This window comes from Streptomyces sp. NPDC046859 (assembly GCF_040645135.1).
Lineage (GTDB): Bacteria > Actinomycetota > Actinomycetes > Streptomycetales > Streptomycetaceae > Streptomyces.
Genome location: NZ_JBEYXR010000008.1, coordinates 56023 through 111724 on the forward strand (window position 1 = coordinate 56023; position 55702 = coordinate 111724).

Here is a 55702-nt window from a genome sequence, read left to right on the forward strand (position 1 = left end):
ACGCCGTACGCGTCGTGCACGCCATCGAGGAGGCGCGCGGTGGCGCAGCGGGACGCGAAGGAGCCCGGTGAGCGCCCCGCACACCGACGTCGAGCAGGTGGAGGCCGTCAACACCGCCTTCTACGAGGCGCTGGAGCGCGGCGACTTCGAGACGCTGTCCTCGCTCTGGCTCACCCCGTCCGACCTGGGCGTCGACGAGAGCTACCACGACCCGGCCGACGTCGGCGTGGTGTCCTGCGTGCACCCCGGCTGGCCCGTGCTCACCGGCCGGGGCGAGGTCCTGCGGTCGTACGCGCTGATCATGGCGAACACCGACTACATCCAGTTCTTCCTGACTGACGTGCACACCTCCGTCACCGGTGACACCGCGATCGTCACCTGCACCGAGAACATCCTCAGCGGCGGCCCCGCCCCCGAGGGGCACGACGACGAGCTCGGGCCCCTCGTCGGACAGCTCGTCGTCGCCACGAACGTGTATCGGCGCACACCCGACGGCTGGAAGATGTGGACCCACCACGCCTCCCCCGTCCTCGCCGAGACCGACCCGGAAGAGGGCGACGAGCCCCCCGGCTGAGTGGGAACGCGGGCCACAGGGAGCAAGAGGTGGTTGGAATCACGCGGCCGCGGGTAGGGGCGGCTACCGACCCGTGAGCCGCCGCGATCCCAGAGGACACACGCGTCGTGCCTTCTGGGGTGGCGGATCGGGCCGCGCCCCCGCGGCCCGGCCCTGTCGGTGCCCGCGGGTAGATTCGGTCGAGGCCGGTGTGCCGCCCGCACACGGCACCGACCGGCCGTCACCGACGACTGCAGGAGTGATTCGCGTGGATCGTGTCGCGCTGCGCGGCCTGAGGGCCCGCGGGTACCACGGTGTGTTCCCCGAGGAACGCAGGGAGGGCCAGACCTTCGTCGTGGACCTCGTCCTCGGCCTGGACACCCGGCCCGCCGCCGCCGACGACGACCTGGCGAAGACCGTGCACTACGGCGTCGTGGCGGAGGAGGTCGTGGGCGTCGTCCAGGGCGAACCGGTCAACCTCATCGAGACGCTCGCCGAGCGCGTCGCCCAGGCCTGTCTGAAGCACGAAGGCGTCCGGGAGGTCGAGGTCACCGTCCACAAGCCGGACGCGCCGATCACCGTGCCCTTCGACGACGTGACCGTCACCATCACCCGGAGCCGAGTATGACCGCACCGTTCATCAAGGGCCCCAGCGACCCGACCGTCCAGCCGGTACCCGCCTCCGTCGTCGACAGGGTCGACGCCGCCGACACCACCCTCCACAACCCGAAACGGGCCGTGATCTCCCTCGGGTCCAACCTCGGCAACCGCCTGGAGACCCTGCAGGGCGCCGTGGACGCCCTGGCGGACACACCGGGTCTGCGCGTCAAGGGCGTCTCCCCCGTCTACGAGACGGAGCCCTGGGGCGTCGAGCCCGGCAGCCAGCCGTCGTACTTCAACGCGGTCGTGGTCCTGAAGACCACCCTGCCGCCGTCCTCGCTGCTGGAGCGGGCCCACGCCGTCGAGGAGGCCTTCCACCGCGTCCGGGACGAACGCTGGGGCGCCCGCACCCTCGACGTCGACATCGTCGCCTACGCCGACGTCGTCTCCGACGACCCGGTGCTCACCCTCCCCCACCCGCGCGCCCACGAGCGGGCCTTCGTCCTCGCGCCCTGGCTCGACCTGGACCCGGAGGCCCTGCTGCCCGGCCACGGCGCGGTCGCCGACCTGCTCGGCACCCTCACCCGCCGCGGCGTCGTCCCCCGCCAGGACCTGGAACTCCGGCTGCCCGAGTAGTCGTTAAGGTCAAGAGCCGGCCCACACTCCGTGGGGCCCCGGGGGGAGCTGAAGGGACACCGTGAGAGAGCTGCGCATCAGGATGCTGGTCGGCGTGTTCGTAGTGGCCGGAGTCCTGTCCTGGGCGGGCGCCCGCCTGTGGAACTCGGTGGGGACCCTGCCCAGCGTCCCCCTGGCCGCCCCCATCGTGCTGGCGATCATCGCCGTGATCCTGCTGTCCACGGCGCTGTCCATCCGCTCCCGCCTCAAGGCGCAGCGCGAGCGTGACCCCGAGGCCAAGGGCGTCGACCCCCTGATGGCGGCCCGCGCCGTCGTCTTCGGCCAGGCCAGCGCCCTGGTGGCCGCCCTGGTCGCCGGCATGTACGGCGGCACGGGCGTCTTCCTGCTGGAGCTCCTGGACATCCCCGCCCGCCGCGACCAGGCCATCTACGCCGGCTTCTCGGTCGTGGCCGCCGTCGGCGTCGTAGCGGCCGCCCTGTTCCTGGAGCGCGTCTGCAAGCTCCCGGAGGACGAAGACGACCACAACGGCACGGGGGCGGCCCCGACCACCTAGCGCCGGCTCAGCGGGCCAGGATGAGGCTCATCGCCTCGGCGCGGGTCGTGGCGTCGCGGAGCTGACCGCGCACCGCCGACGTCGTGGTCTTGGCGCCGGGCTTGCGGATGCCCCGCACCGACATGCACATGTGCTCCGCCTCGATGACCACGATCACGCCCCGGGCCTCCAGGATCCGCATCAGGGAGTCGGCGATCTGCGTGGTGAGACGTTCCTGCACCTGCAGCCGTCGGGCGAACACCTCGACCAGCCGGGCGAGCTTCGACAGACCGGTGATCTTGCCGCTCTCCGCCGGGATGTAGCCCACGTGCGCCACGCCGTGGAACGGCAGCATGTGGTGCTCACAGAGGCTGACGATCTCGATGTCCTTCACGAGCACCATCTCGTCGTGACCGAGGTCGAAGGTCGTCGTCAGCACGTCCTCGGCATCCTGACGCAGCCCTGCCAGCAGCTCCCGGTACGCCCGCGCCACCCGCGCCGGCGTCTCCTTCAGGCCCTCGCGGTCCGGGTCCTCGCCCACCGCGAACAGCAGCTCCCGTATGGCGGCCTCGGCGCGCTTCTCGTCGAACTCGCCTATGCGGCCTTCGCCGTCCAGCGTCACCGGGTCGGTCATCTGCTGCCTCGTTCCTTCGCGGGTGGCGCGTATGGGTCACGCGTCTGAACTGCGGTCATACGGAAATGCCGCGCCCCCCAGGCTAGAACCCTGGGGGGCACGGCATCCATTCCGGTCCCGGTCACCGACCGGGTGGGAGCGTCAGCTCTCGGGGCGCTCCTCGGGGGCCGGCTCGGTCGCCGGGGCGGGGTCCGTCACCGTCGACTTGGCGGTGCTGATCGCCGGGGTCGTGCCGTTGGCGCCGTTCGTCAGTGCGAGCTCCTTCGGGGAGAGCACCGGCGGGCGGGTCGACGGCGTACGGCGCGAGGAACCGGTCCAGGCGGGCCGCGGCGGCCGCTTGACGATGGGGGCGAAGATCTCGGCGATCTCCGCCTTGCCCAGCGTCTCCTTCTCCAGCAGGGCCAGGACGAGGTTGTCGAGGACGTCGCGGTTCTCCACCAGGATTTCCCAGGCTTCGTTGTGCGCGTTCTCGATGAGCTTCTTGACCTCCTCGTCCACCAGGGCGGCGACCTCTTCCGAGTAGTCGCGCTGGTGAGCCATCTCACGTCCGAGGAACGGCTCGGTGTTGTCGCCGCCGAACTTGATGGCGCCGAGACGCTCGGTCATGCCGTACTGCGTGACCATCGCGCGAGCCGTGGCCGTGGCCTTCTCGATGTCGTTCGCGGCGCCCGTGGTCGGGTCGTGGAAGACGAGTTCCTCGGCCGCGCGGCCGCCCAGCATGTAGGCCAGCTGGTCCAGCATCTCGTTGCGGGTGGTCGAGTACTTGTCCTCGTCCGGGAGCACCATCGTGTAGCCGAGGGCACGGCCTCTCGACAGGATCGTGATCTTGTGGACCGGGTCGGAGTTCGGGGAAGCCGCCGCGACCAGGGCGTGTCCGCCCTCGTGGTACGCGGTGATCTTCTTCTCCTTGTCCGACATGATCCGGGTCCGCTTCTGCGGGCCCGCCACGACGCGGTCGATGGCCTCGTCCAGCATGTGGTTGTCGATGAGCTTCTTGTCGGAGCGGGCCGTGAGCAGGGCGGCCTCGTTGAGGACGTTGCTCAGGTCGGCACCGGTGAAGCCCGGCGTACGGCGGGCGACCGCCGACAGGTCGACGTCCGGGGCGACCGGCTTGCCCTTCTGGTGGACCTTCAGGATCTCCAGACGGCCCTGCATGTCGGGGCGGTCGACGGCGATCTGCCGGTCGAACCGGCCCGGGCGCAGGAGGGCCGGGTCGAGGATGTCGGGACGGTTCGTGGCGGCGATGAGGATCACACCGCCCTTGACGTCGAAGCCGTCCATCTCGACGAGCAGCTGGTTCAGCGTCTGCTCGCGCTCGTCGTGCCCGCCGCCGAGGCCGGCGCCGCGGTGGCGGCCGACCGCGTCGATCTCGTCGACGAAGACGATCGCCGGGGCGTTCGCCTTGGCCTGCTCGAACAGGTCACGGACCCGGGAGGCACCGACACCGACGAACATCTCGACGAAGTCGGAACCGGAGATCGAGTAGAAGGGCACGCCCGCCTCGCCGGCGACGGCGCGCGCGAGGAGCGTCTTACCGGTGCCGGGAGGGCCGTAGAGCAGGACGCCCTTGGGGATCTTCGCGCCGACGGCCTGGAACTTGGCGGGCTCCTGGAGGAACTCCTTGATCTCCTGGAGCTCCTCGACGGCCTCGTCCGAGCCGGCGACGTCGGAGAACGTCGTCTTCGGGGTGTCCTTGGTGATGAGCTTCGCCTTCGACTTCCCGAAGTTCATGACCCGGGAGCCGCCGCCCTGCATCTGATTCATCAGGAACAGGAAGACGACGACGATGAGGACGAAGGGAAGCAGGGACAGCAGGATGCCGACGAACGGGTTCTGCTTGGAGGGCGAAACCGTGTAGCCGTCGGGGATCTGCTTCTGCTGGTACTTGTTCTGCAGGGTGTTGGCGATGCCCACGCCCTGGTCGCCGATGTAGCTGGCCTGGATCTTGGTGGATCCCTCGACCTTCACACCGTCTTTGAGCTGGACCTTGATGTTCTGCTCGTCGCCAGTGGTGATCTTGGCCGACTCGACCTTGTTCTCATTGATCGCCTGGACGACCTGGCCGGTGTCCACCGTCTTGTAGCCGCCGGACGAGCCGACGACCTGCATCAACACGACCACGGCAAGGACGGCCAGCACGATCCACATGACCGGCCCACGGAAGTATCGCTTCACGTCCATCCATACGGAGCGGTGCCGCCCCGTCCCTCCTGCCATAGTGAGTTTGATAAGACAGTTCTTCTGACGGTACCCCAGCTTCGACGCCCGTAGCCGCACGGGACGGCCGTCAAGCCCGTCTGCTTGCTCCAACGGCGCGATGCCCGCCGGGGTTCCCGATCTTCCTACGGGGCGGGGTCAGCCGCCGTAGACGTGGGGCGCGAGGGTACCGACGAACGGGAGGTTGCGGTACTTCTCGGCGTAGTCGAGGCCGTAGCCCACGACGAACTCGTTGGGGATGTCGAAGCCGACCCACTCGACGTCGATGGCCACCTTGGCCGCGTCGGGCTTGCGCAGCAGCGTGCACACCTTGAGGCTCGCGGGCTCGCGGGAGCCGAGGTTGGACAGCAGCCACGACAGGGTCAGGCCGGAGTCGATGATGTCCTCGACGATCAGGACGTGCCGGCCCTTGATGTCGGTGTCGAGGTCCTTGAGGATCCGCACGACCCCGGAGGACTGGGTGCCGGCGCCGTACGAGGAGACGGCCATCCAGTCCATGGTGACGGGGGTGGACAGCGCCCTGGCGAGGTCGGCCATGACCATCACCGCGCCCTTGAGCACACCGACGATGAGCAGGTCCTTGCCCGCGTACTCAGCGTCGATCTTCGCGGCCAGCTCTGCCAGCTTCGCGTCGATCTCTTCCTTGGTGATGAGCACCTTCTTGAGGTCGGCACCCATGTCTTTCGCGTCCACCCGCATCACTTTCGGTCGGTCGTCCCGCTTCTGCACGGCTCACGGCCCTACGGCTGACGTCCCCCGCGGGAGTCCGGGGCCTTCCGGGTCCGGAGGCCCGGTATCTCCCTGTGGGGTCGTTTTTTTTCAGCCTTGCCGAATCACCAGTCTGCCACCCTGGCGGCGGGCGACGACTTTGCCGGGGAGGTTGATGGCCCCCTGGCCGCGCCAGCCGGTGATCAGGCGGTCGACTTCCTCGACGTGCCGGGCGAAGAGCGAGCCGGCGGGTGCGCCCGCCTCGATGGCGGCCCGGCGCAGGATCCGGCGGCGCACCGCGGGCGGCAGCGTGTAGAGCTTGGCGCAGTCGAGGAGTCCGGCGGCGTCACGGACGGCGGTCTCGGCCTGGCCGGCCCAGGCGTCGAGGGCGTCGGCGTCGTCGCGGGAGAGCTGGGCGGTGCGGGCGAGGGCTTCGACGACACCTTTGCCGAGCGCCTTCTCCAGGGCGGGCAGGCCCTCCTGGCGCAGCCGGGAGCGGGTGTAGGCGGGGTCCGAGTTGTGGGGGTCGTCCCAGACGGGCAGGGCCTGGACCATGCAGGCCTTGCGGGCGGTCTGCCGGTCGAGGCCGAGGAAGGGGCGGCGGTAACGGCCGCCGGCCCCCGAGACCGCGGCCATCCCGGACAGGGAGCGGATGCCGGAGCCGCGGGCGAGGCCGAGCAGGACGGTCTCGGCCTGGTCGTCGCGGGTGTGGCCGAGCAGGACGGCGGCGGCGCCGTGGCGTTCGGCCGCGTCGTCGAGGGCGGCGTAGCGGGCGTCGCGGGCGGCGGCTTCGGGCCCACCGCCGCGGCCGACGGTGACGGCGATCGACTCGACCGGGTCGAGGCCGAGTTCGCGCAGGCGCAGGGCGACTTCCTCGGCGCGCAGGTCGGAGCCGGGCTGCAGACCGTGGTCGACGGTGATGCCACCGGCGCGGATGCCGAGTTTGGGGGCCTCGAAGGCGAGGGCGGAGGCGAGGGCCATGGAGTCGGCGCCGCCGGAGCAGGCCACGAGGACGAGCGGGGAGGGGGTTCGCTCGTGCGGGGTGGCGCGCCGGGGCGCACGCTGGGCCGGGCCGGGGAGGTCGTACGCCGTGTCACGCGCGGTGTCGTGGGCGACCCGCGCGGCGGCGACCGGCGTCACGGCCGGTGCCTGCGGCCGGGGGGCGCGGCTGCCGGGGGTGGGGACGTCGGTGGTTCGGTCGTGTTCGGTGAGGAGGTCGTGGAGTACGCGGCGAACCGCCAGGCGTATCGCCGCGACCGCAGGATGGGGACCCATGTCCGGTTCCCTTCATGAAGTTGTCCGGGGATGTGGCCGAGTTCGGTCACTCAGAGTGTGTAGATGGTGACAGAAGCGGGCCGTTCCCCGAGCATTGCACGCCTACCCATGGCTCACGGTCCCTCGGACGGGTGATTGGAGAGGCGTTCGCCTGCCGTCGGCCGATTTCTGTTCACGGCCGTCGTATGAGATGCGCGGCGAGCCGGGGGTGTCATCCGTCGGCCTTGCGGTGCACGCGGGCGATCCAGTCCGCCGGTGCGGCGATCTCCGCCTTGGTGGGGAGGGTGTTCGGGGACGTCCAGACGCGGTTGAAGCCGTCCACGCCGACCTGGTCGACGACGGCGCGGACGAAGCGCTCGCCGTCGCGGTACTGGCGGAGCTTGGCGTCCAGGCCGAGCAGCTTGCGCAGGGCCGTGTCGAGCCGGGAGGCGCCCTTGGCGCGGCGCTGCTGGAACTTCTCGCGGATCTCGGCGACGGACGGGACGACGGCGGGGCCGACGCCGTCCATGACGAAGTCGGCGTGACCCTCCAGGAGGGACATCACGGCGGTGAGGCGGCCGAGGACCTCCCGCTGGCCGGGGGTCTGGACGAGTTCGACGAAGGAGCGTCCGCCGTCGTCCTCCTCGGCCTCGGGCCGGCCGCCGACGAGGGACTGGGCGGCCTCGCGGACACGTTCCAGGATGGTCATCGGGTCGACGTCGGTCTCGCCGAGGAAAGACTGGATTTCGCCCTCGAGATGGTCCCGCAGCCAGGGGACGGCGCTGAACTGGGTGCGGTGGGTCTCCTCGTGGAGGCACACCCACAGACGGAAGTCGTGCGGGTCGACGTCGAGTTCGCGTTCGACGTGGACGATGTTGGGGGCGACGAGCAGCAGCCGGCCGCCGCCGTTGCCCCCGGCGGGGAGGTCACGGGTGGCCGGGGCGAACGTCTCGTACTGCCCGAGGACGCGGGAGGCCAGGAACGACAGCAGCATCCCGAGCTCGACGCCGGTGACCTTGCCGCCGACGGCGCCGAGGACCGCCTGGCCAGCGCCGGTGCCGCGGCGCTCCTGCATCTTCTCCAGCAGGGGCTTGAGGATCTCGCGGAACCCGGCGACGTTGGCCCGGATCCAGCCGGGCCGGTCGACCACCAGGACCGGGGTGTCGTGGACCTCCTCGGTGCCCATGCGGGTGAACCCGCGGACGTGTTCCTCGGAGGACTTCGCGTGCCGGCGCAGTTCCGCGACGACGGCCCTGGCCTCGTCGCGGCTCACCTCGGGGCCCGGCCGCACGAACCGGGTCGCAGTCGCCACCGCGAGGTTCCAGTCGACCATCTGAGAAGAAGCAGCACCACCGATGCTCGTCATGCGTCAACCGTACGTGAGCGTTCCCGGTCGGGGCAGGGCGTGAGAGCGGGCGTCCCGCGGGACGGTGCCCACGGGACGGTCACCGGCACCCGCAGGCGGCGAGGGCCGTGGCGGCCCGGTCGAGGGCGGTCTGGGCCGCGTCCCGGTCACTGGTGTCGGAGGCGAGGAACGCGAAGGCGAGCAGGCGTCCGTCCTGGTCGACGACGGTTCCGGCCAGGGCGTTGACGCCGGTGAGGGTGCCGGTCTTGGCGCGGACGACGCCCGCGGCGCCATCGGTGTAGCGGCTGGTGAGGGTGCCCGTGAAGCCCGCGACGGGCAGGCCGGTGAGGGCTGGGCGCAGTTCGGGGCGGGCGGGGTCGGCTGCGTGGGCGAGCAGGGCGGTGAGGAGGTCGGCGGTGAGGGCGTCGCGCCGGTCGAGGCCGCTGCCGTCCTTGAACGTGACGCCGGAGACGGGCAGTCCGAGCTTGCCGAGCCGGGCCTCGATGGCCTTGCCGGCGCCCGCGAAGTCGGGACGTTCGCCGCTCGCGAGGGCGGTGTGGCGGGCCAGGGCCTCGGCGATGTCGTTGTCGCTGTTGGTCAGCATGCGTTCGACCAGGGCGGTGAGCGGGGGCGAGGTGACCTGGGCGAGGGACTCGGCGCGGTTGGTGGCCTTGGAGGGGCCGGGCGCGCTGGTGCGCACACCGTGGTCGGCGAGGAGGTCGGCGAAGCGTTCCGCCGCGTCCCCGGCGGGGTCGTCGGTGCGGTCCGCGGTGCCGCTGCCCGAGTCGTTCAGGCGGCCCTCGTCGGCCATCAGGGCGCTGACGGGGGCGAGGTTCGGGTTCTTGCCGATCGGGTGCCGTTCGGAGCCGGCGTAGAGCGTCGTGTCGTAGGAGAGCGTGACCTTGCGCAGGCCGCGCTTCTTCAGGGCGTCGGCGGTCTTCGCGGCGAGGTCGCGCAGCCCGGCCCAGCCGCCGGTCTTCTCGCGGGCGGTGAGGGTGGGGTCGCCGCCGCCGACGAGCACCAGTTCCTTCGTGTCGGGTTCGAGGGCGGTGCGGGTGGTGAGGCGGTGGTCGGGGCCCATCGCGGTGAGGGCGGCGACGGCGGTGGCGATCTTGGTGGTGGAGGCGGGGGTGAGGGCCTCGGAGGCGCCGTCGCCGTAGAGACGCCGGCCGGTGGCCACGTCCACGACGGCGGCGCCGGTGCGGCGGCCGAGCTCCGGGGCGTCGAGGAGGGGACCGAGGACGGTGGCGAGTGCCTTGCCGTCGGGGACGGACCCGGCGTGGCCGGTGGCGGCGCCCAGGGCGGTGAGCACGGCGCCCGCGCTGGGCGCGGGGCGCGGGCCCCTGCCCCTCGCGCCGGAGGGGTCGGCGTCCCGGCCGTGATCTGTGCCACCCGTGCGCTCCTGGGCGGCCGCCCGGTCCCGCTCGGCCGTACGCTGACCGGTGGAGTCCCAGGGGCCCGCGGCGGTCACCACCGTGGCGGCCAGCGCCAGTCCGGCGGTGGCGGCGCCGGCGGTGTACTGCCAGGTCTTCGGCCTCGTGGCGCGTGCGAGACGTGGCCGCAGGGCGTCCGCGGCCCGCGTCAGTCGCGGTCCCACGGCGTTCGCGAGCCGCGTCACCCGCGGTCTCGCGGCTCGCCAAGGTCTCAGCTCTGGCACGACCACCAGCCCCTTTCGCGATCACACACCTGCGTGAGGGACACTTAATCACCAGAACTATGTGTTGATCATGGAGGAGCCACCGGTGGAGTTCGACGTCACGATCGAGATTCCGAAGGGTTCGCGGAACAAGTACGAGGTGGACCACGAGACCGGTCGTATCCGCCTGGACCGTCGACTCTTCACTTCGACCGCCTACCCGACCGACTACGGCTTCGTCGAGAACACCCTCGGCGAGGACGGCGACCCGCTGGACGCACTCGTCATCCTGGACGAGCCGACCTTCCCGGGCTGCCTCATCAAGTGCCGCGCGATCGGCATGTTCCGGATGACGGACGAGGCCGGCGGCGACGACAAGCTGCTGTGTGTCCCGGCCACCGACCCGCGCGTGGAGCACCTGCGCGACATCCACCACGTGTCGGAGTTCGACCGCCTGGAGATCCAGCACTTCTTCGAGGTCTACAAGGACCTGGAGCCGGGCAAGTCCGTCGAGGGAGCCGACTGGGTGGGCCGTACCGAGGCCGAGGCCGAGATCGAGCGTTCCTACAAGCGCTTCGAGGACCAGGGCGGCCACTGAGCCGTCCCCCTGCCGTTCCACGGACGGGCCGCACGCCTGGCGTGCGGCCCGTCCGTGTGTCTGTGCGTATGCGCATACTGAATACGGCGGAAGGTGTCGTTCAAGGAGAGCTGGTAGGTGACGGACGCGGAGGACCGCAAGCCGCAGTCGGACGAGGCGAGGATGGCGTTCACGCCGCCCGCCGGGGTGGAGATGGGGGACAGCGAGTCGGAGACCACGTCGGAGTTCGCGCTCCCCAAGGGTCTCGACGCCCCGCAGCCGCCTCCCCAGGAGCGGGAGGGCTCGGCCTTCAGCACGCCGCGAGGGTACGCCGCCGAGGACACCCTCCCCGGGTTCACGCCGCCGGGGGGCATCCCGCGGGTCAGCCTGACCAAGGACGTGCCCTGGCAGGACCGGATGCGCACGATGCTGCGGATGCCGGTGGCCGAGCGGCCGGCGCCGGAGCGGACACCGAAGACGGAGGAGGAGGGTCCGGCCGTCCCGCGCGTGCTCGACCTGACCCTGCGTATCGGTGAGCTGCTGCTGGCGGGCGGCGAGGGCGCCGAGGACGTGGAGGCCGCGATGTTCGCGGTCTGCCGGTCCTACGGCCTCGACCGCTGCGAGCCGAGCGTGACCTTCACCCTGCTGTCGATCTCGTACCAGCCGTCACTGGTGGACGACCCGGTGTCGGCGTCGCGCACGGTGCGCCGGCGCGGCACCGACTACACGCGGCTCGCGGCCGTGTACCAGCTGGTCGACGACCTCAGCGACCCCGAGAGCCACCTCTCCCTGGAGGAGGCCTACCGGCGGCTCGCGGAGATCCGGCGCAACCGGCACCCGTACCCGACCTGGGTCCTGACGACGGCCAGCGGGCTGCTCGCGGGCGCGGCGTCCGTGCTGGTCGGCGGCGGACTGCTGGTGTTCGTCGCGGCGGCCGTCGGCGCGATGCTCGGCGACCGGCTGGCGTGGCTGGCCGCGGGGCGGGGGCTGCCGGAGTTCTACCAGTTCACGGTCGCGGCGATGCCGCCGGCCGCGGTCGGGGTCGCGCTGACGCTGACGCATGCCGACGTGAAGGCGTCCGCGGTCATCACCGGTGGGCTGTTCGCGCTGCTGCCCGGGCGGGCGCTGGTGGCGGGCGTGCAGGACGGGCTGACCGGCTTCTACATCACCGCGGCGGCGCGGTTGCTGGAGGTCATGTACTTCTTCGTCGGCATCGTGATCGGCGTACTGGTGATCCTGTACTTCGGGGTGAACCTGGGCGCCAAACTCAACCCGGACGCGGCGCTGCTCGTCTCCGAGCGGCCGTACTGGCAGATCGCCGCGTCGATGCTGCTGTCGCTGACCTTCGCGGTGCTGCTCCAGCAGGAGCGGTCCACCGTGCTCGCCGTGACCCTCAACGGGGGTGTCGCCTGGGTGGTGTACGGGGCGATGCGCTACGCGGGCGAGCTGTCGCCGGTCGCCTCGACGGCGGTCGCCGCCGGCCTGGTCGGTCTGTTCGGGCAGCTGATGGCCCGCTACCGCTTCGCGTCCGCGCTGCCGTACACGACGGCCGCGATCGGGCCGCTGCTGCCCGGTTCGGCCACGTACTTCGGGCTGCTGTCGATCGCGCAGAACAAGGTGGACGCGGGGCTGGTCTCGCTGGCCACGGCGGCCTCGCTGGCCATGGCCATCGCGATCGGTGTGAACCTCGGGTCCGAGGTCTCCCGGCTCTTCCTGCGGATCAGCTCGCCGGAGAAGCGCCGCTCCGCCAAGCGGACGCGCGGCTTCTGAAACGGCGACGGACGCCCTCCGAGGAGGGCGTCCGTGGCGAGCGGGCCGGTCGGTGGCCTCAGTAGCCCTGGTCCGGCGGGTACTGCTGGTTCTGCCGGCCGTAGCCCTGCGGGTACTGCTGGGCGTACGGCTGCTGGGGCTGCTGCTGCGGGTGCTGCCGGCCGTGGGACCGCTGGTCGTGGCCCTGGTCGTCGTAGCTCTGCTGCCGACCGTGGTCCGGCTGTCCGCCCTGGTCCTGCTGCTGCCCGTAGCCGTACGGCCGGTGCCCGGTCTGGCCGCCGTACGGCTGCTGGGGCTGGTCGTGGGACGGGATGCGGCGCAGCTGCGTCGTCGCGTCGTCCATCGGCTGGTACTGCTGGTGCTGCTGTGCGTACTGCCCGTCCTGGGCCGCCGGGGCCTGGGCGGCGGCGCGCTTCTTCTTGCCGCGCTCGCGCAGGTACTCGATGAGGATCGGGACCACGGAGACGAAGACGATCAGGACCAGGATCGCCTCGACGTTTTTCTTGATGAACGGGATCTGGCCGAGCCAGTAGCCCGCGAGGGTGACACCGGTGCCCCAGGCGACGCCGCCGATGACGTTGTACGTGAGGAAGGTGCGGTACTTCATACGGCCGGCGCCCGCCACGATGGGGGCGAAGGTCCGCACGATCGGCACGAAGCGCGCCAGCACGATGGCCTTGGGGCCGTACTTCTCCATGAACTCGTGTGCCTTCTCCAGGTTCTCCTGTTTGAAGAGCTTGGAGTTGGGGCGGCTGAAGAGCCTCGGGCCGAAGAACTTGCCGATCATGTAGCCGACCTGGTCGCCGATGACGGCGGCCAGCACGATCAGCGTGCAGACCAGCCACAGGGGCTGGCTGATGTAGTGCCCTTCGGCGACGAACAGACCCGCCGTGAACAGCAGGGAGTCCCCGGGCAGGAACGCGAAGAGGCCGGACTCCGCGAAGACGATCAGCAGGATGCCGGGGAGGCTGAAGGTCTCGATGAGGTAGTCCGGGCTGAGCCACTCGGGGCCGAGCGCAAGCGTGGTCACGGGATTGTGGCTCCTGGGGGGAAGGGGCGGGCATCGGTCACGAGCGGGTCAAAAATATCAACGCGCAACCGGTGTCCCGGGTTCCATGGACCCGTTCAGGATGCACTGTGCCACCCCGGCGACCAAGCTGTGGGGCATGGGCATCGAAGACTACGGCGGCGGGCAGGGGCCGCGCCCCGACGTTCTTGTCGTGACCACGAACGACGTTCCCGGGCACCGCGTGACGGAGGTCGTCGGAGAGGTCTTCGGACTGACCGTGCGCTCCCGGCACGTCGGAAGCCAGATCGGCGCCGGGCTGAAGTCGCTGGTCGGCGGGGAGCTGAAGGGCCTCACCAAGACGTTGGTGGAGACCCGCCGCCAGGCCATGGAGCGCCTCGTGGAGCAGGCACGCGCGCGGGGCGCCAACGGGGTGCTGGCCTTCCGCTTCGACGTGACGGAGGCGGCCGACGTGGGCACCGAGGTGTGTGCCTACGGGACCGCGGTGGTCCTGGCCCGGGAGGAGTAGCGGGCCCGGGCCAGGACCTCAGGCGGAGTGCCGGTCCGCGTTGGCGAGAATGGCGTCGTGCAGGTGCCGGGCGAAGCCGGGCCGCATGGTGTCGTAGAACGCGGTGAAGCGTGCGTCGGAGACGTACATCTCGGCGAGGCACCGGTGCATCGGGTGGCCGCACTCGTAGTACCAGGCGCCGATGTGCCGGCGGTGCTCCTCGGCCAGGTCCATGGCGGCCTGCCCGGTGGCGGGCTCGCCGGCGTCCATCAGGGCGATGTAGCGCTCGCTCCACTCGGCCGCCTCCGCCTGGATCCGCTTCCAGTCCTCCTTGGTGTAGGTCGCGGCGCGGCGCTGCGACTCGGCGTACGCCTCGGTGCCGCCCCAGCGCCGCTGGGTCTCCTCGGCGTACTGCTCCGGGTCGTTCTCGCCGAAGACCTCGAAGCGCTCCTCGGGCGTGAGGTTGATTCCCATCGTGCGTGCCTCCATGGCGTGTTCCACTGCCGCCGCCATCTTCTGCAGCTTCTCGATCCGGGCGGTCAGCAGCTCGTGCTGCCGGCGCAGGTGTTCGCGGGGGTCCGCGTCCGGGTCGTCGAGCAGGGCGGCGACCTCGTCGAGGGGGAAGCCGAGCTCGCGGTAGAACAGGATCTGCTGCAGCCGGTCGAGGTCGGCGTCGCTGTAGCGCCGGTGGCCCGCGTGGCTGCGCTCGCTGGGCACGAGCAGGCCGATGTCGTCGTAGTGGTGCAGGGTGCGCACCGTCACTCCGGCGAACCCGGCGACCTGTCCCACGGAGTAGCCCACTTCCGCTCCCTTCCCGGTACGTGCTCCACGGTGCGCCCTCACGCCGCGTGAGGTGCAAGCCCCCAGGCCCGGGCCTACCGTCGAGATATGGCACTGCACCGCGGGAACAGCGAATCACCGGACGTACGGGACGGCGGGCGCAGGCTGGCCGTCAATCCCTTCTACGGCGAGGCGAACCCGGTCGCCGGCATGGTCGAGGCCCCGCCCACCCATCGCCTCCCGGACGCCCCCATGTCGCCGTCCACGGCGTACCAACTGGTGCACGACGAGCTGATGCTGGACGGCAACTCACGGTTGAACCTCGCCACCTTCGTCACCACCTGGATGGAGTCCCAGGCGGGGGTGCTGATGGCGGAGTGCCGGGACAAGAACATGATCGACAAGGACGAGTACCCGCGCACCGCCGAACTGGAGCGGCGGTGCGTGGCGATGCTCGCCGATCTGTGGAACGCGCCCGATCCGTCGACGGCCGTGGGCTGCTCCACGACGGGTTCCAGCGAGGCGTGCATGCTCGCGGGACTGGCGCTGAAGCGGCGCTGGACGAGCCGCAACGCCGACCGGTACCCGTCCCGGGAGGCCCGCCCCAACCTGGTCATGGGCATCAACGTCCAGGTGTGCTGGGAGAAGTTCTGCAACTTCTGGGAGGTGGAGGCCCGGATGGTCCCGATGGAGGGCGAGCGCTTCCACCTCGATCCGCAGGCGGCGGCCGAGCTGTGCGACGAGAACACCATCGGGGTCGTCGGCATCCTGGGCTCCACCTTCGACGGGTCCTACGAGCCGATCGCGGACCTGTGCGCCGCGCTGGACGCCCTCCAGGAGCGGACGGGCCTGGACGTCCCGGTGCACGTGGACGGCGCGTCCGGCGCCATGGTGGCGCCCTTCCTCGACACGGACCTGGTGTGGGACTTCCGGCTGCCGAGGGTCGCCTCGATCAACACCTCGGGGCACAAGTACGGGCTGGTGTACCCGGGCGTCGGCTGGGCGCTGTGGCGGAACAAGGAGGCACTGCCGGAGGAGCTGGTGTTCCGGGTGAACTACCTGGGCGGCGACATGCCGACGTTCGCGCTGAACTTCTCGCGGCCGGGCGCCCAGGTGGTGGCGCAGTACTACTCGTTCCTGCGGCTGGGCCGGGACGGCTACCGGGCGGTGCAGCAGACGGCGCGGGACGTGGCGGGCCGGGTCGCCGGCGCCGTGGACAAGCTGGACGACTTCCGGCTGCTGACCCGGGGCGACGAGTTGCCGGTGTTCACCTTCACGACGGCGCCGGACGTGACCCGGTTCGACGTGTTCGACGTGTCCCGGCGGCTGCGGGAGGCGGGCTGGCTGGTGCCGGCGTACACGTTCCCGCCGAACCGCGAGGACCTGTCCGTGCTGCGGGTGGTGTGCCGCAACGGCTTCTCGGAGGACCTGGCGGACCTGTTCGTGGACGATCTGCGCCGCTCCCTGGTGGACCTGCGCCGGCAGCCGCACCCCCTGACCCAGGACAAGGGGGCGGCCACCGGGTTCCACCACTAGGGCCTTTCGGCGCGGTCAGCGGCTCAGCCGGGCGAAGCGGCGTACCGCGAGGGGGAAGAAGACGGCGAGGAGCGCGAGGGGCCAGAGGACGGCCGCGGGGACGTGGTCGGTGCCGGTGCCGGCGAACAGGTCGCGGACCGCGGTCGCCGTCCGGGACAGCGGATTCCACTCGACGACCGTGGCCAGCCAGCCGGGCATGGACGCGGGTGCCGCGATGGCGTTGGACAGGAAGCCCACCGGCCAGACGAGGATCTGCACCGCCTGCACCATCTCCGGCTTTCCGGCGACGAGGGCGAGGTGGATGCCGATCCACAGCATGGCGAACCGGAACAGCAGCAGCAGTCCGAGGGCGCCGAGGAAGCCCGCCGGGCCGCCGGCCGGGCGCCAGCCGAGGGCGAGGCCGACCGCCGTGAGGACGAGCACGCCGAGCGTCGACTGGAGCATGTCGGCGACCGAACGGCCCACCAGCACCGCCCCGTTGGTCATCGGCATGGACCGGAAGCGGTCGATGACGCCCTTGTCGAGGTCCCGGGTGACGGCGATCATCGTGCCCTCGAGACCGAAGGCCATGGTGAGCGCCAGCATCCCCGGCATGAGGTAGTCGAGGTAGGCGCCGCCGACGCCCCGGCCGCCGCCGACGAGGTAGCCGAACATCAGCAGCAGCATCACGGGGAACAGCAGGCCGACCGCGACGGGCACGGGCTGCCGCGCCCAGTGGGCGAGTTCCCTGCGGGTCATGGTCCAGGAGTCGGTCAGGGCGTGGGCGGGGGTGGTCACACGGTCTCCTTCACTCGCTCGGGGCCGCCGGTGAGGTGCAGGAAGACCTCGTCGAGCGTGGGCCGGCGCAGCGCGATGTCCTCGGCCTCGATCCCGGCCTCCTCCAGGGCCCGTACGACCCCGGCGAGAGCGGCCATCCGGTCGGTGACCGGGGCGCTGAGCAGCCGCCGGTCGGGGTCGACGCTCACCTCGTCCTTCGGTACGGGCAGCAGGGCGACCGCGGCGCCGAGGGCGCCGGCGTCGCGCAGGACGACGTCGATGCGGTCGCCGCCGGTGAGCGCCTTGAGCCGGTCGGCCGTGCCGTCGGCGACGACCCGGCCGCCGTCGACGACCGAGATGCGGTCGGCCAACTGGTCGGCCTCCTCCAGGTACTGGGTGTTGAGCAGGACCGTGGTACCGCCGCCGACCAGGGAGCGGACCGCGGACCAGACCTCGGCGCGGCCGCGGGGGTCGAGCCCGGTGGTGGGCTCGTCCAGGAAGAGCACGTCCGGTTCGGTGATCAGGGACGCGGCCAGGTCGAGGCGGCGCCGCATCCCGCCGCTGTAGCGCCGGACGGGTTTGCGGCCGGTGTCGGCGAGACCGAAGCGCTCCAGCAGCGCGTCGGCGCGCAGCCGCGCCCGGCGGGCGCCGAGGTGGTGGAGCCGGCCGAACATCTCGAGGTTCTGGTGGCCGCCCAGCTCCTCGTCCACGGCGGCATGCTGGCCGAGCAGGCCGATGCGCCGGCGTACCTGGTAGGCCTGGCGCACGACGTCGTGACCGGCCACCTCGACGCGGCCGGCGTCCGGCCGCAGCAGGGTGGACAGGATGCGGACCAGGGTGGTCTTGCCGGCCCCGTTGGGGCCGAGCACGGCGTGGACGGTGCCGTGGGCGACCGTGAGATCGAGCCCGTCCAGTGCGTTTTTGCCGGTGGTGCCGCCGTACCTCTTGCGTACCCCTTCGACGGTGATCGCCGCTTCGGTCACAGGGACTCCCTCGCTAGTCAAACTTGACTACCCCGCGAAACTACTGCCCTCGGGAGGGTTAGTCAAACTTGATTAGCGACTGTCCTCGGGGTGCGGCTCCCCTGTGGCGTACGGGTTCTCCTCACCCGCGGCCAAGATGCCGACGAACGGCTCGCCCTCGTCCGCGAAGGTGTAGGCGCCGCCCTCGACACGGTCGATGAGGCCGCGGGTCCACTCGCCCTCGGAGTCGGCGGTGTGGACCCACATGTTCATGATCTCGCCGATGTGGCCGAGCTGTTCGGGGCCTTCCTCGGGCACGTAGTGCTTCAGGACCGCCGCCCGCCACTCCTCGATCCGCCGGACGCGCTCACGCAGCAGTTCCACCGCCTCCGCGCGCGGCAGGTCGACCAGGAAGCCCACGGCGGCCGTCTTCATGTCCCCGCGCTGGTCATAGGTGACCAGCGCCTCGCGCAGCAGCCGGAAGTACTCCTCGGTGCCCTCGCCGGTCACCTCGTACTCGGTGCGCGGCGGACCGCCCGCCGTGGACGGGGCGATCTCGTGCGCGTGCAGCAGTCCCTGCTTCGCCATCTGCTTGAGCGCGTGGTAGATCGAGCCCGGTTTGGCGTTGGACCACTCGTGCGCGCCCCAGTACTCCAGGTCGTTGCGCACCTGGTAGCCGTGGGCGCGGCCGTGCATACGGACCGCGCCCAGCACGAGGAGACGGATGGCTGACATGCCGTCCAGGTTAGAACGGGAATCCGCTGCGGCCGTGCTGCACGGAGATCCACTTCATGGTGGTGAAGGCGTCCAGCATCGTCTCGCCGTTCAGCCGGCCGAGACCGGAGTGCTTCTCGCCGCCGAAGGGGACGATCGGCTCGTCGTGGACGGTGCCGTCGTTCACGTGGAACATGCCGGAGTCGATCCGCTTGGCGAAGGCGACCCCGCGCTCGACGTCGGCCGTGTGCACGGCGCCGCTCAGGCCGTACGGGGTGTCGTTGACCAGCCGTACGGCCTCGTCCTCGCCGTCGAACGGCACGAGGAAGACGACCGGGCCGAAGACCTCCTGCCGCAGCAGCGCGGAGTCCGCCGGGAGATCGGTCAGGACGGACGGCTCGACCAGGTTGTCCGTGGCCGTGCCGTGCACCAGGGCCGTCGCGCCCTCGGCGAGGGCCTGGGCGACCGTGCCGGTGAGCGCCTCGGCCTGCGAGGAGTTGATGACCGGGCCGATGACGGTCTCGGGGTCGCGCGGGTCGCCCACCTTGAGCGACTTCACCTTGGCGACGAACTTCTCGGTGAACGCGTCGGCGACCGTACGGTCCACGAGGACGCGGTTCGCCGCCATGCAGACCTGACCCTGGTGGACGAACCGGCTGAAGACGGCCGCGTCGACGGCGTAGTCGAGGTCGGCGTCGTCCAGCACCACCAGCGCGCTGTTGCCGCCGAGTTCGAGCACGGAGCGCTTGAAGTGCGAGGCGCAGACGGTGGCGACGTGCCGGCCGACCTTGTCCGAGCCGGTGAAGGAGATGACCTTGGGGACCGGGTGCTCGATGAACGCGTCGCCTATCTCGGCGATGTCGGTGATGACGACGTTGAGCAGACCGGCCGGCAGACCCGCCTCCTCGAAGATCTTCGCGACCAGCGAGCCACCGACGATCGGGGTGTTCTGGTGCGGCTTGAGCACCACGGCGTTGCCGAGCGCGAGGGCCGGTGCGACCGACTTCAGGGAGAGCAGCAAGGGGAAGTTGAACGGGCTGATGACACCGACGACACCGACCGGCACCCGGTAGACGCGGTTCTCCTTGCCGTCCACCGGCGACGGGATGATCCGGCCCTCGGGCCGCAGCGCCAGATGGACCGCCTCGCGCAGGAACTCCTTGGCCAGGTGCAGTTCGAACGCGGCCTTCAGCCGGGTGCCGCCGAGCTCGGCGACGATCGCCTCGCCGATCTCCTGCTCGCGCTCCTCGACCACGCGCAGCGCCTTCTCGAAGACCGCCCGGCGGGTATAGGGGTTGGTCGCGGCCCACTGCTCCTGGGCGCGGGCCGCCGCCCGGTACGCCTCGTCCACCTCGTCGACCGTGGCTATCGTGATCGACGCCAGCTTCTCGCCGTCGTACGGGTTGAAGTCGATGATGTCCCAGGAGCCTGTGCCCGGGCGCCACTCACCGTCGATGTACTGCTGAGCCAGGTCGGTGAAACAGGACGACATGTGATCCCTCGATCCCTTGCAGACATCCGATCGGCGCGGTCGCCATCGTGATCGTCCTCACGGTCTGATCACACGTCATCGTACGTGCGTCTCAAAGGAGTTGGCGGAGTCCCCGGAGAAGATCCCGGCTCTCGTCGGGGCCCGGACTGTCCTGCTGGAGCTCCTTGAGGGCGAGCTCGTACTGGGCGACGTCCTCGCGCTTGTCGAGGTAGAGCGCGCTCGTGAGCTGCTCGAGGTAGACGACGTCGGAGAGGTCGGACTCGGGGAAGCTGAGGATGGTGAAAGCGCCGGACTCGCCGGAGTGCCCGCCGAAGCCGAACGGCATGACCTGCAGCCGGACGTTGGGCCGCTCGGAGATCTCGATGAGGTGCTGGAGCTGGCCGCGCATCACCTCGCGGTCGCCGTACGGCCGGCGCAGGGCGGCCTCGTCGAGGACGATGTGGAACTCGGGGGCGTTCTCCGAGACGAGGTACTTCTGCCGCTCCAGGCGCAGCGCGACGCGCTTGTCGACGTCGGACGGGCTCGCGCCCTTCATGCCGCGCTTCACCACCGCGTGGGCGTACGCCTCGGTCTGCAGCAGGCCGTGCACGAACTGCACCTCGTAGGCGCGGATCGAGCTGGCGGCGCCCTCCAGGCCGACGTAGGTGGGGAACCAGCTGGGCAGGACGTCCGAGTAGCTGTGCCACCAGCCGGCGACATTGGCCTCGCGGGCCAGAGAGAGCAGGGAGGCGCGCTCCTGCTCGTCCGTGATGCCGTACAGCGTCAGCAGGTCTTCCACGTCACGTGTCTTGAAGCTCACCCGGCCCAGCTCCATCCGGCTGATCTTCGACTCGGACGCGCGGATCGAGTATCCAGCCGCCTCACGGGTGATTCCGCGCGCTTCCCGCAGTCGCCTCAGTTGCGAGCCGAGCAGCATGCGTCGCACCACCGATCCGGGCTCTCCCGCGCTCACGTTCGCCAGCCTCCCCAACCCGTCTTCCCGGCCCGCAGTCTGCCACTAAAACACTTCGAGCAGTACTCGCCCGATTACAGAGACGGCAAGAAGCCAAGGATTCCACTCGTGAAGCAGCGGCGGAAGACAAGAAGAGGGGGTGAAGTTGGCGGAAAAAATGGCCAACAAGCGGTACGGGAATGGCCAATTCGGTCACGTGCACGTGCATCTGCCCTTGCATCTGCTCTTAGCTTCCGAAACCATGGTTCCGCGCAACCGCTGCATCGCCACGACCGCGAACCCCGGGAGTGCCTCGCATGGGGACGAATGGATCGACCATGCTCGAGCCGTTACGGCAGGGCCTTCCGCCACTGGACCCCGCAGCCGTCTCCAACGCCGCCTCCTGCGCCCTGCCGGCCCGGTACGAGGCCGTCCGGGAAGCCCGCGGCTTCACGCGCCGCACCCTGGACCAGTGGGAGCTGGGCGACCGCTTCGACGACGTCTGCCTCGTGGTCTCCGAGCTGGTGACCAACGCCCTGCGGCACGCCCTGCCGTCGAACGCCCCCCGTGTCTCCGAGCAGCCCCCGCCGGTGCGGCTGCACCTGATGCGGTGGACCGAGCGACTGGTGTGCGCGGTGCGCGACCCCAGTCACGACAGCCCGGTCGCGGGCGACTCGGACGACTTCTCGGCGGAGTCGGGCCGGGGGCTGTTCCTCGTCGACGCCTTTAGCGACGGCTGGGGCTGGCACCCGATGGCGGGCACCCTGGGCGGCAAGGTGGTCTGGGCGCTCTTCCGCCTCCAGCCCGGCCGCACGGACTGAGGAGACACCGGGTGCCGCGATGCCACGGTTCTACGCGCGTCATCGCGGCCGGGGCGCCGGACGCGCCCTTCCGGGGCCGGGGTGCGGTCCGGGGCCGCGGTACGGCCGGCGGCGTCAGCCGACGACCAGGTGGTCGAACTCGCCGTCCTTGACGCCGAGGAGCATCGCCTCGATCTCGGCACGGGTGTAGACGAGGGCCGGGCCGTCGGGGAAGCGCGAGTTGCGCACGGCGACATCGCCGCCGGGCAGCCGCGCGAACTCCACGCAGGAACCCTGGGAGTTGCTGTGCCTGCTCTTCTGCCAGGCCACCCCGTCCAGCTCCGTGGCCGCCATGCCGTTGTACACGTCGTGGTCCACAGGTCGCTCCCCGATGGTGCGGTGGCTCTTCGCCATGAGGCATGAGGTGATGCAGTGGTGCGTGTGCCGGACGACTGCTTGCGGATCATAGCCCGGTTTCACGTGCAAATGCATGAGCAGATGCACGTGCACGCGCGGTGTTCCCGTGGTTACTCCTGAGACGTGCGCGAACCCCCCATGCCTTCCAGCGCGTGCCCCAGGGATCGCATCACATGAGTGCGCCAGCCCCCGCTCATGATCTTCCGCGCCATGAGCTGAGCGGGGTCGTCCGGATCGAACCCCTCGTGCACTAGAAAAAGACGCGTTCCTCGCCCTTCTTGTTCCAATCTCCAAGTAATCGTCCAGTCAACGGAGTTGGACGAGGAGGAGTCGCGCCACCGGACGCTCAGCATCCGCTCGGGCGTGTAGGCGAGGACCTCCGCCTCGACCGTGCCGGAGAAGTCGGTGTTCGGCCGCGGCACGGAGGTCATCGTGTATCGGTGCCCGACCTCCAGCCGGAACGCCTCGGCCCCCTGCATCTGCCACTGCACGAGCAGCTCGGGCTCGGTCAGGGCGCGCCAGACCTTGGCGGGCGGGTGCGGGAAGTACTGGTCCACCCGGATGACGGTGAGGTCGTCATCGGGGGGCCCGGAGGCCGGTTCGGGGCGGCGGCCCGGGTCTGCGCTCATGTCGGGTCATCGTCGGGCATACGGTCGAGCAGATCGCCGAGGTCCTTCAGACGCTCGCGCCAGAACCGCTCGTACGGATGGAGCCAGTCCTGCACATCGGCGAGCGGAGCCGCCTCCAGCCGGTAGATGCGCCGGCGGCCGGACCGCTGCTCGGAGACCAGTCCGGCCTCGCGGAGCACCCGCAGATGCTCCGACAGGCTGGGCCGGCGCATGGCGAAGTGCGCGGCCAGGTCCTGGACCGCCTGGGGCCCGCCGTCGCGGAGCAGTCGCAGCACCTCGCGGCGGGTGCCGTTGGCCAGCGCGGCGAAGACGCGGTCCTGCGGCGCCTCCTGGACCCCGGTCGTGGTCATTCCCGTCCCTCTCCGGTCAGTGAGCGGCCTCCGTCAGCAGCATCAGGCCGTTGCCGTCGGGGTCCTGGAAGCCTGCCATGCGGCCCCAGGGCACATCACCCGGGCCCTGTACGGCGACCCCGGCCTCCGCGAGCCGTGCGCAGTCCGCGTCGACGTCGGTGGTGACCAACATGATCCCCCGCGTCGTGCCCGGCTCGAAGCCGCCCATCCCGGGACCGGAGAGCGTGAAGACCGTCTGCGCGCCGTCGGGCGCGACCTGGAGCCATCGGCCCTGGGGCGTGGCGAGATCGGCGACGACGCGGAAGCCGAGGACGTCGGTGTAGAAGCGCAGGGCACGGTCCTGGTCGGCGACGGGGAGCGTGACGAAAGAGGCGTGGGTGATGGTCATGGCACGAGAATAGGTAGGAGATTCCCTACGCGTCAACCGTAGGGGATTTCCTATGCGTCAACCGCGCTCCGTCTGCCCGGCCCGCCGCACGGAAGTCCCGTCCTTCTCAGCGACCGGGAACCGACTCCCTGGTAACTTGCTGCGGTCGTTTCGGCCACGCCCGGCCGATCCGGCCATGCCGACCGCTACAGCTTGGGGGCTCCCAGTGACCTCGGCGACTTTCCCGCGTACGCGCACCATGTCGGGCCGGTGGGCCAGGAATGTGGCCGTGGCCGCGTCCCTGGCAGGGGTGCTCGCGCTCAGCGCGTGCAGCGGAGGCGGCGACTCCGACGGCGACTCCGCTCCCGGCGGCGCCTCGACCGGTGCCGGCGCCGGCACCGGCGCTACTGGAGACGGCTCCGGAGGCGGTTCGGCCGCGCCCGCCGGCGAGCTGGAGGGAAGCTGGCTGGCGACCACCGACGGCAAGGCCGTGGCCCTGGTGGTCACCGGCGACAAGGCCGGGCTGTTCGCGACCGGCGGCTCCGTGTGCAGCGGAACGGCCGGTGAGCAGGGCGGGAAGCAGACGATCCGCCTGAAGTGCACGGACGGCAACAAGGACCGGGCGGCCGGGACCGTCGACTCCGTCGGCAAGGGCGAGCTGAAGGTGACCTGGAAGGGCGACCTCGGCGTGGAGACGTACACCAAGGCGGAGGGTGGCAAACTGCCCACGGGCCTGCCCACGGCCGGTCTGGGATCGTGATGCCCGATCGGTGACCGGCTCACCGACGCGACTCTTCGAGGACTCCCATGCGCACCATCTCCGTCACCGCCACCGTCGCCGCCCTCGCCGCGGCGCTCCTCCTGACGTCCTGCGACGACGCGGGGGACGGGAAGAACAGCCCGGACACCGGGGCCGCTTCCGGTTGCGTCGGCGATCTCGCCGTGCGGTTCGGGCCCGCCAACGCCGCGCCCGCCGCCGGGGACACCGGCAACGTCCCCGTCACCGTCACCAACCGCGGGGACGCCCCGTGCACCGTGGAGGGTCTGCCCGGCGTGGAGCTGGTCGCCGGGAACACGACCGCCGCGGTCCCGGCTGCGGACGCCGCCTCGGCCGGGAAGGCGACCTTCGCGAAGGGTGCCTCGCTCGCCTTCACGCTCACCTACGTCCGCGGCGAGGAGGGCGGCGACACCTCCCTCGCGGCGCGGACGGCGACGGTGCGGCTGCCCGGGGCCGCCCGGACGCGGAGCTTCAAGTGGGCGTACGGCGCCGTGGCCCTGAAGAGCGACGGGCGCACGCCGGACGCCTCGGTGACCGGCTTCCAGCAGTCGACGGACTGACGACGCTCAGGTCAGCGGCCGGCGTGGGTCCACGCGGGCCCGGTCGGCCGCTTCCGCGCCCTGCGTCCAGCCCGCGTCGTCGCTCACCCCGCGCAGCCGGGTCGTCGTGGTCCGCGGGAACATGCTGTCCAGGCGATCGGTTACCGCCACCTCGCGGGACGCCAGGACCGGCAGCAGGTCGTCGGTCACCTGCGTCCGCGCGGCGGCGGTGAGGCGGACGCTCACCCGATGGGCGTAGGACGCCAGGAACGACTGCCGGAAGGTCTTGGTCCGCTTGCGGCCGCCCGCCCGCTGGGCGGCCTCCGCCTTGGTCATCGCGGTCTGGGCCTGCACGAGCAGTGAGGTGTACAGCAGCTCCACCACCTCCAGGTCGGCCTCGAACCCGACGACGGTGGAGAAGCCGAACGGCTCGTTCCACACGGCGCGGCAGTGGTTGGCCCGCGCCACCGCGTCCAGCAGCACGGCCTTGGCCTGCTCGTACGGCGGCTCCACACCGACCCGGCAGGCGCCCGGCGTATCGGCGGACGCGGCCGGCGCACGGGAGGCGACGAGCGCTTCGTCGATGCTGTGCCGGGCCATCAGCTCCTGCGCCTTGGCGGTCAGCGCCTCGGCCTCCTGCGGGAACCCGGTCGCCTCGGCCTTGGCGAGCAGCGCGCGCACCCGGGTGAGCATGCGGGACTCCGGGCGGGCGGCCCCGCCGGACGGGGCGGCCGTCTCCTCCAGGGGCTCCAGCGCGGGCAGGCGCAGCAGCAGGCGGTACAGCTCCAGGACGGCGGTCGCGTGCGAGAAGCGGTCGGCGCGGGCCGGGTCCTCGCCGGGCAGGGCGTCGAGCTGGGCCCGCCAGCGGGGTCCGCGCGCCCGGTCCCGGGGCGCCTGGGCCCGGACCAGCGCCGCCAGCAGGCGTACGTGCACGTCGTCCAGGTCCCGCCGCACCAGCCGTACGACGTCGGCGGGCTGCCAGCCGCGCCGCCAGGCCGCCGCCACGAACTCCTCGCCGCGCCGGGCCAGTTCGCTGTCGGACGAGGGGTCGGCGGCGAGCAGCGAGGCGCCCGTGTCGAGCGTCGCGTGCTCGGTGTCGCAGAGGGCGGCCTCGAAGGCGCGGTCGACGGTGCTGGGCGTGCTCACCAGGCGATCGTAAGTCTGTTCAAGACCCCTTCCGTCCCCGTACCGGGCTGTACCGGGCGGTATCGGACGGCGAAATCGAACTGTCAACCACCGGTTGACACCTCCTCGCTGTCAACCTACGGTTGACACATGTCGACGAATCCCAGCATCACGTCATCCGTCCGTCTCGACGAACTCATCGCGGCCATCAAGAAGGTCCACGAGGAACCCCTGGACCAGCTCCAGGACGCCGTGATCGCCGCCGACCACCTCGGCGAGGTGGCGGACCACCTGATCGGCCACTTCGTGGACCAGGCACGGCGGTCCGGCGCCTCCTGGACCGACATCGGCCGGAGCATGGGCGTCACCCGGCAGGCCGCGCAGAAGCGTTTCGTGCCCAAGGAGGGCAACGACCTCGACCCCCAGCAGGGCTTCGGCCGCTACACCCCGCGCGCCCGCAACGTGGTGATGGCCGCCCACAACGAGGCCATCGCGGCCCGCAACCCCGAAGGGCGCCCCGAGCACCTGGTCCTCGGCCTGCTGGCCGAGCCGGACGGCATCGCCGCGAAGGCCATCCTGGACCGGGGCGTCCTCCTGGACTCCGTGCGCCAAGCCGCCACCGCCGCCCTGCCGTCCCCCGCCGACGAGATCCCCGAGCTCATCCCCTACGGCTCCGACGCCAAGAAGGTCCTGGAGCTCACCTTCCGCGAGGCCCTGCGTCTCGGCCACAACTACATCGGCACCGAGCACATCCTGCTGGCCCTGCTGGAGTTCGAGCACGGCTCCGGCGTCCTGTCCGGCCTCGGCATCACCAAGGAGGCCGCCGAGGCGTTCATCGCCGAAGCCCTCGCGCAGTACCTCCGCAGCGGGGAGCAGACCGCCCGGGAGGCGGCCCGCGAGGGCGGCACGGCGCAGGGCTGAGGCCGATGTCGGACCCGGGTGCCACACTCGCGGCATGACCGACCGCTGGGCGCTCGCCCCGGCCGAGGACGGCGGCGCGGAGATCGCCCCCCTCGGCCCGGACGGGCTGCTCGCGGGGCCGGTGCTGCGCGTACCCGACCTCGCGGAGGCGGTGCGCGGACGGCCCGGGGTCACCCGCTGGGTGTGGCGGTCCACCGCCGAGGTCTATCCGCGCCTGCTCGCGGCGGGCGTGCGCGTGGAGCGGTGCTACGACATCGAGGACGCCGAGACCCTCCTCCTCGGCCACGAGGGGCGGCACGGCACGCCCAGGTCGGCCGCCGCCGCCCTCGCCCGGCTGCGGGGTGGCCCGGTGCCGCCCGACCCGCCGCAGCGCGCCGCCGAGCCGGGCGCCCAGTCCTCCCTCTTCGACCCGCAGGCGATCCCCGTGCCGCTCGCCGACCTGGCCGAGGTCCACGCCGACCAGCAGCGGCGGCACGACCGCACCGCCCACCCCGACCGCATGCGGCTGCTGACCGCCGCCGAGTCGGCGGGCATGCTCGTCGCCGCCGAGATGAACCGGTCCGGGCTGCCCTGGAGCGCCGACGTCCACCGCCGGGTGCTCACCGACCTGCTCGGCGAGCGGTACGCGGGCGGCGGGGAGCCGCGCCGGCTGGCCGAGCTGGCGGACGAGGTGTCGGCCGCGTTCGGGCGCCGGGTGCGGCCCGATCTGCCCGCCGATGTGATCAAGGCGTTCGCCCAGGCCGGCATCAAGGTCCGGTCGACCCGGCGGTGGGAGATCGAGTCCGTCGACCATCCGGCGGTGAAGCCCCTCGTCGAGTACAAGAAGCTGTACCGGATCTGGGTCGCGCACGGCTGGTCCTGGCTGCAGGACTGGGTGCGCGACGGGCGGTTCCGGCCCGAGTTCCTCGCGGGCGGCACCGTCACCGGGCGCTGGGTGACGAACGGCGGGGGCGCCCTGCAGATCCCCAAGGTGATCCGGCGCGCGGTCGTCGCCGACCCGGGATGGCGGCTCGTCGTCGCCGACGCCGACCAGATGGAGCCCCGCGTGCTCGCCGCGATCTCCCGGGACCCCGGGCTGATGGAGGTCGCCGCGCGGGAGAGCGACCTCTACCAGGCCGTCTCCGACCGCGCCTTCTCCGGCGACCGCGCCCAGGCCAAGCTCGCCGTGCTGGGCGCCGTCTACGGCCAGACGTCGGGCGACGGGCTGAAGAACCTGGCCGCGCTCCGCCGCCGCTTCCCCCGGGCGGTCGCGTACGTCGACGAGGCAGCGCGGGCCGGTGAGGAGGGGCGGCTCGTGCGGACCTGGCTGGGGCGGACCTCGCCCCCGGCCGCCGGGGCGTCGGACGAGGCCGCCGAGGAGGCGGGCATCCCCGTGCCGGACACCCCGTCCGGGCCGGACGGACCGGCGGACGGGTCCGCGCCGCAGGACTGGGTGCCCGGCTACGCCTCCACCAACGCCCGCGCCCGCGGCCGCTTCGCCCGAAACTTCGTCGTCCAGGGCAGCGCGGCCGACTGGGCCCTGCTGCTGCTCGCCGCGCTGCGCCGGTCCTGTGCGGACATGGCGGCCGAACTGGTCTTCTTCCAGCACGACGAGGTGATCGTGCACTGTCCCGAGGAGGAGGCCGAGGCCGTCGTGGCCGCCATCCGCGAGGCGTCCGCGCTCGCCGGACGGCTCACGTTCGGGGACACGCCGGTGCGGTTCCCGTTCACCACGGCGGTGGTGGAGTGCTACGCGGACGCGAAGTGAGGGACGACCGGACCGCTCCGGCGCGCTCTCGGACGACCGTACGGTCCCTCGGTCCCGCGTCTCAGATGACCGGCGGCCGGCCCAGCCGGGTGAGCCGTCCCACCGTGCGCCAGCGCATGGGCCGCCGCTCGCCCGCGGGTTCCCTGACGCCCTCCAGGAAGCCGCCGAACCAGGCCCGCAGACCGGCCGCCGACCGGGTGCGGGCGAGCGTGAGCAGCATCCAGATCCCGAGGTGGACCGGGATGAGCGGGAGCGGCAGACGGCGCCGGGTCAGCCAGACCCGGTTGCGGGCGTTCACGCGGTAGTAGATGGCGTGCCGGGCCGGCGAGGTCTTCGGGTGCTGGAGGAGGAGTTCGGGCGCGTAGAGGATGCGCCAGCCGGCGTCGACCGCCCGCCACGCCAGGTCGGTCTCCTCGTGCGCGAAGAAGAACTCCGCGGGCCAGTCCCCGGTCTGCGCCAGCATCGCCATGCTCAGCGCGTGCCCGCCGCCCAGGAAGCCCGTGACGTAACCGCCGCGCAGCGGATCGGACTTGCCGATCCTCGGCACGTGCCGCTGCTGGGTCTCGCCGCGCTCGTCGGCGATACGGAACCCGACGATGCCGAGCCGGTCGTCGGCGGCGTACAGATCCCGTACCCGGCGCAGCACATCGGCGTCGACGAGCAGGCCGTCGTCGTCCAGTTCGACCACGACGTCGACGTCCCCGAACGCGCGCAGCCGCTCCAGGGCGGCGTTGCGCCCGCCGGGGCAGCCGAGATTCTCGTCGAGTTCGATGCCGGTGAACTCGCCGGGCAGGGAGAGGCGTTCGACGAACTCGGGCAGCGGGCAGCCGTTGCCGACGACCACGATGCGGTGGGGGGCGAGGTCCTGCTTGGCGACGGACTCCAGCAGCGCGTCGACCTCCACGGGCCGGTTGCCCATGGTCACCACGGCCACGGCGATCCTCGGTTCCGTCATGCCCGTCCCTCGTCCGTCTCGTCCGGCTCCCACCATCATCGGCGTGATGCTAGTGGTTCACCGGGACGACGTGCCGCGTTCGCCCACCGCCCCGTTCAGGCCCGCAGCGGATTGAAGCGCTCGGCCGCCATCACGTACCAGGCCGTGGCCCCGAGATGCCGGTACGGGTAGTACCCGAACCCGAACCCGGTGTCGATCGGGCTGCTGGCCGACACCACTCCGGCCCGCGCGGGAAGAGCCCGCCCGCCGACCGTCTGGCCGTCGCCGAGCCGGTCCTGGGCACGCTCGATCGAGTCGAGCAGCCGCCGCGCCCGGGCCTCGTCACCCCGGCCGTGCCGTTCCCGCAGGGAGAGCGCGAGGTGGGCGGTGCCCTCGAACCACACACCGTTGCGGTCCGGCCTGGGCTGCCCGTCGGCGATCGGGGCGCCCTCGTCGGCGAGGAGACTGGCCGAGCTGAAGGTGACGCCCTCGTACGACTGCCCCGCCGGAACCGTGCTGTTGGGCCGGCCCGCGTGGTCGAGGACGGCCAGGTGGCGCGCGGCCCAGTCCAGGGAGCGGGCCCGGGACCGCGCGTCGAGGGCGAGGTACGTCCAGGTCTGGGTGTCCTCGGGGATCGGCGAGCGGTTGACGGTCACCCCGTCGTTGGTGCCGGTGTAGAAGAAGCCGCCGTCCGCCTCCCACATCCGCTCCACGAAGGCCCGGGCGTGGGCGCGCCGCTCCCGCCAGACGCGGTCCCCCGTGAGCCGGGCGAGCCGGCCGAAGAGACCGACGAGGTCGGTGTTGTGCTCGGTGGAGGAGAACGGCAGCTTCGCCCCGGCCCCGTCGACCCCGAACTTGTAACCGCCGAGGGGCTCGTCGTCCGTACGCCCGTTGCGCTCGATCCACTCCCCGATCCGCACGGCACCGTCACGGAAGCGGCGCTTCCCGGTCCGCCCGGCCAGCGCGGCCAGTGCGATCCCGGCCCAGGCCATGTCACCGACGGCCGTCCCCGTGAACCCGAACTGCGTTCCCACGTTGGCCGTGCCGTCCGCCCGCACGAACCCGTCGGGCTGGAGCGAGCCGTCGTAGAAGGTGTACGGCCCCACGTTGTACGCCTGCCGCAACCGCCCGTCGTCATGGACGGGGTCGTGCGACTGGGCGTACAGCAGCGCGTCCCCGAGCGCGACCGCGCGGGCGTGCGCGTCCGGCGTCCGCGCGGCGAGCAGGGCGAGGATCGCGAGCCCGTTGTCGTAGGTGAAGGCGGTGCTGAAGAGACCGGCCTGGTCGGTGTAGCTCTGGGCGAGCCGGATGCCGCCCTGCTCGGGATAGGCGTCCATGGCGGCGGCGAGGAAGGCCACCGCCCGCCGCCCGGCCGATCCGGCGCCGCTCCCGCCGGAGGAGACACCCGCGTGTGCGGTGCCCGCGCCGGCCGCGGTGAGCACGGCGGCACCGATGCCGGCCCCGAGGAGCGAGCGGCGGCTGAGCGCCGGGCCCTGTCTGTCGCTGAAGTCGGTCATGGATCTCCCTCGGGCCGGAGCTGGAAGCACGGGTGAGAGCGGGCCTCGGACGGCCTTTGAGAGCGCTCTCAGGGATGCGCGCTCATTCTGCTGGCGGCTCCTGGCCGGGTCAACGCCCCTGTCATAGGAAGAACTTGGCGGCCGCTGAATTCCGGGGCCGGGACCGGGGGCCGGGCCGGGCCGACAGTGTCAACCTCTCCGTGCGACGGCCGGGCACCCGACGGCGACGGCTGGGACCGAGGCCCGGACATCGGCCGGACGCGGCAGCCTTCCGGCGGACAGGGGAGACAGCTGACCACCGTGGTGACGCACAACGTCGCGTCTGTGGGCAGCTCCCCGACGACCATGACCGGCCCGGCCCGCGACTGGCGCACCGACGGGGACGTCGCCCCGAACGACCACGCCAGGGCGCCGAAGGCGCCGGCCGACTGCGCGGGTCCGGCGATGGCGCGGATCGGCGCGCTCATGGTCGGCCGCCACGTCTTCGACGGGAAGCGGTACTTCGGCTCCGCCGACACCCACCACCTGCGCGACGACCCGCACACGGTGATCCGGGGCGACCGCGTGCGGCACCTGCGCTTCCGCGCGGGGCGCGACGGGACTGTCGACGTACGCCCAGGTCGTGTCGCTAGCGCACCACCTTCGCCAGGAGCGAGGCCACGTCGGCGAGGAACTGGAGCCAGGGCCGGGCACGCTCCGCCCGCCGCCCCAGCCGTCCGCCCCATCCCCCCGACCGACGGCTCTCCCGCCGGCTGAGCGCCCTGTCACGCACCCGCTGTAAGCCCTTGATACGCCGCGCCCCGATGCGCCTACGTCGCGTCATACGGGGACGCTAGCGACGGCGGACGCCGCACCGCAGGGCAGAGGACCGCCAAAGGGCGAGGCCGGTTATTGGCGGTAACCGTCAGACCGTCACACGACGGCCCCGACCGACGCGAGCCGCTCACACCCCGCACAACTCCTCGCCGTACGCGCCTAGCCAGCTGGACCCGTGCGCCCGCCCTGCTCGCCTCCGCGCTCACGGCGGCCGAATGCGGCTGGTCCGTCATCCCGCTCCCCGGCAGCAAGCGCCCCGCGGGGGACGCCGAACGCGCCTGCCCCCGCACCGGGCGCTGCACGGGCGGGCACCGCATCCCGGAGGAGCGCGCCACCACCGACCCAGCCCTGACCCACGCCGCCTGGGCCCAGCGGCCGTGCGACGTCGGCATCGCCACCGGCCCGGCTACAAGCGTGGCTGCCCTGAGCCTGCGCCTGGGACCGCCGACACCCGCGCGGCCCGCTCCCTACGCCGTCGCCGCATCCGCTGACGCGAAAAGCCCAGCTCAGGAACATCTGAGCTGGGCTTCGAATGGAGCCGCCTTCGGGATTCGAACCCGAGACCTACGCATTACGAGTTGTCCGATCTTGGTCCAGGGGTGTCCGCCGCCGTTCGCCGTGCTGCTTACCCCCCTGGCCAGATGGCCTGCCGGACGTTAACGGATGCGGCCGGATCACCTCGGAGTCAACGGCAAACGAGACCACGACTGAGACCGCAGGGCCGACTACAGAGAAGGTCGCCCCCCGTGGCCCCCCGCTGGCAGCGGGTAGCGGTAAGCGGTCGCGACAAGCTCGCCCCGTGCCGGTGACCAGTCGCTCCATGAACGCCAGCGTCCCCCATGGCAGCGGAGGTCATCACCGAGTTCGATTTGATCTATCACTACCAGGCAGGTGGAGACGCCTTCGGCGTGGCGAACCTCCCCCTCGGTCAAGTCGATAGCCTCGCGGGTAGTGGTGCTCCCCTTTACCTCCACGTGGACCTCGGTCCCGTTCTTGCGAGCGGTGATGTCCCACGGTGAGTGAGCACCCACGTCCTCAACCTCGTAGCCGTGTGAGCGGTAGTGGCTGAGCACGAGGTCCATCGCATGCCGCTCGACGGCCTGACGCCGTTGTACGTCCCGCTGCCGGCCGTAGCCGGTGGCCGCCCTGCGCTGCTTGGGTAGCGAAGCGGGCGACAGGTCGGGGACTTCCGGCTCGTGGGGCTCGGAGACGGCGGTCTGGCGCAACTCCCGGAGCTCTGGGAGCTCTTCGACTAGTGCCAGCGGAAGCTTGGTCAGGTAGCCCTGCGCAGCACGAAGAGGCCGCGTACTTGACAGCGCGAATGGGAAGTAGACGGGCTCCCCGACTGCCTCTATGAGGCGATCCCGCAGAGCTCGGATCGTGGGCTCGATCTCACGGAGCCGACCCTGAGTGACAGGTTGCTCCAACCTTCGGTAGCCGCCGAGAGGAGCTTCCCAAGCGGGCTCCGGACCGGACGCGCTCCGCTGCCGTCCGTAGGTGCCCCGGCTCTGCCAGGTGATCGTGGAGGCGAAGGCCTCACCTCGAATGTGGGAGTACCCCACCACGCCAGGACCGTGGTTTTTGTCCCAGTGCAGAACGAGATCGCCGGGCCGTACCTCGCGTACGAGCGAGTAGGACCAGTACGGCTTGCCACTATCGTCGACTTGAGGCGCGAGCAGGTTGGTGCCGATGTCCTCGCGGTTCGTGATCTCCACCCAGTAACGCTCGTTCGGGTCGCTCCTCCACCACGTGTTGATGGCCATGGTCCCCCTGACTCTCAAGATCGGGCTGTCGCTGATCCTGTCAGGTCTAGTGGATCCAGCGGTTCGGCGTGCACCTTTCTCACAGCGACCGGGGGTGGCGACCTCTTCGTCCCGACGCGATCAGCCCTTCTAGGACCTTGCTCCGGAGCCTTTCACTTGCTCGCTCCGCTCCGGAGCTGTCCGGGAGGGTTCCGGCTCGACTGCTTCGGTTGGCCCCCTGTTTGGCCCTCCCCGTGCTGGACCACGAGGGGCTTACGGTCAAGCCCCTCGACGTGCCGAGCAGAGATGGCATCGGCTGTGGATGAGCCGTCCTTCTAAGCTCGTAAAGGCTGCCATGTTGCATCGCAGCCCCACGCCTTTTCACAGTGATGTCTACACCGTGATCAATCAGTGGCATCCTCGTACGTCTGCGTTATTTCATGCACAACCCCCTTGACGTTTTCAATCGAGGATTGCGCCAAGTCCACTCCCTGATTGAAGACGAACAAGACGCCCATTAGAGTTACGACTGCTGCGCCGAGCTTCCCGCGAAAAGGGGACGTTGAGGGCATTCCGCCAACGGCTTGTGTCAGGGAACCAACTAGACCCTCTGTCTGCTGCGCGACCCTTGCGCCACCAAATAGGCCGACATTGTCTATCAGCCAAATGAGATGTTCCACTTGCCCATGTAGGCGATCTCGTACACTTTCATCAATTTCTCCCGAAGGAATATTTTCCAATAGTTGAATCCACTCCTCGCAGCGATCCTTGAGATCCGACAGTTCTCCGCCGCGAGGTGCCGCTGAACTGCCAGCCAACGTCCCCGCGATGAGATCTGCGGTCACCGCCAACATGTCAAGGTCTTGGCTGGATATGACGTTCTGGCACCCTACATCTTGGCTCCAAATGGCGTTCGGGAACGTAACGGCCGACCACCATGCGGGGAAGTACTGTGAAATTCTTTCGCGTTGACGTTCTGGTAGGGCATCAACATCTTGACATGTCGCATTGAGAAGACCCGAAGTCTCGGAATGAAAGCGTACGAAATCCCTACTTCCGTAGGGTGCCTCAAGCGCCTGAGCCCAACCCTCGTGAAGTTTACTCTTTCCAGAGTCTCGGACGCGCAGCAGGATGTCATGGAGGTGGTGCGCATTGGTGTTAGTGCTGAACCTACTCATACCTGCCCGAGTTTTCCTTTCGCTGACAAGTTAGCCCTCAAAGTTCGATGTCAGTGGCTCTCTTCGTCCTGTGACCCGGAACGTTCTTTCAAAGCTGCGATCACAACTGCAGGGTTACCGTCGTACAGCAGGTGTGGTTCGTCTGTCTGAGGGGGGATGAACCGGGTGCGGTACCGCTGGAGGTCGCTCTCGGAGAAGTAGATCGAGTTTGGATCGTCAGCGTGGAACTCGTTGCGCTTGCTGATCCTCGCCCATAGTTCGTCATGACTGGCTGCGAGGTAGACGAGTACAGGAGTGGCGCCGGCGTCGGTGGCGATCGCTTGCCACTTGGCTCGGTCCTCCGGGGTCCAAAAGCCGTGGTCGACGACGACGTCGTGCCCGGCCTTGAGCTGTTCCCGGAGGTCGACCGCCACGTCTTCGAGGACGGGTCGTTCAAGGGTGGGGAAGAGGCCCCGCGGGAAGTCCACGCCATAGACGCCGTGTCGGCTGAACATCTCTTCGTCTGGGCATAGTCGTATGAACCCGCGGGCGGTCAGGGCCCGGGAGAGAGTCGTCTTGCCGGAGCCGGGGAGTCCGGCCATAAGGACACAGAACGGCGGGTGCGGGCGCATCGGTCTCGTCATGGTTCGGGAGATGGCGGCCACCTCCGCTTCAGCTTCGGACGTGATTGTGCCAGCCTGGCGGGCCGCCAGTAAGTGCATCCGGGCGGCCTTCGAGCACGTTCATGAGCGTGTCATCCACAACCGTCACGGGGACACCTCCGATTCTGTGCGCCATGTCCGGCCTGGACCACCGAGGTCCACGCCGTACTCCACGATGTTGCCCTCACTGTCCACGAATTTAGCCGTCATCACGACCACCGGGTCCGCCAGCGGGTTGTCGGGGTCCAACTCCAGGAGTCGCGCGTACTCCGGCGTCAGTAGGCGGGCCGACGCGGTGTCGATGCGGTGACTGATCGGGTGACCGGTCGCCTGGGCGATGAGCTGGAGCGAGGTTCCCCCCGTCAGCCGCTCGCTTGCTGCAAGCTGAGGGATCAGCTTCCCGTACCGCGCGGGAATCCACGACGTGCTGTGGGCGACGATGCCATGCCGGTCCCTGTATACGCGGCTACGACGGACCACGTCGGAGCCGGGTTGAATGTCCAGCGCTTGTGCCACTTCATCGGGCGCGGGCACCACGGACGCCTGGTGCGAGTCGGACCGCTCACCCGCCCCCCAGCTAGACCCGGTACGGCGTCCCCGGTCCTGCCGCTGCGCGCCGGACGACATCGAAGCCGGCCGGTCCAGCACCTCGGTACCGATGCCGTGGATGCCACGGACAAGCCCTTCGTTGCGCAACTTGCGCAGGGCTTTCTCGGCTGTCGCCGTGCTCACCTTCCACTCTTCCGAGAGGTTCTTGATGCTCGGCAAGAGGGTGCCTGGCTGTAGCTGACCAGACGCAATCAGCTCTGTGTAGTGGGCGGCAATCTTCGCGTACGGCGCCCGATTGTCGGCCTGGCCTGCCATATCGTCCGCTCCTTGTCATCACTTCCCTGAGGTTCCCTAGCTTACCGCTTGACACCGCAGGGAACCCTAGGGAACCTTAGGGATGTCCCCGCCGGTCGGTTCGATTGAGCGGCGGTTGCTTCGACACACCTATGTCCGCCGCCCGGAGGGCCCCGTGAAACGGGCTCGAAGGAAGCGCCGGTTCCTTGACAACTAAATGAGGATCACGCCGCCTCTCCTTGGCCAAGTAGGCGGCCATGCGGGATCTCCCGCGTGAGGTACAGCGCAACCCGATCTCCGCAGCGTTGCTGCGGCCGGTTGCCTCCGCCGTTCGTCTCGTACGAGCGGCGCCGAGGGGAGCCGGATTTACCGACTTCAACGGCGTGTGGCCCCGGTGCGGGAACACCGGGGCCACTGTTCGGGCCGTTCCTGTGTGAGAGGAACAAGACCCAATGGACCACATCGTGACTGTTCAGGACTCTGTTACCGCGTTCGAGCCGTGGATGGAGCCCACGGACGCGGAGCTGGACGCCATCGACCGCGAGATGCCTGTCATCCGCGCGGAGATGGAGCTGCTGGACGCGCAGATCGTCGTCATCGACCGCACGCCGTGCGAGCTGGACGAGCGGCGCATCCGCCGGGCCCGCCGGCGCGTGCTCGCCGCGCACCGCGCCCACGTCAACGGCCGTTCCGGTCAGACCGGTGGTGCGGCATGAACCTGCACCGTAAGGGCCGCACTGCCCTCGTGCTCGCGCTGGTCGTTGTGGTGGCGATGGCGTTTCGGGTGTCCTGGAATGCCCTGCGTGACATCGCCGGGGCCATCGGCGCCGACACCACGGCCGCGACGCTCTACCCGTTCGTGGTCGACGGCCTGATGGCCCTGGCCTTGATCGCCACCCTCGTGCTTGCTGGGCGAGACCGGGTGTTCGCGCTGCGGGTGCTGGCCGCCTACACGATTGCCTCGCTCGTGCTGAACTACGTGCACGGCCTGGTCCCGGAGCTCCACGGCCGCACGGTCGACTGGGGCCGACTGGCCGACTGGGGCCCGGCGAACTGGGCGCTCGTCCTGCTCGCCACGTCGCTGCCGGTCGGGTCGATCTACTTCGGCTCCGACCTCGTCGCGAAGGTGCTGCACCACCGCACCGCCCCGATCACACTCCCGACCGCGAATGCGGAGGAATCGACTGGAACCGAGAGGAATCGGTCTAGTTCTGACCTCGCGGTATCGACCCCGGAGCCGATCACGCCGAACGTGATGGCCCTGCCCCGTCCGGTGGCGGTCGGCTTCATCAAGTCGAACATCCCGGCCAAGCCCGTCCCGGCGATCGAGCAGCCGACCCCGGCGCCGATCGAGCGGCATACGGTGGCGGCCGAGTCGACCCGACCGCGCCGTGCTACAGGCCGCGTGCCTGACGTCGCCCGCACCCCGCGTCCGAAGCGCAGCCCGGATGAGCTGCTGGACGAGGCGCGGAAGGCGACGGCCGATTGGCCGGACGCCCGGCTGACCGCCGAGGGCATCCGCCGTGAGGTCCGTACCTCCCCGGCGAACGCCCGCACTCTGCGCGACACCCTGCGTGCCGAGCGCGGTCTTCAGGCGGTGTGATGGGCACGCTGCCGGTCTACCGGTGGCGGCTCGCCCCGGACGGCTACGCCACCCGCCGCCAACTCCGCGCCCTCGGCCTGCGCCCCGGCGGCCAGGACGTGGCGGCACAGCTCGAACGGCCCCGCCGTCGGCGGGGTCCGTTGGTCGCCTACCTCTACCGCGTCGACCGCGCCAAGCCGGTCCGTCCGATGACCCCGGCCCGGTGGGCGGCTCTGGCCAAGGCCAATGCCGCCCGCCGCATCTGCCCCGCCTGCCGCCGCGACGCGGGATGCGTCATCCCGCCGTCGCACGGCATGTGCTCTGCCTGCGCTTTCCCCGACAACGCCCCGGAGGGTGCGTCATGGAACAGCTCCCCGACAAGCGTCCGCTGACCGTCGTTCAGCTCCCCGACGGCAGTCATGTCTACGCCGACCCCACCCATCTGCCCGCACAGACTGCCGGGCCGCAGGTGGTGCACATCCATCAGGCGCCGCCGGACCGCACGGTGCAGCGCGTCGCGCTCGGCTCGGGAGTCGGGGCCGGTGCGGTCGCGGCCGGCGTCTACTTCGGCCCGCTGCTCGTCGGCGCGCTGACCGCCATCGCCGCGAACCTGGCCATGCTCGCGTTCATCGCGCTCGTGCTCGGCTGGGCCGTCGTCACCGTCGTTCGCGCCGTCGGCGACAGCACCAAGAGCCCCGCCCGGCGCGGCCGCAGGGGGCGTTAAGACCTGCCCCGCCCGGTGTGGGTAGCTCAGCGATGTTCCGTGTAGCGCCGCATGAGCTGGTTGCCACCCCATCCACCGGCCACGGCCGCTCCTGCAGCGGCGGCCCAAGTAACCGTCTGCGGGGCCCCCGCTGCCGACAACAAGGCACCCACCACGCCGAATGCGGCCACGGCCCCGGCAACCCACAGCGTGAATCTGAGTCTCTCCGCCGTCCAAGATTCCGGCCTCATCCACTCCCCCTCTCGGTCAGTTCCACTGCATCGCGCCTGCCGTATCCGGCAGGCGCCCCGCAGAGGCCCGCGTACCCCGTGCGGGAGGGGTTTGACCCCCGGAAGGCTGTTCGGCCGCCAGAGACACCGTAGCGACGCAGGGTGACGGAAGTTTCCGTCCTCGCGCGCGCACGCGTAGAGGCCGCCTCGGAAACCAGGAAACCGGAAACACGCTCACTGCGCGTAACACCCGCGTGTGGTGACGGGCCGTCGCAGGGCCCGTCACCACCAACCCACCGATCCCTTGAGAAGAGGACACCCGTGAGTCACGGACAAGTCTGGCGCACCCACCGCCAGTACGCCGCCACCGCCGCCCGATGGACCGCCGACCACTGGCGCAAGGAAGCCGAACGCCGCCGCGCCCTGCGCGCCGAACGCAAGCCGCTCGTGCGCGACGCCCGCCGCGCCCTGGCCACCGCACGCGCCATCGACCCCGAAGGCGTCACCCCCCTGCGCCACCGCGCCGAGCGCGAATTGCGCACCGCCAAGCGGCGCGTGCCCGACCCCATGTGGCTGTTCGCCACCAAGACCGCCACCGCGCTCGGTGCCGCCGGGTACGTGTGGCTGCCGCACGTGTCCGCCCGCGTCTGGGTGTGGTCGGCCGTGGCCGTCGTCGCGGCCGTCACCGCCCTGTCGGTGTGGATCGCGGTGCGCGAGCGCGACACCAGCGGACTCAAGCCCACCGCCGAAGAGAGCGCGTTGCTGAAGCGTCTTCAGCCGCAGCACTGGAAGGAGCACGCTGAACAGCGTGGCCTCGCGGGCACGCTGACCGGCCGGCCGAAGCTGACCGAAGCCGGGATCGTCTGCGCCGTCCGGCTCGACGGCACCTGGACCGCGACCAAGCTCCGCACCGCCGAGGACCACATCCGCAACCTCCTCGGCGCCCGCACGAGCCTGCGCATGCAGATCAAGGCGGGCAAGCAAGGCGGCTGGGCGGAAATCACCTTGCGCACCCGCAGCGCGGCCGACGGCGACGACCTGACGTGGACGCCCGAGCGGCGCTCCCTCGGCATCGACACCGTCACCGGCGAGCAGGTCACCGTGCCGCTCGGGGAGCGGTTGCTGATCGCCGGACGCTCCGGTGCCGGCAAGAGCGTGGCGTCCCGGCCGCTGCTGTTCGACGCGTCCGAGGGGCCGACGAACGCGCTCGTCATCATCGACCTCAAGCGCGTGGAAGGACGGCTGTGGGACCACCGGGCCCGCGTCGCCTCCACCCCGCGCGAAGTCATCGACGTCGTCGACGAGCTGGAGACGGAGATGCTGGAACGGCTCTCCGTCCTGCCCAAGGGACAGGACACCTGGACCCCCACGCCCGACCGGCCCCGCATCACGGTCGTCGTCGACGAGGGCGCCGAGGTCATGACCGCCGCTGACAAGGTCCCCTACGAGACCGAGACGGCCGACGGGAAGACTCGCACGGTCAATCGCTCGGCACTGCCGGGCCTGGAGTCTCTGGCGCGCATGGGCCGGGCGGCGTGCATCGACCTGTGGTGGATGACGCAGAAGCCCACCATCGGCGACGGCATCCCCAAGCAGATCGCCCCGCAGATCGGCGTCTCCATCTGCCTTGCCGTGCGCACGCCGGCCGAAGCCCGCGTGGTCCTCGGGGAGGACGCACAGGCCAAGGGCTGGAACGCCGACGAACTCCCCGTCCCCGGCGTCGCGCTCGTACGGGACGGCAAGCGCAAGCCCGACCCCGTCAAGGTCCGCTACATGGACAAGAGCGTCGTCATCGCTCTGCCCGACCGCACCCCCTGGTCCCGCTCCATCGCACCCACGGTGGAAGCCGCGGGCGCCCCCACCCTCACCCTCGTCAAGGACACCACACCCGAGACGACACCGGCCGTGGACGGCGCCGCCGCCCGCGTCCTCAAGGCCATCGAGACCGCCGACGAACCCGTCCGGCAGAAGGACCTCGTCACGATCACGGGCCTGTCCAAGAGCGCCGTGTCCAAGGCCGTCAAAGCCCTCACCATCGACGGCACTGTGGCCCGCACCATGGACGGCTGCCTGACCGTCGCGCGCGGCGACGACTCCGCCGCCGCCTGAACCACCACCAAAGACGACGGCGGCCCCCATCCGACCAAGAACCGGGGCCGCCGCCTTCCACCAGACCGTCAACAGACCTGTGGAGGTCTCCCAGCATGACCCAAACGACCGACATCCGGCGAGACGGCCACCGGCCGTTAACGCCGGACCTGCTCGCCTCCGCGCTCGCGGCGGCCGAACGCGGCTGGCCCGTCATCCCGCTCCACCCCGGCAGCAAACGCCCCGCCGGGCACCCCGAACGCGCCTGCCCCCGCACCGGACGCTGCACGGGCGGACACCGCAAGCCCGAGCAGCGTGCGACCACCGACCCCGCGCTCATCCACGAAGCGTGGGCCCACCAGCCCTACAACGTCGGAATCGCGACCGGCCCGGCCGGACTGCTCGTCATCGACCTGGACGTGTGCAAGCCCGAAGAGCCGAAAGGAGCGCCTGACGGCGCAACTTCCTTTGCGGCGCTCTGCGAGCGCACCGGACAGACCGTCCCGGCGACCCACCGGGTGCGGACCGCGCGCGGAGGGGAACACCTGTACTTCACCGCCCCGCCCGGCGTGCACCTGAAGAACAGCGCGAACCGGCTCGGACCGCACATCGACACCCGCGCATGGGGCGGCTACGTCGTCGCCCCCGGCAGCACCACCCCCGACGGCACGTACGAGGTCGCCCACGACGCGCCCGTGGCGGAACTACCCGCCTGGCTGACTGCGTTGCTCACCGAGCCGGACAAGCCCGCTCCGCTGCCTGTGCGGGTCCACGACGGCACCCGCGCGGCACGCGTAGCGCTGGAACGCGAGTGCGCCGTTATCGCCTCCGCGACCGAGGGCGGGCCGCACGGCCGCAACGTCACCCTTCACCGCAGCGCCTGCAAGGTGGGGCGCTTTGTGGCGTGGGGCGACATCCCCCGGCACGTGGTGGAGGAGGCAATCCAGGGGGCGGGGGAGGCTACGGGCCTGCCGCCGGCCGAGTGCCGCACCACCATCCGCAGCGCACTGGACTGGGTCATCACCCACGCCACCCCGAGGCAGGCGGCATGACGGCCCCCACTCCCCCCGCCCTGGATTGCCCCACCAACACCCCCACCGACCCGCACGCCGCTCCACAAGCTGTGGACACGGCGACCGTGGGCGAGCCGAAAGGCGCCGCCCGCAAGGGCGTCGTCACTGCTGTTCGTTCTGAGCGGTTCCGGAGCAACGAGGCACGCCACGACGCGGAAGACCCGACGCCCGAGCGGCCCGGCATCCGCATCTACGCCCCACCGGTCTACCGCCACCACTGGGACGGCGCCCGCTGGTCCACACGGCAGGGCGACACCCCCACCGCCGCCTACGCCTGCACCTGCGGGCAGACCGGCACCGCCACCGGGCCGCTCACGGTGGCCGCGCTGGTCGCCGAGTACGCCGCGCACAAGTCCGGCTGCACGGAAGCTTCCCCGACGCCCCTGGAAAGGAGGACCGCCGCATGACGCCCAAGTCCATCGACGGCGCCGCGCTGCTCGACGAGGTGGAAGCCTTCCACCGGCGCTTCAACGTCTTCCCCACCGATGCCGCATACGTCGCGGTCGCGCTGTGGGACGCTCACGCCCACCTGCTCGACTGCTTCGACTCCACCCCGCGCCTGGCCTTTCTGTCCCCCGAACCGGGGTCGGGAAAGTCGAGGGCACTGGAGATCGTGGAAACCCTCGTGCCGCACCCGATGGTCGCGGTCAACGCGTCCGCCGCCGCCCTTTTCCGGGCCGTGTCCGGAGCCGACGGACGGCCCACGATCCTGTTCGACGAGATCGACACCATCTTCGGACCCAAGGCAGGGGACAACGAGGATCTGCGCGGCTTCCTGAACGCCGGACACCGCCGTACCGGCGTCACCTACCGGTGCATTGGCGACGGCGGGAACCAGACCGTGCAAGCCTTCCCCTCGTACTGCGCGGTCGCCGTCGCTGGCCTCGGCTCCCTGCCCGACACGATCCTGACCCGTTCCATCGTCGTGCGCATGCGCCGGCGGGCCCGCAACGAACGCGTGGAACCCTTCCGCGCCCGCATCCACGAGGCTGAGGGCCACAAGCTGCGTGACCGGCTCGCCGAATGGGCCGCACAGGCACGCGGGTTCGTGCTCGGGGCTTGGCCCGACATGCCCGACGGCGTCACCGACCGGCCTGCGGACGTGTGGGAACCGCTGCTGGCTATCGCGGACGCCGTCGGCGGGCAGTGGCCCGAGCGGGCCCGCGACGCGTGCGTGACGCTCGTCAGGGCCGCGCAGACCACCGATAAACACAGCCTCGGCATCCGGCTGTTGACCGACCTGCGCGACCACGTCCTGATCGGCGTGGACAAGCTGCCCACCATCGCCATCCTCGACCGGCTCAACGCCCTCGATGACGCCCCGTGGGCCGACCTCGACGGCAAGCCCCTCGACAACCGGCGCCTGGCCCGGATGCTCGGCGAGTACATGACCGCAGACAACACCCCTGTCCGGTCCCGCAACATCCGCACCGCCGGCGGAGTCCTCAAGGGCTTCCACGCCGAGGACCTGGCGGACGCGTGGGCGCGCTACTGCCCTCCCCCTCCCCAGGACTCCGCTACATCCGCTACACCGCTACAGCCCAGCTCAGAGGCCATGAATCTGTAGCGGCACCGAAGCGTGTAGCGGCTACGCCCGCAACGCCGTAGCGCGTGTGTAGCCGCTACACGCCACCCCTCCGCTACAAAAATACCCCCGCTGACCTGCGATGTAGCGGCGTAGCGGATGTAGCGGACTTCCCAGAAGGGCCCCGAGACGCCTTGCCGAGGAGGCACCCCGGATGAGCACCGCGATTGCCGCCCCTGTCGACCGACTGCTCTACAAGCCCGAAGAGGCCGCCGAAGCGCTCGCCATCGGTCGCTCCACCGTCTACGAGCTGATGGCCGAAGGCACTCTCAAGTACATCAAGTTGGGCCGCACGCGCCGAATTCGGCGGAGCGACCTTGAAGAGTACGTGGCCAACCTCGCGCCGATGCCCAACTGACCCCGAGGAACGTCACCGAGGCGCCCCGAGCACCCCGCTCGGGGCGCCTCCCGCATGGAGGAGCACATGAGCCCCCGCAAGCCCAACATGGAGTCATCCATCTACTTCGGCGGCGACGGTTGGTGGCACGGCCGCGTCACCATGGGCGTGAAGAGCGACGGCAGCCCCGATCGACGCCACCGCCGCGCCAAGACAGAGCCGGAAATCAGGCGCAAGGTGAAGGAGTTGGAGCGCCTACGCGACCAGGGACGCGCGCCCGCGGCGGGACGTAAACCGACCGTCGCCGCGTGGATGGAGACCTACCTCACCGACATCGCGAGCCTGAAGCTCAAGCCCCGCTCGCTCGACGACTACTGGTCCAAGACCCGAAACGACATCATCCCCGGCGTGGGCAAGCACCGGATCGACAAGTTGCAGCCCGAGCACCTGGAGCGGATGTACCGGGCCATGCTCGACGCCGGCCACGCCCCCTCGCACGTCGTGAAGGTACATCGCATCCTGTCCCGAGCCCTGAAGATCGCCCACCGCCGACGCATCGTCGGGGAGAACGTCGCCACGTTGGTGGACCCTCCCAGCATCGACGAGACCGAGGCCAACCCCTTCACCAAAGAGGAGGCCAAAGCCTTCCTGGAGGCTGCGTCCAAGCGGCCCACGTTCATGCGGTGGATCGTCGGTGTCGGCATGGGGTTCCGGCAGGGCGAGACGCTCGGGCTGCGGTGGTCGTACGTCGATCTCGAAGCTGAGTTGTTCCGCCCCGAGTGGCAGCTTCAGCGCCTCACCTGGCGGCACGGCTGCGACGACCCGCACGCCTGCGGAGAACGTCTGCACCGCTTCGAGCCGTGCCCTCCGGACTGCACCACGCACAAGGGCTACAAGCGCGGCTGTCCGAAGCCATGCACCAAGACCTGCACCAAGCACGCGAGCGCCTGTCCTGACCGCAAGGAAGGTGGGCTCACCTTCACCCGGCCCAAGACCAGGAAGAGCCGGAACGCCGTACCGATCCCGCCCGTCTTCGTTCCCTTCCTGCGGGATCACAGGGCGCGGCAGGGCGCGATGCGGGAAGCCGCCGGGGAGCTGTGGCAGGAGCACGATGTGGTGTTCTCCCGGCCCGACGGCCGGCCACTGGACCCACGTGCCGACTACGAGGAGTTCAAGGACCTACTTAACGAGGCCGGGATCGATGACCGGCGTCTGTACGACGGGAGCCGCCACACCGCCGGCACGATCCTGAATGAGCTGGGCGTCGACATGCCCACGATCATGGAGATCCTGCGGCACACGCAGATCAGCCAGACTCGGCGCTACGTCAAGGGACGGTCCCACTTGTCCAAGGACGCCATGCGGCGGATGGGAGAGTTCTTCGTACCTCCCCCGTCCCCTCCGACGCCCCACGATCCGGGCCCCACTGAGACCAGAACTGAGACCGCCGACACCCGTGCGGCCCGCTCGCTACGCCGTCGCCGCATCCGCTGACGCGAAAAGCCCAGCTCAGGAACGTCTGAGCTGGGCTTCGGATGGAGCCGCCTTCGGGATTCGAACCCGAGACCTACGCATTACGAGTGCGTTGCTCTGGCCATCTGAGCTAAGGCGGCGCGCTGCCCGCACTATGGTGCGATCAGCAACGTCGGTAAGTCTACACAGTTTCTGTGGTGCTCCGAACCAGCCCCCGCACCGCCCCGGAGCCCCGCTTCCCGGGCGGGCAGGGGGCGGCACGGGCGCGGGGCCGCCGGCTCCGCGTGGTCGTCAGCAGCGCTTGTCCCGGGCCGGGGGCGTCCCCCGGACGAGGTACCGGTTGATCGTGCGGTCGATGCACGTGCTGCCCCGCCCGTACGCCGTGTGCCCGTCGCCGTCGTAGGTGAGGAGGCGGGCCGAGGAGAGCTGGCGGGCGAGGGCCTGGGACCAGCGGTACGGGGTCGCCGGGTCGCGGGTCGTGCCGACCACGAGGATCGGGGCCGCTCCCCTGGCCTCGATGCGCTGCGGCTGCCCGGTGGGGGCCACCGGCCAGTACGCGCAGTTCAGGGTGGCCCAGGCCAGGCCCTCGCCGAACACCGGGGACGCCTTCTCGAAGGCCGGCAGGGCCTTGCGGACCTCGTCCGGGGTGGAGAAGGCCGAGGGCAGGTCCAGGCAGTTCACGGCGGCGTTGGCGAACATCAGGTTCGTGTACCGGCCGTCGGCGTCCCGCTCGTAGTAGCTGTCGGACAGGGCGAGCAGTCCGGAGCCGTCGTTCTCCTCCATCGCCGAGTTCAGCGCGTCCCGCAGGGTCGGCCAGGCGCCCTCGTCGTACATCGCCGCGATCACGCCCGTGGTGGCCAGGGACTCGCCGAGCTTGCGGCCGTCCGGGTCGCCGGTCGCGACGGGCCGTGCGTCGAGCTTCCTGAAGAACGCCTTGAGGTTGGCGCCCACCTTCTTCGCCTCGTCGCCCAGCGGGCAGTCCGAACGCCGGACGCAGTCCCGGGCGAACGCCCGGAACGCCGTCTCGAAGCCCGCCGTCTGGTCGAGGTTCATCCGACGGGCGGGCAGGGACGGGTCCATCGCGCCGTCCAGGACCATCCGCCCCACCCGGTCGGGGAACAGACCGGCGTACGTCGCCCCGAGGAACGTGCCGTACGAAGCACCCACGTAGGCCAGCTTCTCGTCGCCGAGCACCGCGCGCAGGAGGTCCATGTCGCGCGCCGCCTCGGTGGTCGAGACGTGGCGCAGCAGACCGGGGGCATCCGTCCCGCAGCCCTCCGCGAACCTCTTGTAGGCGTCGACGAGCTCGCCGACCTCCTTCTCGTCGTCCGGCGTGAAGTCCGTCTGCGTGTACCGGTCCATCTGCCGTCCGTCGAGGCATTCGACGGGCTCGCTGCGGGCGACCCCGCGCGGGTCGACGGCCACCATGTCGTAGTGGGCCCGCACGTCGGTCGGGTAGCCGATCCCGGCGTACTGCTGGAGGTAGGCGACGGCCGAGCCGCCCGGTCCGCCCGGGTTCACCATGAGCGATCCGAGCCGTTCGCCGCGGCCCGTCGCCTTCTTGCGCGCCACGGCGAGCCGGGTATGCCCGGCGTCCGGCTCGGCGTAGTCGAGCGGCGCCTTCAGCGTGGCGCACTGGAATCCCGGCACCCCGCAGGCCCGCCAGGTCAGCTTCTGGTCGTAGTACGGCCTCAGTGCCGCCGGTGTCGACCGCGGCAGCGCGGCCAGGGCCGCCCCGGCCGCCGGGTGTCCGGCCGGCTCCGCGGATCCGCCGGAGGAGCAGGCCGGGACGAGCAGCGCGGCGAAGCCGAGCAAGGCACCGAGGGTGCCCGCCCGCCGGGAGCGGCGACGGCGGTCGCGTGCGCCCGGCGCGCTCGGGGCCGGGCCGGGGTGAGCTGAGGTGCTGCGCCAGATGTGCATCTGGCGAGCGTAACTCTATGGAGTCGCGTAAACGCCCTCCGTACATCTCTCCGCTCGTACGTGTTACACGCACCGTCATATGGGGTGCGGCGCCCGGCCGTCAGCCCGCTCTGAGCGCCATCGTCATCGCCTCCACCGCCAGCAGCGGCGCCACATTGCCGTCCAGGGCGGTCCGGCAGGCGGCGATCGCCTCGATCCGGCGGAGCGTGGACTCGGGCGAGCTCTCCCGGGCGAGGCGCTCCAGGGCGTCCTCGACGTCGGTGTTCGCGAGGGCCACCCTGGAGCCGAGCTGGAGGGCGAGGACGTCCCGGTAGAACGCCGTGAGGTCGGTCAGCGCGACGTCCAGGCTGTCGCGCTGCGTCCGCGTACGGCGGCGCTTCTGCTTGTCCTCCAGGTCCTTCATGACACCGGCGGTGCCGCGCGGCATCCTGCCGCCCTGGGTCGCGCCCAGCGCCGCCTTCAGCTCGTCGGTCTCCTTGACGTCGGTCTCCTCCGCGAGCTGCTTGGCGTCCTCGGCGGCGGCGTCCACCAGCTCCTGGGCGGCCTTGAGGCAGGCGCCGATCTCGCCGAGCCGCAGGGGCAGCTTGAGGACGGCGGCCCGGCGCTGCCGCGCGGCCGGGTCCGTGGCCAGCCGGCGGGCGCGGTCGATGTGCCCCTGCGTGGCGCGGGCCGCGGCGGCGGCCACCTCCGGCTCGACGCCTTCGCGCCGGACGAGCATGTCGGCGATGGCGTCGACCGAGGGCGTGCTCAGGTTCAGGTGGCGGCAGCGGGAGCGGATCGTGGGCAGGACGTCCTCGATGGAGGGTGCGCACAGCAGCCACACGGTCCGGGGGGCGGGCTCCTCGACGGCCTTGAGCACGGCGTTGGCGGACTTCTCGTTCAGCCGCTCGGCGTCCTCGACGAGGATGACCTGCCAGCGGCCGTTCGCCGGTGAGGTGAAGGACTTGCGGACGGTGTCCCGCATGTCGTCGGCGAGGATCTGGGCGCCCACGGCGGCGACGGTGGTCACGTCGGCGTGCGTGCCCAGCAGTGCCGTGTGGCAGCCGTCGCAGAACCCGCAACCGGGTGAGCCGCCCAGGGCGCGGTCGGGGCTGACGCACTGGAGGGCGGCGGCGAAGGCCCGCGCCGCCTGGTTCCGGCCCGCTCCGGGCGGGCCGGTGAAGAGCCAGGCGTGCGTCATCTTGGACGCCTCGGGCGGCGGGGCGTGCGTGGCCACGGCCGTGACGAGGGCGTCGGCGTCCCTGGCGGCGGCGTCCAGCTGCTCGCTGATCCGCTCCTGCCCCACCAGGTCGTCCCACACGGTCATGGGCGCCGCCCGCCTTTCGTCACGCTTCGGGTCACCGCGTCCATTGTGCGGGTCGGCACCGACAACCGGGCCGGCCGGGCCCGGCGGGGGTCAGCGCCGCCGGCCCCTGCCCCGGCCGCCGCCGTCCTCGTCGTCGTGCGCGTCCTCGTGCGGGCCCAGCAGCTCGTCCGCGAGGGACGGCAGGTCGTCCAGCGGGGTCTCCTCGGCCCAGTCGGAGCGGGTCCGGCGGCGCGGTGTGCCGGTCTCGTCGACCTGGGGCATCTCGCGCGTGCGCTCCTCCTCGCGGAAGTACCCCGGCGGGACCCGGTCGCCGGGCCCGTCCGCCGGCACCGGCGGCAGGACCGCCGTCTCGTCGGCGGCACCCGGCGGCACGGGCGGCAGCACGGCCGTCTCGTCGGCCGCGCCTCGCGGGACCGGAGGCAGCACCGCCGTCTCGTCGGCCGCGCCGGACGGGTCCGACAGCCGCGGCAGCTTCGAGGTGGACTCCGCAGCGGACTCCTCGGCCGGCGGGCGCTCCTCGTCGCGCACCGGGCGCAGGACAGCCGTCTCGTCGGCCGCCCTGCCCGCCGCCGCCTGCTCCGGGGTCACGACGGGCGTCGGGACGGTCATCGCGACGTCCGGTGCGGCCGGGGCCGCGGGGGCCGTCGGCCGGGGGCCGGCCTGTGCGGCGGCCGCGGCCTGCTCGGCGAGCCGCCGGGCCTCCTCGGCCCGCAGCAGGGCCTCCTCCGCCGCGCGCTGCTTCTCCAGACGCCGTGCCTCGGCCTCGGCGCGGATGCGCGCCTCCTCCTCGGCCTGCTTGCGGCGCCGCTCCTCCTCGGCCTTGCGGCGCGCCTCCTCCTCGGCGCGCGCCTTCTCCTCCGCGAGGAGCCGCTTGCGCTCCTCCTCGGCGCGGCGCTGTGCCTCCTCGGCCCGCTGCCGGGCCTCCTCGGCCTGCCGTTCGGCCTCGCGGCGCTGCGCCTCCTCCAGCTCGCGCCGCTTGCGCTCCTCCTCCTCGGCGCGCAGCCGGGCGAGCTGCTCCTGGCGCTCGCGCTCCAGGCGCTCCTCCTCGGCCTTGCGCGCGGCCTCCTCCTCGGCCTTGCGGCGGGCCTCCTCCTCGGCCTTGCGGCGCGCTTCCTCGCGGGCCTGGATCTCGGCCTCGGAGAGCGGGAGCATCTGGTCGAGCCGGTGCCGGATCACCGTGGTGACCGCCTCGGGCTCCTGGCTGCCGTCCACGACCAGGTAGCGGCCGGGGTCGGCGGCGGCCAGCGTCAGGAAGCCGGAACGCACCCGCGCGTGGAACTCCGCCGGCTCCGACTCCAGCCGGTCCGGCGCCTCGGTGAACCGCTCGCGCGCGGTCTCCGGGGCCACGTCCAGCAGCACGGTCAGATGGGGGGCCAGGCCGTTGGTGGCCCAGCGGTTGATCCGGGCGATCTCCGTCGGCGACAGGTCACGGCCCGCGCCCTGGTAGGCGACCGAGGAGTCGACGTACCGGTCGGAGATCACGACGGCGCCGCGCTCCAGCGCGGGCCGGACGACGGTGTCCACGTGCTCGGCACGGTCCGCCGCGTACAGCAGCGCCTCCGCGCGGTGCGACAAGCCAGCGCTCGACACGTCCAGCAGGATCGAGCGCAGCCGCTTGCCGACGGGCGTGGCCCCGGGCTCGCGGGTGACGACGACCTCGTGGCCCTTGCCCCGGATCCACTCGGCCAGCGCCTCGGCCTGCGTGGACTTCCCGGCGCCGTCGCCGCCCTCCAGGGCGATGAAGAACCCGGCGGTGGCCGGTACCTGCTCGGGGTCGTCCCCGCCGAGGACGGCGTCCCGCAGGTCCTTGCGCAGCGGCACCCCGGACCGGTCGTCGACCTTGGCCAGCACGAGCACGGCGACGGGCAGCAGCAGCGCGCCGACCAGCATCAGCGTGAAGGCGGCCCCGCCGTGCGCGAAGACGAACTTGCCGCTCTCCAGCCGGTGCGGCCCGATGAGCGCGGCCACCAGCGGCGCGAGGAGGGCGCCGAGCGCGACACACAGCCGTGCGACCGCGTGCAGGTGCTCCGTGGTGCGGGCGCGGCGGAACTCCTCGGCCTCCTGGTCGAGGAGGCCGTGGCCGGTGTTGGCGGAGACGCCCGCGCCGAATCCGGCCAGGGCGAGGATCAGCAGCACGGTGGTGACGTCCGGGACCAGGCCTGCGGCGAGCAGGGCGACGCCGGTGAAGGCGACGGCGAGCGCGAGCAGGCGGCGCCGCGACAGGGCCGGCAGCACGGAGGGTGCCGTACGGATGCCGGCGACCACGCCGCCGGTCAGGGCGAGCACCATCAGGCCGTACAGGACGGGGCCGCCGCCCAGGTCCTTGGCGTGCAGGACGGCCACGGCGACGGCGGCGGCCACCGCGGCGGCGACGGCCGCGCACGCCGTCACGAGCAGGGAGATCGCGCCGGTACGGCCCTTGTCGGCATCGGTGCCGGTCTTGGGGCGGCGCAGCCCTTCCAGCGGCGACCGCGCGCGGGGGGTGCGCGTGTCGGGCAGCTCCAGGAAGGTGACGACGGACAGGGACGCGGCGAACAGGCCGGCCGCGACGTACGAGCCGAGCGCCGCCTGGTGCTGCGCGAACCAGTCGATCCCGGCGCCGAGCAGGTTGTTCAGCAGGGACGCGGCGATCAGGGCGACGGCGGCCAGCGGGACCGCGACGAAGGCGGTGCGCAGCGACAGCCGGCGCAACGCGTCGAGGTGGTCCGGCAGCGGCCGTACGGTCGCGCCCTCCGGCGGCGGGGGCGGCAGCAGGGCGGGAGCCGCGCTCTCGCGGGCCACCGTCCAGAACCGCTCGGCGACGCCGGTCACGAAGGCGGTGACCAGCAGGAGCGCCAGCGCGTTGTCCGGGGTCCAGTCGATCCAGAGCGGGGCGACGATCAGCAGGGCGGCGCGCACTCCGTCGGCGCCGACCATGGTCCAGCGCCGGTCGAGCGGGCCGTCCCGGCCGGTCAGCGAGGTCAGCGGGCCGAGGAGCACGGCACCGAAGAGGAGCGTCGCCAGGAGGCGCACACCGAAGACGGTCGCCACTGCGAACGCCGCGCCGCGGTAGCCGCCGCCGAACGACCCTTCGGCGATCGCCGTCTGAAGGGCCAACAGGACCAGCACCAGCAGCGCGAGGAAGTCGCCGACACCGCCGACGAGCTGCGCGCTCCACAGCCGCTTCAGCTGCGGCCGGCGCAGCAGGGCGCGGATGGCACGCTCTCGGGAGTCCGCGACCAGCGCGTCGTCGGGGGCTTCGGGGTGGGCCGTTGGCTGCTCGGCTCGCGTCATGCGTTCAGCCTATCGGCACGCACCGACAGCCCGGCGCGCCCGTCCGAACGTACGCCCGCCCCGACACCAAACTGATGCCGGGGCGTTCGTTTCGCGAACCCGGAACGCGGTACGGACCCCTCGACCCGGCGCCGTGAGCGCCGGATTGCGGCATTGGTCCGGCCCGCGCTCCCGGCTCAGTCGTCGCTCGACGCGGCCGGCGTGTCGGAGGCGCCCGCGCCGTTCGTGGCGGTGGCCTTCGCGGCGGTCTTCTTCGCCGTCGTCTTCTTGGCCGTGGTCGTCTTCTTCGCCGCGGTCTTCTTGGCCGCGGTCTTCTTGGCGGCCGTCTTCTTGGCCGGGGCGGCCTTCTTGGCGGTCGTCTTCTTCGCCGTCTTCTTCGCGGGGCTCTTCGCCCGCTTCTCGGCGAGCAGCTCGAAGCCGCGCTCCGGGGTGATCGTCTCCACGCTGTCGCCGGAGCGCAGGGTCGCGTTCGTCTCGCCGTCCGTCACATACGGGCCGAAGCGGCCGTCCTTGACGACGACGGGCTTCTCGCTCACCGGGTCGGTGCCGAGCTCCTTCAACGGCGGCTTGGCGGCCGCGCGACCGCGCTGCTTGGGCTGGGCGTAGATCGCCAGCGCCTCCTCCAGCGTGATCGTGAAGAGCTGCTCCTCGGACTGCAGCGACCGCGAGTCCGTGCCCTTCTTCAGATACGGGCCGTAGCGGCCGTTCTGCGCGGTGATCTCCTGGCCCTCGGCGTCCTTGCCGACGACACGCGGCAGCGACATCAGTTTGAGGGCGTCGTCCAGTGTCACCGTGTCGAGCGACATCGACTTGAAGAGGGAGGCGGTGCGCGGCTTGACCGCGTTCTTGCCGGTCTTCGGGGTGCCCTCGGGGAGCACCTCGGTGACGTACGGGCCGTAGCGGCCGTCCTTGGCGACGATGGTGTGGCCGGTGGCCGGGTCGGTGCCCAGCTCGAAGTCGCCGCTGGGCTTGGCCAACAGTTCCTCGGCCAGCTCGACGGACAGCTCGTCGGGCGCGAGGTCCTCCGGGATGTCGGCGCGCTGGTGCTGCTCGGTGTCCTTCTCGCCGCGCTCGATGTAGGGGCCGTAGCGGCCGACGCGCAGCACGATGCCGTTGCCGACGGGGAACGAGGAGACCTCGCGCGCGTCGATCGCGCCCAGGTCGGTCACCAGTTCCTTGAGGCCGCCGAGGTGGTCCCCGTCGCCGTTGCCGGCCTCGGCCGCGCCGCCGATGCCCGGGCCGTCGCCCTCGCCGAAGTAGAAACGCTTCAGCCACGGCACGGACTGGGCCTCGCCGCGGGCGATGCGGTCGAGGTCGTCCTCCATCTTGGCGGTGAAGTCGTAGTCGACGAGCCGCCCGAAGTGCTTCTCCAGGAGGTTGACGACGGCGAAGGACAGGAAGGACGGGACGAGTGCCGTGCCCTTCTTGAACACGTAGCCGCGGTCGAGGATCGTGCCGATGATCGACGCGTACGTCGACGGGCGGCCGATCTCGCGCTCCTCCAGCTCCTTGACCAGGGACGCCTCGGTGTAGCGGGCCGGGGGCTTGGTGGCGTGCCCGTCGACCGTGATCTCCTCGGCGGTGAGCCGGTCGCCCTCGGCGACCTGCGGCAGCCGGCGCTCGCGGTCGTCGAGCTCGGCGTTCGGGTCGTCGGCGCCCTCGACGTACGCCTTGAGGAAGCCGTGGAAGGTGATCGTCTTGCCGGACGCGCTGAACTCGACGTCCCGGCCGTCGGCCGCGGTGCCGCCGATCTTGACGGTCACGCTGTTGCCGGTGGCGTCCTTCATCTGGGAGGCGACGGTCCGCTTCCAGATCAGCTCGTAGAGCTTGAACTGGTCGCCGGTCAGGCCGGTCTCGGCGGGCGTGCGGAAGCGGTCGCCGGAGGGACGGATCGCCTCGTGCGCCTCCTGCGCGTTCTTGACCTTGCCCGCGTACGTGCGGGGCTGCGGGGGCAGGTAGTCGGCGCCGTACAGCTGCGTGACCTGGGCGCGGGCGGCCGCGATCGCGGTGTCGCTCAGCGTCGTCGAGTCCGTACGCATGTACGTGATGTAGCCGTTCTCGTACAGCTTCTGCGCGACCTGCATGGTGGCCTTCGCGCCGAAGCCGAGCTTGCGGCTCGCCTCCTGCTGCAGCGTCGTCGTACGGAACGGGGCGTACGGCGAGCGGCGGTACGGCTTGGACTCGACGGAGCGGACGGCGAACTGCGTCTGCTCCAGGGCGGCGGCCAGCGCGCGGGCGTTGGCCTCGTCGAGGTGGAGGGTGTTCGCGCTCTTGAGCTGTCCCAGGGAGTCGAAGTCGCGGCCCTGCGCGACCCGCCTGCCGTCGACGGTCTGGAGGCGGGCGACCAGCGTCGACGGGTCCGAGGGGTCCCCCGCGCGGCCGGTCGCGAAGGTGCCCGTCAGGTCCCAGTACTCGGCAGAACGAAAAGCGATGCGGTCGCGTTCCCGCTCCACGACGAGGCGCGTGGCGACCGACTGGACACGGCCGGCCGACAGGCGCGGCATGACCTTCTTCCACAGGACCGGCGAGACCTCGTAGCCGTAGAGGCGGTCGAGGATGCGGCGGGTCTCCTGGGCGTCGACGAGCTTCTGGTTCAGCTCGCGCGGATTGGCGACGGCGGCCTGGATCGCGGCCTTGGTGATCTCGTGGAAGACCATCCGCTTGACCGGGACCTTCGGCTTCAGCACCTCCTGGAGGTGCCAGGCGATGGCCTCGCCCTCGCGGTCCTCATCGGTGGCGAGGAAGAGTTCGTCGGATTCCTTCAGCAGGTCCTTGAGCTTCTTGACCTGAGCCTTCTTATCGGCGTTGACCACATAGATCGGCTCAAAGTCGTGTTCGACGTCCACGCCGAGACGGCGGACCTCACCCGTGTACTTCTCCGGCACCTCGGCGGCGCCGTTGGGAAGGTCGCGGATGTGCCCGACGCTCGCCTCGACTACGTAGCCGGGGCCGAGATAGCCCTTGATCGTCTTCGCCTTGGCAGGCGACTCGACGATGACGAGTCGGCGGCCGCCCTGTGCGGTCTCGCTGGTCGGGGACAACTTCGCTCTTCTCTCCGGTCGACGCTGGGCCTCCCCAGGATCGGATGCGCCCGGGGTCGGGTGGTGGTGACGCTGCGGAGTGTGACGGTACATCCCGCCCTGTTGTCAAACGGGAAAAGCCCGCAACGGCCACTCGAACGGTAACCCGACTTCCGCCATTCCTGCCGCCCGGAGTGGTCGGCGGCCTTTTCGAGCCTTTCCGGAAGATCGGCCCTCAATTATCGGCCGCGCAGCTCACGAGCCGTTCTCAGAGACGGGCGAAGGCCCAGACGCCGATGATCAGCGTGAGCGCCGAGACCAGGCCCGCGAGCACCGCCGATGCGACGGGGTTCACACCGTGGGCGACGGGCCGGCGCTGCCGGACCCGGACCCCGGTCCACACCAAGAGGCTACCGCCGAACAGGGCGAACACGACGCCCACGAAGATCGCCGGTCCGGTTTCCATGATCCCGCTCGCCCCTCTTTCCCACCGCGCGTCCCCACACGCGCGTGCCTCGGCCCGGCGAGGCTGTCACGCGCGGGGGAAGGGCGGGCGAACCCGGGATGAACGGCGGTCTGCCCGGAGCGGGGGCGGGACGGCGCGCGCGTCGGCGTACCTGG

Annotated in this window: 54 protein-coding genes, 1 tRNA gene and 1 pseudogene (1 of these 56 cut by a window edge); 25 read left to right on the plus strand and 31 right to left on the minus strand. The window is 71.1% G+C overall.

Features of this window, described 5'->3' with window-relative positions; translation table 11 throughout:
- From folP to ABZ899_RS14315, 5 genes are all read left to right on the plus strand, one after another.
- Positions 1-71, plus strand: partial view of a dihydropteroate synthase gene (folP, locus tag ABZ899_RS14295; RefSeq protein ID WP_361345345.1) — the 3' portion only. The gene continues 820 nt to the left of window position 1, outside the view; the window shows 71 of its 891 coding nt (coding positions 821-891); its start codon lies beyond the left edge, outside the window; the stop codon is at positions 69-71.
- Entirely contained in the window at positions 68-574 is a 507-nt protein-coding gene (locus ABZ899_RS14300; RefSeq protein ID WP_361345347.1) for a nuclear transport factor 2 family protein, read from the plus strand. The genes folP and ABZ899_RS14300 overlap by 4 nt, the downstream gene beginning before the upstream one ends.
- Before the next feature lie 247 nt (positions 575-821).
- Positions 822-1181, plus strand: coding sequence for a dihydroneopterin aldolase (gene folB / locus ABZ899_RS14305; protein WP_361345349.1), 360 nt, complete (start codon positions 822-824; stop codon positions 1179-1181).
- Entirely contained in the window at positions 1178-1789 is a 612-nt protein-coding gene (gene folK, locus ABZ899_RS14310; protein ID WP_361345351.1) for a 2-amino-4-hydroxy-6-hydroxymethyldihydropteridine diphosphokinase, read from the plus strand. Before folB ends, folK begins: the two co-directional genes overlap by 4 nt.
- Positions 1790-1850: 61 nt before the next feature.
- Complete coding sequence (locus tag ABZ899_RS14315; protein WP_361345353.1) at positions 1851-2342, plus strand: DUF3180 domain-containing protein; 492 nt, start codon at positions 1851-1853, stop codon at positions 2340-2342.
- A 7-nt stretch (positions 2343-2349) separates the two neighbouring features.
- Here ABZ899_RS14315 and folE read toward each other — a convergent pair whose 3' ends face one another.
- The 6 genes from folE to dacB all read right to left on the minus strand — a co-directional run bounded on the left by folE (position 2350) and on the right by dacB (position 10142).
- Positions 2350-2955 (minus strand): GTP cyclohydrolase I FolE, encoded by a 606-nt coding sequence (folE, locus tag ABZ899_RS14320; RefSeq protein WP_361345355.1) that lies wholly within the window; start codon positions 2953-2955, stop codon positions 2350-2352.
- 141 nt (positions 2956-3096) lie between these two features.
- Positions 3097-5136 carry an ATP-dependent zinc metalloprotease FtsH gene (ftsH, locus tag ABZ899_RS14325; RefSeq protein ID WP_361345776.1) on the minus strand — a complete coding sequence of 680 codons (2040 nt, stop codon included), beginning with the start codon at positions 5134-5136 and terminating at the stop codon, positions 3097-3099.
- 174 nt (positions 5137-5310) lie between these two features.
- Positions 5311-5871 carry a hypoxanthine phosphoribosyltransferase gene (hpt, locus tag ABZ899_RS14330; protein ID WP_361345778.1) on the minus strand — a complete coding sequence of 187 codons (561 nt, stop codon included), beginning with the start codon at positions 5869-5871 and terminating at the stop codon, positions 5311-5313.
- Positions 5872-5991: 120 nt separating this feature from the next.
- A complete protein-coding gene (gene tilS / locus ABZ899_RS14335) occupies positions 5992-7155 on the minus strand; it encodes a tRNA lysidine(34) synthetase TilS (protein ID WP_361345357.1) in 1164 nt (387 codons plus the stop codon).
- Positions 7156-7366: 211 nt separating this feature from the next.
- On the minus strand, positions 7367-8500 hold the full coding sequence (locus tag ABZ899_RS14340; protein WP_361345359.1) for a zinc-dependent metalloprotease: 1134 nt from the start codon (positions 8498-8500) through the stop codon (positions 7367-7369).
- A gap of 79 nt (positions 8501-8579) precedes the next feature.
- Positions 8580-10142: a D-alanyl-D-alanine carboxypeptidase/D-alanyl-D-alanine-endopeptidase gene (gene dacB / locus ABZ899_RS14345; RefSeq protein ID WP_361345360.1), complete on the minus strand. Its 1563-nt coding sequence runs from the start codon at positions 10140-10142 to the stop codon at positions 8580-8582.
- 79 nt (positions 10143-10221) lie between these two features.
- Between dacB and ABZ899_RS14350 the strand changes: the two genes are divergently transcribed.
- A complete protein-coding gene (locus ABZ899_RS14350) occupies positions 10222-10713 on the plus strand; it encodes an inorganic diphosphatase (protein ID WP_250402346.1) in 492 nt (163 codons plus the stop codon).
- A 117-nt stretch (positions 10714-10830) separates the two neighbouring features.
- The gene (locus ABZ899_RS14355; RefSeq protein WP_361345362.1) at positions 10831-12462 is read left to right on the plus strand and encodes a threonine/serine exporter family protein; all 1632 of its coding nucleotides are present in this window, start codon (positions 10831-10833) and stop codon (positions 12460-12462) included.
- Between the two features lie 58 nt (positions 12463-12520).
- Here the strand turns inward: ABZ899_RS14355 and ABZ899_RS14360 are convergent, their stop codons facing one another.
- Complete coding sequence (locus ABZ899_RS14360; protein ID WP_361345364.1) at positions 12521-13492, minus strand: VTT domain-containing protein; 972 nt, start codon at positions 13490-13492, stop codon at positions 12521-12523.
- A gap of 136 nt (positions 13493-13628) precedes the next feature.
- Between ABZ899_RS14360 and ABZ899_RS14365 the strand changes: the two genes are divergently transcribed.
- Positions 13629-13997 (plus strand): YbjQ family protein, encoded by a 369-nt coding sequence (locus ABZ899_RS14365; RefSeq protein ID WP_361345366.1) that lies wholly within the window; start codon positions 13629-13631, stop codon positions 13995-13997.
- Between the two features lie 18 nt (positions 13998-14015).
- Here ABZ899_RS14365 and ABZ899_RS14370 read toward each other — a convergent pair whose 3' ends face one another.
- Positions 14016-14777, minus strand: a complete 762-nt coding sequence (locus ABZ899_RS14370) for a MerR family transcriptional regulator (RefSeq protein WP_361345368.1) — start codon at positions 14775-14777, stop codon at positions 14016-14018.
- An 87-nt stretch (positions 14778-14864) separates the two neighbouring features.
- Between ABZ899_RS14370 and ABZ899_RS14375 the strand changes: the two genes are divergently transcribed.
- The gene (locus tag ABZ899_RS14375; protein WP_361345370.1) at positions 14865-16292 is read left to right on the plus strand and encodes a glutamate decarboxylase; all 1428 of its coding nucleotides are present in this window, start codon (positions 14865-14867) and stop codon (positions 16290-16292) included.
- 15 nt (positions 16293-16307) lie between these two features.
- Here ABZ899_RS14375 and ABZ899_RS14380 read toward each other — a convergent pair whose 3' ends face one another.
- The 5 genes from ABZ899_RS14380 to ABZ899_RS14400 form a co-directional block, all read right to left on the minus strand.
- The gene (locus ABZ899_RS14380; RefSeq protein WP_361345780.1) at positions 16308-17030 is read right to left on the minus strand and encodes an ABC transporter permease; all 723 of its coding nucleotides are present in this window, start codon (positions 17028-17030) and stop codon (positions 16308-16310) included.
- A gap of 35 nt (positions 17031-17065) precedes the next feature.
- Positions 17066-18031, minus strand: coding sequence for an ATP-binding cassette domain-containing protein (locus ABZ899_RS14385; RefSeq protein WP_361345372.1), 966 nt, complete (start codon positions 18029-18031; stop codon positions 17066-17068).
- 72 nt (positions 18032-18103) lie between these two features.
- A complete protein-coding gene (locus ABZ899_RS14390; RefSeq protein WP_361345374.1) occupies positions 18104-18745 on the minus strand; it encodes a PadR family transcriptional regulator in 642 nt (213 codons plus the stop codon).
- A gap of 10 nt (positions 18746-18755) precedes the next feature.
- Positions 18756-20216: an aldehyde dehydrogenase family protein gene (locus ABZ899_RS14395; protein ID WP_361345376.1), complete on the minus strand. Its 1461-nt coding sequence runs from the start codon at positions 20214-20216 to the stop codon at positions 18756-18758.
- Positions 20217-20307: 91 nt separating this feature from the next.
- Positions 20308-21132, minus strand: coding sequence for a helix-turn-helix transcriptional regulator (locus ABZ899_RS14400; RefSeq protein ID WP_361345782.1), 825 nt, complete (start codon positions 21130-21132; stop codon positions 20308-20310).
- A 353-nt stretch (positions 21133-21485) separates the two neighbouring features.
- On the opposite strand from ABZ899_RS14400, the gene ABZ899_RS14405 reads away from it, so the two are divergent.
- Positions 21486-21968, plus strand: a complete 483-nt coding sequence (locus ABZ899_RS14405; RefSeq protein WP_361345378.1) for an ATP-binding protein — start codon at positions 21486-21488, stop codon at positions 21966-21968.
- Positions 21969-22082: 114 nt separating this feature from the next.
- Here ABZ899_RS14405 and ABZ899_RS14410 read toward each other — a convergent pair whose 3' ends face one another.
- The 4 genes from ABZ899_RS14410 to ABZ899_RS14425 all read right to left on the minus strand — a co-directional run bounded on the left by ABZ899_RS14410 (position 22083) and on the right by ABZ899_RS14425 (position 23731).
- The gene (locus tag ABZ899_RS14410; RefSeq protein ID WP_361345784.1) at positions 22083-22301 is read right to left on the minus strand and encodes a DUF397 domain-containing protein; all 219 of its coding nucleotides are present in this window, start codon (positions 22299-22301) and stop codon (positions 22083-22085) included.
- Between the two features lie 173 nt (positions 22302-22474).
- On the minus strand, positions 22475-22993 hold the full coding sequence (locus ABZ899_RS14415; RefSeq protein WP_361345380.1) for an SRPBCC domain-containing protein: 519 nt from the start codon (positions 22991-22993) through the stop codon (positions 22475-22477).
- Positions 22990-23343, minus strand: a complete 354-nt coding sequence (locus ABZ899_RS14420; RefSeq protein WP_361345382.1) for a metalloregulator ArsR/SmtB family transcription factor — start codon at positions 23341-23343, stop codon at positions 22990-22992. The genes ABZ899_RS14415 and ABZ899_RS14420 overlap by 4 nt, the downstream gene beginning before the upstream one ends.
- Before the next feature lie 16 nt (positions 23344-23359).
- Entirely contained in the window at positions 23360-23731 is a 372-nt protein-coding gene (locus ABZ899_RS14425; protein WP_361345384.1) for a VOC family protein, read from the minus strand.
- A 238-nt stretch (positions 23732-23969) separates the two neighbouring features.
- On the opposite strand from ABZ899_RS14425, the gene ABZ899_RS14430 reads away from it, so the two are divergent.
- Complete coding sequence (locus ABZ899_RS14430) at positions 23970-24470, plus strand: hypothetical protein (protein ID WP_361345785.1); 501 nt, start codon at positions 23970-23972, stop codon at positions 24468-24470.
- A 47-nt stretch (positions 24471-24517) separates the two neighbouring features.
- Complete coding sequence (locus ABZ899_RS14435; protein ID WP_361345386.1) at positions 24518-25048, plus strand: DUF4232 domain-containing protein; 531 nt, start codon at positions 24518-24520, stop codon at positions 25046-25048.
- Between the two features lie 6 nt (positions 25049-25054).
- Here the strand turns inward: ABZ899_RS14435 and ABZ899_RS14440 are convergent, their stop codons facing one another.
- A complete protein-coding gene (locus tag ABZ899_RS14440; protein WP_361345388.1) occupies positions 25055-26173 on the minus strand; it encodes a DUF2786 domain-containing protein in 1119 nt (372 codons plus the stop codon).
- Between the two features lie 129 nt (positions 26174-26302).
- Here ABZ899_RS14440 and ABZ899_RS14445 point away from each other — a divergent pair, with 129 nt between their 5' ends.
- Positions 26303-27073, plus strand: a complete 771-nt coding sequence (locus tag ABZ899_RS14445) for a Clp protease N-terminal domain-containing protein (RefSeq protein WP_361345390.1) — start codon at positions 26303-26305, stop codon at positions 27071-27073.
- Between the two features lie 34 nt (positions 27074-27107).
- Positions 27108-28820, plus strand: a complete 1713-nt coding sequence (locus tag ABZ899_RS14450; RefSeq protein WP_361345392.1) for a bifunctional 3'-5' exonuclease/DNA polymerase — start codon at positions 27108-27110, stop codon at positions 28818-28820.
- 61 nt (positions 28821-28881) lie between these two features.
- Here ABZ899_RS14450 and ABZ899_RS14455 read toward each other — a convergent pair whose 3' ends face one another.
- The 3 genes from ABZ899_RS14455 to ABZ899_RS14465 form a co-directional block, all read right to left on the minus strand.
- Complete coding sequence (locus tag ABZ899_RS14455; protein ID WP_361345394.1) at positions 28882-29775, minus strand: glycosyltransferase; 894 nt, start codon at positions 29773-29775, stop codon at positions 28882-28884.
- Positions 29776-29870: 95 nt separating this feature from the next.
- A complete protein-coding gene (locus tag ABZ899_RS14460) occupies positions 29871-31271 on the minus strand; it encodes a Tat pathway signal sequence domain protein (protein WP_361345396.1) in 1401 nt (466 codons plus the stop codon).
- 628 nt (positions 31272-31899) lie between these two features.
- Positions 31900-32094 (minus strand): hypothetical protein, encoded by a 195-nt coding sequence (locus ABZ899_RS14465; protein ID WP_361345398.1) that lies wholly within the window; start codon positions 32092-32094, stop codon positions 31900-31902.
- Between the two features lie 179 nt (positions 32095-32273).
- Between ABZ899_RS14465 and ABZ899_RS14470 the strand changes: the two are divergent.
- Positions 32274-32495, plus strand: a pseudogene (locus ABZ899_RS14470) (bifunctional DNA primase/polymerase); the annotation flags it as partial.
- Positions 32496-32812: 317 nt separating this feature from the next.
- Here the strand turns inward: ABZ899_RS14470 and ABZ899_RS14475 are convergent.
- From ABZ899_RS14475 to ABZ899_RS14490, 4 genes are all read right to left on the minus strand, one after another.
- A complete protein-coding gene (locus ABZ899_RS14475) occupies positions 32813-33850 on the minus strand; it encodes a DUF3883 domain-containing protein (RefSeq protein WP_361345400.1) in 1038 nt (345 codons plus the stop codon).
- A 383-nt stretch (positions 33851-34233) separates the two neighbouring features.
- Positions 34234-34674 (minus strand): hypothetical protein, encoded by a 441-nt coding sequence (locus ABZ899_RS14480; RefSeq protein ID WP_361345401.1) that lies wholly within the window; start codon positions 34672-34674, stop codon positions 34234-34236.
- 383 nt (positions 34675-35057) lie between these two features.
- On the minus strand, positions 35058-35651 hold the full coding sequence (locus ABZ899_RS14485) for an ATP-binding protein (RefSeq protein WP_361345403.1): 594 nt from the start codon (positions 35649-35651) through the stop codon (positions 35058-35060).
- 102 nt (positions 35652-35753) lie between these two features.
- Positions 35754-36512, minus strand: coding sequence for a GntR family transcriptional regulator (locus ABZ899_RS14490; protein ID WP_361345405.1), 759 nt, complete (start codon positions 36510-36512; stop codon positions 35754-35756).
- A gap of 431 nt (positions 36513-36943) precedes the next feature.
- Between ABZ899_RS14490 and ABZ899_RS14495 the strand changes: the two genes are divergently transcribed.
- From ABZ899_RS14495 to ABZ899_RS14540, 10 genes are all read left to right on the plus strand, one after another.
- Positions 36944-37207, plus strand: a complete 264-nt coding sequence (locus tag ABZ899_RS14495; RefSeq protein ID WP_361345407.1) for a DUF6284 family protein — start codon at positions 36944-36946, stop codon at positions 37205-37207.
- Positions 37204-38094, plus strand: a complete 891-nt coding sequence (locus ABZ899_RS14500; protein WP_361345409.1) for a DUF2637 domain-containing protein — start codon at positions 37204-37206, stop codon at positions 38092-38094. Before ABZ899_RS14495 ends, ABZ899_RS14500 begins: the two co-directional genes overlap by 4 nt.
- Positions 38094-38465, plus strand: coding sequence for an RRQRL motif-containing zinc-binding protein (locus ABZ899_RS14505; protein ID WP_361345411.1), 372 nt, complete (start codon positions 38094-38096; stop codon positions 38463-38465). The genes ABZ899_RS14500 and ABZ899_RS14505 overlap by 1 nt, the downstream gene beginning before the upstream one ends.
- Positions 38435-38797, plus strand: a complete 363-nt coding sequence (locus tag ABZ899_RS14510) for a DUF6251 family protein (RefSeq protein ID WP_361345413.1) — start codon at positions 38435-38437, stop codon at positions 38795-38797. The genes ABZ899_RS14505 and ABZ899_RS14510 overlap by 31 nt, the downstream gene beginning before the upstream one ends.
- A gap of 530 nt (positions 38798-39327) precedes the next feature.
- Positions 39328-41115, plus strand: a complete 1788-nt coding sequence (locus ABZ899_RS14515) for a MarR family transcriptional regulator (RefSeq protein WP_361345415.1) — start codon at positions 39328-39330, stop codon at positions 41113-41115.
- Positions 41116-41210: 95 nt separating this feature from the next.
- Positions 41211-42146: a bifunctional DNA primase/polymerase gene (locus ABZ899_RS14520; RefSeq protein WP_361345417.1), complete on the plus strand. Its 936-nt coding sequence runs from the start codon at positions 41211-41213 to the stop codon at positions 42144-42146.
- Complete coding sequence (locus ABZ899_RS14525) at positions 42143-42574, plus strand: hypothetical protein (RefSeq protein WP_361345419.1); 432 nt, start codon at positions 42143-42145, stop codon at positions 42572-42574. Before ABZ899_RS14520 ends, ABZ899_RS14525 begins: the two co-directional genes overlap by 4 nt.
- The gene (locus ABZ899_RS14530) at positions 42571-43734 is read left to right on the plus strand and encodes a DUF3631 domain-containing protein (protein ID WP_361345421.1); all 1164 of its coding nucleotides are present in this window, start codon (positions 42571-42573) and stop codon (positions 43732-43734) included. Before ABZ899_RS14525 ends, ABZ899_RS14530 begins: the two co-directional genes overlap by 4 nt.
- Before the next feature lie 172 nt (positions 43735-43906).
- Positions 43907-44110, plus strand: a complete 204-nt coding sequence (locus ABZ899_RS14535; protein ID WP_361345423.1) for a helix-turn-helix domain-containing protein — start codon at positions 43907-43909, stop codon at positions 44108-44110.
- A 66-nt stretch (positions 44111-44176) separates the two neighbouring features.
- Positions 44177-45583, plus strand: a complete 1407-nt coding sequence (locus ABZ899_RS14540; protein WP_361345425.1) for a site-specific integrase — start codon at positions 44177-44179, stop codon at positions 45581-45583.
- A gap of 42 nt (positions 45584-45625) precedes the next feature.
- Here the strand turns inward: ABZ899_RS14540 and ABZ899_RS14545 are convergent.
- From ABZ899_RS14545 to ABZ899_RS14570, 6 genes are all read right to left on the minus strand, one after another.
- Positions 45626-45702 (minus strand) — tRNA-Thr (locus tag ABZ899_RS14545).
- A 151-nt stretch (positions 45703-45853) separates the two neighbouring features.
- Entirely contained in the window at positions 45854-47482 is a 1629-nt protein-coding gene (locus ABZ899_RS14550) for an alpha/beta hydrolase (RefSeq protein ID WP_361345427.1), read from the minus strand.
- 100 nt (positions 47483-47582) lie between these two features.
- A complete protein-coding gene (locus ABZ899_RS14555; protein WP_361345429.1) occupies positions 47583-48788 on the minus strand; it encodes a DNA polymerase III subunit delta' in 1206 nt (401 codons plus the stop codon).
- A 90-nt stretch (positions 48789-48878) separates the two neighbouring features.
- On the minus strand, positions 48879-52061 hold the full coding sequence (gene tmk / locus ABZ899_RS14560) for a dTMP kinase (protein ID WP_361345431.1): 3183 nt from the start codon (positions 52059-52061) through the stop codon (positions 48879-48881).
- A gap of 176 nt (positions 52062-52237) precedes the next feature.
- Entirely contained in the window at positions 52238-55102 is a 2865-nt protein-coding gene (gene topA / locus ABZ899_RS14565) for a type I DNA topoisomerase (protein ID WP_361345432.1), read from the minus strand.
- Positions 55103-55349: 247 nt separating this feature from the next.
- Positions 55350-55547: a hypothetical protein gene (locus tag ABZ899_RS14570; protein ID WP_361345433.1), complete on the minus strand. Its 198-nt coding sequence runs from the start codon at positions 55545-55547 to the stop codon at positions 55350-55352.
- Between the last annotated feature and the right edge of the window lie 155 nt (positions 55548-55702).

What these genes read in the sequence shown, in the direction of transcription:
- folK (WP_361345351.1), top strand. Translation starts at nt 1,178, where the DNA reads ATGACCGCACCGTTCATCAAGGGCCCCAGCGACCCGACCGTCCAGCCG.
- folE (WP_361345355.1), bottom strand. Translation starts at nt 2,955, where the DNA reads ATGACCGACCCGGTGACGCTGGACGGCGAAGGCCGCATAGGCGAGTTC.
- ftsH (WP_361345776.1), bottom strand. Translation starts at nt 5,136, where the DNA reads ATGGACGTGAAGCGATACTTCCGTGGGCCGGTCATGTGGATCGTGCTG.
- hpt (WP_361345778.1), bottom strand. Translation starts at nt 5,871, where the DNA reads ATGCGGGTGGACGCGAAAGACATGGGTGCCGACCTCAAGAAGGTGCTC.
- tilS (WP_361345357.1), bottom strand. Translation starts at nt 7,155, where the DNA reads ATGGGTCCCCATCCTGCGGTCGCGGCGATACGCCTGGCGGTTCGCCGC.
- ABZ899_RS14340 (WP_361345359.1), bottom strand. Translation starts at nt 8,500, where the DNA reads ATGACGAGCATCGGTGGTGCTGCTTCTTCTCAGATGGTCGACTGGAAC.
- ABZ899_RS14365 (WP_361345366.1), top strand. Translation starts at nt 13,629, where the DNA reads ATGGGCATCGAAGACTACGGCGGCGGGCAGGGGCCGCGCCCCGACGTT.
- ABZ899_RS14375 (WP_361345370.1), top strand. Translation starts at nt 14,865, where the DNA reads ATGGCACTGCACCGCGGGAACAGCGAATCACCGGACGTACGGGACGGC.
- ABZ899_RS14380 (WP_361345780.1), bottom strand. Translation starts at nt 17,030, where the DNA reads ATGACCCGCAGGGAACTCGCCCACTGGGCGCGGCAGCCCGTGCCCGTC.
- ABZ899_RS14390 (WP_361345374.1), bottom strand. Translation starts at nt 18,745, where the DNA reads ATGTCAGCCATCCGTCTCCTCGTGCTGGGCGCGGTCCGTATGCACGGC.
- ABZ899_RS14395 (WP_361345376.1), bottom strand. Translation starts at nt 20,216, where the DNA reads ATGTCGTCCTGTTTCACCGACCTGGCTCAGCAGTACATCGACGGTGAG.
- ABZ899_RS14400 (WP_361345782.1), bottom strand. Translation starts at nt 21,132, where the DNA reads ATGCTGCTCGGCTCGCAACTGAGGCGACTGCGGGAAGCGCGCGGAATC.
- ABZ899_RS14405 (WP_361345378.1), top strand. Translation starts at nt 21,486, where the DNA reads ATGCTCGAGCCGTTACGGCAGGGCCTTCCGCCACTGGACCCCGCAGCC.
- ABZ899_RS14410 (WP_361345784.1), bottom strand. Translation starts at nt 22,301, where the DNA reads ATGGCGGCCACGGAGCTGGACGGGGTGGCCTGGCAGAAGAGCAGGCAC.
- ABZ899_RS14415 (WP_361345380.1), bottom strand. Translation starts at nt 22,993, where the DNA reads ATGAGCGCAGACCCGGGCCGCCGCCCCGAACCGGCCTCCGGGCCCCCC.
- ABZ899_RS14420 (WP_361345382.1), bottom strand. Translation starts at nt 23,343, where the DNA reads ATGACCACGACCGGGGTCCAGGAGGCGCCGCAGGACCGCGTCTTCGCC.
- ABZ899_RS14425 (WP_361345384.1), bottom strand. Translation starts at nt 23,731, where the DNA reads ATGACCATCACCCACGCCTCTTTCGTCACGCTCCCCGTCGCCGACCAG.
- ABZ899_RS14430 (WP_361345785.1), top strand. Translation starts at nt 23,970, where the DNA reads ATGTCGGGCCGGTGGGCCAGGAATGTGGCCGTGGCCGCGTCCCTGGCA.
- ABZ899_RS14435 (WP_361345386.1), top strand. Translation starts at nt 24,518, where the DNA reads ATGCGCACCATCTCCGTCACCGCCACCGTCGCCGCCCTCGCCGCGGCG.
- ABZ899_RS14445 (WP_361345390.1), top strand. Translation starts at nt 26,303, where the DNA reads ATGTCGACGAATCCCAGCATCACGTCATCCGTCCGTCTCGACGAACTC.
- ABZ899_RS14450 (WP_361345392.1), top strand. Translation starts at nt 27,108, where the DNA reads ATGACCGACCGCTGGGCGCTCGCCCCGGCCGAGGACGGCGGCGCGGAG.
- ABZ899_RS14455 (WP_361345394.1), bottom strand. Translation starts at nt 29,775, where the DNA reads ATGACGGAACCGAGGATCGCCGTGGCCGTGGTGACCATGGGCAACCGG.
- ABZ899_RS14460 (WP_361345396.1), bottom strand. Translation starts at nt 31,271, where the DNA reads ATGACCGACTTCAGCGACAGACAGGGCCCGGCGCTCAGCCGCCGCTCG.
- ABZ899_RS14465 (WP_361345398.1), bottom strand. Translation starts at nt 32,094, where the DNA reads ATGACGCGACGTAGGCGCATCGGGGCGCGGCGTATCAAGGGCTTACAG.
- ABZ899_RS14475 (WP_361345400.1), bottom strand. Translation starts at nt 33,850, where the DNA reads ATGGCCATCAACACGTGGTGGAGGAGCGACCCGAACGAGCGTTACTGG.
- ABZ899_RS14490 (WP_361345405.1), bottom strand. Translation starts at nt 36,512, where the DNA reads ATGGCAGGCCAGGCCGACAATCGGGCGCCGTACGCGAAGATTGCCGCC.
- ABZ899_RS14495 (WP_361345407.1), top strand. Translation starts at nt 36,944, where the DNA reads ATGGACCACATCGTGACTGTTCAGGACTCTGTTACCGCGTTCGAGCCG.
- ABZ899_RS14500 (WP_361345409.1), top strand. Translation starts at nt 37,204, where the DNA reads ATGAACCTGCACCGTAAGGGCCGCACTGCCCTCGTGCTCGCGCTGGTC.
- ABZ899_RS14505 (WP_361345411.1), top strand. Translation starts at nt 38,094, where the DNA reads ATGGGCACGCTGCCGGTCTACCGGTGGCGGCTCGCCCCGGACGGCTAC.
- ABZ899_RS14510 (WP_361345413.1), top strand. Translation starts at nt 38,435, where the DNA reads ATGGAACAGCTCCCCGACAAGCGTCCGCTGACCGTCGTTCAGCTCCCC.
- ABZ899_RS14520 (WP_361345417.1), top strand. Translation starts at nt 41,211, where the DNA reads ATGACCCAAACGACCGACATCCGGCGAGACGGCCACCGGCCGTTAACG.
- ABZ899_RS14525 (WP_361345419.1), top strand. Translation starts at nt 42,143, where the DNA reads ATGACGGCCCCCACTCCCCCCGCCCTGGATTGCCCCACCAACACCCCC.
- ABZ899_RS14530 (WP_361345421.1), top strand. Translation starts at nt 42,571, where the DNA reads ATGACGCCCAAGTCCATCGACGGCGCCGCGCTGCTCGACGAGGTGGAA.
- ABZ899_RS14535 (WP_361345423.1), top strand. Translation starts at nt 43,907, where the DNA reads ATGAGCACCGCGATTGCCGCCCCTGTCGACCGACTGCTCTACAAGCCC.
- ABZ899_RS14540 (WP_361345425.1), top strand. Translation starts at nt 44,177, where the DNA reads ATGAGCCCCCGCAAGCCCAACATGGAGTCATCCATCTACTTCGGCGGC.
- ABZ899_RS14550 (WP_361345427.1), bottom strand. Translation starts at nt 47,482, where the DNA reads ATGCACATCTGGCGCAGCACCTCAGCTCACCCCGGCCCGGCCCCGAGC.
- ABZ899_RS14555 (WP_361345429.1), bottom strand. Translation starts at nt 48,788, where the DNA reads ATGACCGTGTGGGACGACCTGGTGGGGCAGGAGCGGATCAGCGAGCAG.
- tmk (WP_361345431.1), bottom strand. Translation starts at nt 52,061, where the DNA reads ATGACGCGAGCCGAGCAGCCAACGGCCCACCCCGAAGCCCCCGACGAC.
- ABZ899_RS14570 (WP_361345433.1), bottom strand. Translation starts at nt 55,547, where the DNA reads ATGGAAACCGGACCGGCGATCTTCGTGGGCGTCGTGTTCGCCCTGTTC.